Raw genomic sequence first — 55,495 nt, forward strand, 5'->3', positions numbered from 1 at the left:
TTCGACTCTTTCGGGTCGAGCTGGAGCACTACGAGAAGATCGAGGGCGCGATGCTCTCGCTCGACGGTAAGGCCAACCGGTTGGCCGCGATGGTTCGGGGCAATCTCGGCGCGGCGATGCAGGGGCTCGCTGTGGTCCCGCTCTTCGCCGGCTTCGACCTGGCCGCAACGGATCCGGCGAAGGCCGGTCGGATCTTCAGCTTCGATGTGACCGGCGGTCCCTACGAGGAGACCGGCTACGACGCGGTCGGCTCCGGCTCCTTGTTCGCCAAGGCGGCGCTGAAGAAACGGTTCCGGGTCGGGCTCTCCGTTGACGACGCGGTGCGCCTGGCCGTGGAGGCCCTCTATGACGCGGCTGACGACGACACCGCGACCGGCGGACCGGACCTCACCCGGCGGATCTATCCGGTGGTGATGTCCGCAACGGCGGAGGGCACGTACCGACTCACCGAGGCGGAGACGGCGGCGATCGCCGAAAGTGTGGTCGCCGGCCGGATGGAGAATCCCGGCGGCTGAGCCTCCCCTACCCGACCCAGTGACCAGCACAGCGCCGTAAGGAGAACTTCTGTCGTGGCCATGCAGTTCTACGCCTCGCCCGAGCAGATCATGCGCGACCGCTCCGAGCTGGCCCGCAAGGGCATTGCCCGGGGGCGCAGCGCGGTGGTCCTGAGCTACGCCGGCGGGGTGCTCTTCGTCGCGGAGAACCTCTCCAGCGCCCTGCACAAGGTTGGTGAGATCTACGACCGGATCGGCTTCGCCGCCGTGGGCCGATACAACGAGTTCGAGAACCTGCGACGTGCGGGTGTGCGGATGGCGGACCTGAACGGTCTGAGCTACGACCGGCGGGACGTGACCGGGCGGGCGCTCGCCAACGCGTTCGCGCAGACGCTTGGTGCGATCTTCACCGAGCAGTCCAAGCCGTTCGAGGTGGAGATCTGCGTCGCCCAGGTCGGCGCGACCGCGGCGGACGACGAGCTGTACCGGTTGACCTATGACGGGTCGGTCAACGATGAACCCGGCCGAATGGCGATGGGTGGTCAGGCCGAGGCGATCGCGGGAGTGCTGAAGTCGCACCACCGTCCGGACATGTCGCTGGGCGACGCGGTCAAGGTGGCGGTGCAGGCCCTGGGTAGCGTTGGCGGCGAGGGCGGGGCTGCTCGCACGATCGCAGCCGACCAGTTGGAGGTCGCCATCCTGGACCGTGGCCGGGTCGGCCGGACCTTCCGGCGGGTTACCGGCGCGGCGTTGGCCGCCCTGCTCGACGATGGCGAGGCCCCGGCAGCATCAGCGGAAGCCTCGACCGCGGCGGCCGACTCGACCGAGGCGGCGGAACGCCCCGACTCCTAAGCCCGGCAGGGCCACTGAAATTTGCCGGTCACGCCTTGATCAGCGGCTCCCACCAGGCCCGGTTCTCCCGGTACCAGTTGATGGTGGCGGCCAGACTCTGATCAAAGTCGACGGTGGGTTCCCAGCCGAGATCGCGCTTTGTCGCTGTGATGTCGAGGGCGTACCGGCGGTCGTGGCCCTTTCGGTCGGTTACCGGTGTCACCCGATCCCAACCGACGTTGAATGCGGCGAGCAGCGCGCTGGTTAGTTCCCGGTTGGTCAGGGCAGTACCCCCGCCGAGGTGGTACACCATCCCGGCCTGGCCGTCCCGCTGAGCCAGCGCGATGCCGCGGCAGTGGTCGTCCACGTGTAGCCAGTCCCGGATGTCACCGCCGTCACCGTACAGCGGCAGGGTGTGTCCATCGATAAGGTTGGTGACGAAGCGCGGGATCAGCTTCTCGGGGTGCTGGTAGGGACCGTAGTTGTTGGCGCCCCGGGTGATGACCACGTCGAGCCCGTGGGTGCGGTGGTAGGAGAGGGCGAGCAGGTCGGCGGCGGCTTTGCTGGCCGAGTACGGGGAACTGGGGTTCAGAGGCGCAGAGGGGGGCCACGAGCCCCGGTTGATGGAGCCGTACACCTCGTCGGTGGAGACGTGGAGGAACCGTCCGGTGCGGTGCCGTAAGGCGGCGTCGAGCAGGACACCGGTGCCGCCCACGTTGGTGCTGACGAACGGAGCGGCGCTGGCGATCGAGCGGTCCACGTGGGATTCGGCGGCGAAGTGGACGATGACATCGTGTCCCGCGACGGTGCTGTCCACCAGCTTCACGTCGCGTACGTCGCCGCGGATGACGTGCAGGCGGGGGTCGTCCCGGACGGGGGCGAGGCTGCTGTTGGTGCCGGCGTAGGTGAACGAGTCGAGCACGGTTACCCGGTCTGGCCGTGGCACCGGCTCGGTGCCGTGGAGAAGCCGGCGCACATACGCTGAACCGATGAAGCCGGCCCCACCGGTGACGAGGATCCTCACGGCTTGCACCGTACCCCGGGGCCGAGGCGGCGCGGGCCGCAGTCGGTCGCGAGCGAGCTGGGATGGGTGTGGTGAGCACTGCCCAGATGTCGCCTTGTGCGGCTAGTGTCTCATCATGGAGCGGCGAATCTTCGGCCTCGAGACCGAGTACGGCGTCACCTGTACCTATCGTGGGCAGCGGCGGCTGTCCCCCGACGAGGTCGCGCGGTACCTGTTCCGGCGGGTGGTGTCGTGGGGCCGGTCGAGCAATGTCTTTTTACGCAACGGCGCCCGCCTATACCTGGATGTCGGCTCGCACCCGGAGTACGCGACGCCGGAGTGTGACTCGGTAGCCGATCTGGTGGCGCATGACCGTGCCGGCGAGCGGATTCTGGAGGGACTACTCGTCGATGCGGAGAAGCGGCTGCACGACGAGGGCATCGCGGGTGAGATCTACCTGTTCAAGAACAACACCGATTCGGCCGGGAACTCGTACGGGTGCCACGAGAACTTTCTCGTCTCCCGGCACGGCGAGTTCGGCCGGTTGGCGGATGTGTTGATCCCGTTCCTGGTCACCCGGCAGTTGATCTGTGGTGCGGGGAAGGTTCTCCAGACGCCGCGGGGGGCTGTCTACTGCCTGTCGCAGCGGGCCGAGCACATCTGGGAGGGGGTGTCGTCGGCGACCACCCGGAGCCGGCCGATCATCAACACCCGGGACGAGCCGCACGCAGACGCGGAGCGCTACCGCCGACTGCACGTGATCGTCGGCGACTCGAACATGAACGAGGTCACCACCATGCTGAAGGTGGGCGCCGCGGACATTGTGCTCCGGATGATCGAGTCTGGGGTGGTGATGCGGGACCTGACGCTGGAGAACCCGATTCGCGCGATCCGTGAGGTGTCGCACGACATCACTGGCCGGCGGAAGGTGCGGTTGGCTTCCGGCAAGGAGATCAGCGCGCTGGAGGTCCAGCAGGAGTATCTGGCGAAGGCCACGGAGTTCGTCGAGCGGCGCGGCGGCGATCAGACGGCGAAGCGGGTGGTGGAGCTCTGGGGCCGGGTGTTACGGGCGGTGGAGACGGGTGATCTGGAGCCGGTGGCCCGGGAGATCGACTGGGTGACCAAGCTGCATTTGATCGAGCGTTATCAACGCAAGCATGAGTTGCCGTTGTCGCATCCGCGGGTGGCGCAGATGGATCTCGCCTATCACGACCTCCGGCGCGGCCGGGGCCTGTATGGCTTGCTGGAGCGGCGGGGGCAGGTGGACCGGGCGGCGACCGACCCGGAGATCTTCGAGGCGAAGGAGACGCCGCCGCAGACCACTCGGGCGCGGCTGCGGGGCGAGTTCATCCGGCATGCCCAGGAGAAGCGGCGGGACTTCACCGTCGACTGGGTGCACTTGAAGCTCAACGACCAGGCGCAGCGCACCGTGTTGTGCAAGGACCCCTTCCGGGCGTACGACGAGCGGGTGGAGCGGCTGATCGCCAGCATGTGAGCGCGACGGGCGCGGGTGAGCCTCCCCGACGGCCGCCGGGTAGGCTGACCACGCCATGATGTCAAGCCAACCGGGCGGTTCCGGCTCCGAGAAGCAGAGCTGGACCGAGCGCCGCCGCCAGAAGATTCGTGCCGAGATCGAGCGAAACCGCCGCGGCGAGTACACGGTGCCCACCTGGGTGCTGGCGCTCGCCCTGGCCGCGATCGTGTTGGCTTGGGCCGCACTGGTGATTTTGGCCTGAGCGGCGGTCAGCGGGCGAGCCGCGCGGCGTGCCGCCCCGCCGCCGCGGCGGCGAGGAAGTAGGCGTGGTCCGCATCCAGACCGCGACCCATCGTTGACAGCGGCACCGGGCTGGCCCGCAGTGCGGCGTCGAGGCCGGTAACCGGCACCCGGCGCACCTGGTGCCGGGCGGTGAGCGGGGCCAGCGCCGTCTCGACCGCGGTGGCCAGCGCCGGGTCGAGTTGGTCCGGCACGACCAACTCGGCGGGGGCCAGGGCTACCCGGCCGTACGCGGTCAGGCTGTGGTGGGAGACGCCGTGGTGTCGGGGGCGGGGGTCCGCGGCGGAGATGCGTAGGGACCCGACCGGCCGCCCGCCCAGGGCGGCGATCGCGTTGACCGCCTCGCCGACCGCCACCCCGGAGAAGCCCCAGCGGGTGCCGGTACCGAGGTTGCCGGGCCCCTGGGCGACGACAGCCAGGTCGGCGTGGAGCACATGCCGTGCGGCGAGTAGGCCGGAGTGCAGGGTGCTCGCCTCCAGGTCGCCGCCGAACGCCTGCCCCACGCTGATCGTGCCGGCGAGGTGTCCGTGGAGCCCGGCGAGGGTGCGGGAGAACCAGGCGGGGAGCGCGCCCCCATCGGTGAGCAAATACGCCACCCGTGCGTCGGGTGCGTCGGCGCGGATCCCGGCGAGTACCGCCGGGAGCGCGGAGTGCAGGTCGGCGGTGACCACGGGCAGGCCGCCCAGGTCGTCGGCGTCGGCCAGGACCGCCCGGTGCGGGGACGCCTCCTCGTCAACGCCGAGCAGGATCGGCTGCAACGGGGTGTAGCGGGCCTTGACCAGGTGGCCTCCGGCCCGATTGTCCGCCGGTGCGGGCGGATCCGGTGGCAGCCGGTCCGGCAGGGCCACGACCAGGGCGTAGCCGCCGGTGCCGAGGCCCATCAGCAGGGCGCCGACGTTGAGCAGTACCCGATCGCCGACGCGTGGTTGACCGACCAACTCGGGGTAGGCGAGCGCGCGCATCGTCGAGTCGTCGGCGAGCGTGACGGCCAACTCGACCGCGCCGCTCCACTCCCGCCGGATCGCCGTTACCGTTCCCGACCGCCATCGCACCATGCGCGCGACGCTAGCGGTCGAGTCGGGTGGGCCCGGCGTCCGGGGTGCTGATGAGCGGCCCGAAGGTCCGGCCGGACCGGTTCCGGCGACCGACCGGGGCGAGACGCGCGGCGTGATAGGTACATGTGTTCGCAGGGTTGGCTGCTAGCGTCGTACCGTGTCGCGGACCCGTACCGAACGCCTGGTCAATCTGGTGATCTGTCTCCTGTCCACGCGACGGTTCCTGACCGCCGTGCAGATCGCCGCGACCGTGCCCGGCTACGAGCATGATCCGCACGACGTGCGGGACCACGAGGCGTTTCAACGTAAGTTCGAGCGGGACAAGGCCGAGCTGCGCGAGCTCGGCGTCCCGCTGGAGACCGGGACGGCCAGCGCCTTCGACATCGAGCCGGGCTATCGAATCGCCCGCCGGCAGTATGCGCTGCCCGAGATCCCGCTCGAGCCGGACGAGGCCGCGGCGGTTGGCATCGCCGCCCGGCTGTGGCAGCACGCTGGTCTGGCCGCCGCGGCGTCATCCGGGTTGGCGAAGCTGCGCGCGGCCGGCGTTGACGTGGACCCACAGGCCACGCTCGGGCTGGAGCCGATGGTGACCGTCGATCCGGCCTTTGCGCCGCTGACCGCCGCGGCCCGGGATCGCCGCGAGGTGGCCTTCGATTACCGGGTCCCGGACCGGGACGAGCCCGCTGCCCGGCGACTGCAGCCGTGGGGGGTGGTCTGCTGGCGGGGCCGGTGGTATGTGGTCGGGCACGACTTGGATCGGGCCGCGGCCCGCTGCTTCCGCCTCTCCCGGGTGGTGGGGGCGGTTCGGACGGTGGGCCCGTCGGGGGCGTACGAGCCGCCGGCCGAGGTGGACCTGATCAGCTATGTCGCTCGCTCGTCCGGTCCGGTGGAGCCCACTGGCCGTGCCCGGGTGCTCGTCGCGCCCAACCGGGCTGCCGGGCTGCGCCGGTGGGCGGTGGAGACGACCTGCGGCTCCACCGGTGACCAACTCGTCCTGCCGTACGTGGATCCGGAGGCGCTCGCCGGTCAGCTCGTCGGATACGGCCCGGACGTGCGGGTGCTCGACCCGCCGGAGGTACGGGAGGCGGTCATCCAGCGACTCAAGGAGACCGTCGCCCGTCATGACCTCGATTCCGGGGGTGCCCGGTGACCCGTTCCGTTCGGTCCGGGTCCCGTACCTCCGCGGACCGGTTGGCCCGGCTGCTCAACCTGGTCCCCTTCCTGTTGGCCCGGCCCGGTATCGAGATCGCCGAGGCGGCGGGTGACCTGGGGGTGACCGAGCGGCAGCTGCGGGAGGATCTGGAGCTGCTCTGGGTGTGCGGGCTGCCGGGCTACGGCCCGGGGGATCTGATCGACATGGCCTTCGACGGCGACCGGGTGACGATTACCTACGACGCCGGCATTGATCGACCGCTGCGACTCACTCCCGACGAAGCCCTCGCGCTGGTCGTGGCGCTGCGCATGCTGGCGGAGACGCCGGGGGTCGCCAACCGGGAAGCGGTGGAGCGGGCCCTGGTCAAGATCGAGAATGCCGCGGGTGATCGGTGGGGTACCCCGGTCGCGGTGCGGCTGCCGGCGGACAACCACCGGGTGGCGGAGCTGCGGTCGGCGGTGGAGAGCGGCCGGGCGTTGCGGATCACCTACTACTCGGTGGCCCGGGACGAGACGATCGAGCGGACCGTTGACCCCCTGCGAATGCTCGTCATCGGTGGCCGGGCGTACGTGGAGGCCTGGTGCCGCCGGGCGGAGGGGATGCGGATGTTCCGGGTCGACCGGATCGACGCGGTGACCCGGTTGGCCGAGCCGGCGCGGGTGCCGGCGCAGGCGGTGCCGCACGACCTCACCAGCGGTGCGTTCCGGCCCACGACCGATCTGCCACTGGTCACCCTGCGAATCGGTCGGAGTGAACGGTGGATCACCGAGTACTACCCGTGTGAGCGGGTCGAACCAGGCGATGGCGAGTGGTTGGTCTCGCTCCGGGTCACCGACCTGGGCTGGGCCCGCCGCTTCGTGTTGGGCCTGGGCCCGGAGGTCACCGTGGTGGCGCCGGCGGAGCTCGCCGCGCAGGTGCACGCCGCGGCAACCGCGGCCCTTGAGGCGTACGCCACACCGCTGCCGGGCGTGCCAGGCGGGCCCGGCAGCGGCAACGCGGGGCAGTAGGCTGACCGCCGTGGTGGTGTGGATCGTGGTCGCGCTGGTGGTGCTCCCGTTCGTGCTGCTCGGGCTGGCCGTGCGGCCGGTGCTGACCCGGCTGCGTCGGCTGCGGCGGGCGGCGGCGGCGTTGCAGCGGCACGCGGATGAGGCCGCGGCGCTCCAGACCACCGCGGTGGCGCTGCAGGCGCGGGCCGAAGGGTTGCAGCAACAGCTGGCGACCACCCAGCAGCAGATCGCCGTTGTCCGGTCCCGCCGCGGCGGGTAGCAATCGCCCCCGGGCGTCCCAATTCGGACGAAGCGGCCTGCCGGGGACATCCCCAGTTGGCCTAGACTTCACCCAGGCGGCATCGTCCCGTAGCGCCCAGCGGGTGGCAACGCCGCCGCACGCACGTACGATGGCTGCGACACCACCTGCCCGACACCGAGAGACCGGAGCTTCCCATGGGTGCCCTAAGGCCATGGCACATCGCCGTACTCGTGGTCGTGCTGATTTTGCTCTTCGGCGCGAAGCGGCTCCCCGACGCGGCCCGCTCGCTGGGCCGTTCGCTGCGGATCATCAAGGCCGAGACGAAGAGCCTGCACGACGACGACCGTGACCTGGCCGAGAAGGCCGATGCCCAGGCTGGCTACCAGCCCCTGCAGCCGCAGGTGCAGCAGGGACAGCCGCACCCCCAGCAGCCGCCCTACCCGGCCCCGCCGCAGCAGCAGCCGGTCGTGGACCCGGTGCAGCGCACCCGCGACAACTGATCGAGGGGCCCGACCACCGTGGCCTTCGCCCTGCGTAAACGTGGCCCGAGCAGCTTCCAGCGGGCCTCGGAAGGCTCGATGACGCTGGTCGAGCACGTCCGTGAGCTGCGCAACCGGCTGTTCAAGGCGTCGCTGGCGGTCCTGATCGGCTTCGGCATCGGTCTCTGGCTCGCCGGGCCGGTGCGCGGCATCTTACAGCGGCCCTACTGCGAGCTTCCCCAGGCGCAGACCACCGACGGCGCCTGCGACTTCGTGCAGCTCGGTCCGGCTGACCTGTTCCTGCTCAACCTCAAGATCGGTCTGTGGGTGGGGCTGATCCTCGCCGCGCCGGTGTGGCTGTACCAGCTGTGGGCCTTCATCGCCCCCGGCCTACACAAGCACGAGCGGCGCTACGCGTACGCCTTTACCGCACTCGCCGCGCCGCTGTTCGCCGCCGGCGCGGTGCTGGCGTACTTCGTGACCTCCAAGGGCCTGGAGTTTCTGCTGCAGGTCTCCGGCCCCGAGATCAACACCACTCTCGACATCACCCGGTACATCTCGTTCGTCACCAACCTGATCCTGCTGTTCGGGGTGGCGTTCGAGTTCCCGCTGATCGTGTTGATGCTCAACTTCGTCGGTGTGGCCAGCGCGAAGCGGTTGCTGGGCTGGTGGCGGGTGGCGGTGTTCGTGTTCTTCGCCTTCGCGGCGGTGGTCACGCCCACGCCCGACCCGTTCGGTATGACCGCGTTGGCGTTGTGCCTGTGTGCCCTCTACTTCGCGGCCGTCGGTGTCGCGTTCCTCAACGACAAACGTCGGGGTCGCGGCAAGGAGACCTACGCCGACCTCGCCGACGACGAGGCGTCGCCGCTGGCGGAGGGGAGTGACCCGATCGAGGCGAGCGCCCCGGTTGGGGCGCCGGAGTCGGTCGCGGAGCCGGAGCCGGTCGCCAAGCCTACGCCGATCGAGCGCCGCTACGACGACATGACCTGACGCTGGTGCCCCTGCCCGCCGGCGGCGTCGGGTGGGGGTGCGGCGTCGGTCCCGTCCCGGTACGGTGCACGCCGTGACCGCAGTCGATTTTGCCGGTACCGGTCGTCCGGTCGCCGTCCTGGCCAACCCGAGCGCCGGCCGGGGGCGCCACCGTGGGCTACTGCCCACTGTGGTGCACCGACTGGCGGCCGGCGGTCATCCGGTGCGGGTGCTTGCGGCGGAGACTCCGGCGGAGGCTCAGGCGGCCTGTCGCGCGGCGGTGTCCGACGGCGCGGCGGCGCTGGTCGCCGTCGGTGGCGACGGCACCGCGCACCTGGCGCTACAGGCGGTGGCGGGCACTCCAGTGCCGTTCGCGGTGGTGCCGGCGGGGACCGGGAACGACTTCGCCGGTGACACCGGCTTCCCGGTTGACCCCCTCACCGCGGCCGACGCGATCGCCGCCGCGTTGCGGCACGGCCGCTCCCATCCGATCGACCTGGCCCGTACCACCGCGGCCGACGGCACCCAGCGGTGGTACGGGGCGGTGCTCGCCGCCGGCATCGACGCGATCATCAACGAGCGGGCCAACCGGTTGCGGTGGCCCCGTGGCCCGCGCCGCTATGACCTGGCGATTCTGGTGGAGCTGGCCCGGCTGCGGCCCCGCCGCTACACGTTGCGCCTGGATGGGGTGACCCACGAACTGGACGCCGTCCTGGTGGCGGTCGGCAACTGCGCCCGCTACGGCGGCGGGATGCGGATCTGCCCGGCCGCCGACCCGACCGATGGGCTGCTCGACGTCGTGGTCGGCGGGCGGTTCAACCGGCGTACGCTGCTGCGGATAAAACGCCGCATCTATCCGGGGACGCACGTTGACCACCCGCTGGTACGCAGCTTCCGGGCGCGGACGGTGGAGGTGGCCGCCGCGGGCATCACCGGTTACGCCGACGGGGAACCGGTTGCCGAACTGCCGATGACGATCACCGCGGCCCCGGCGGCGGTGCGGCTGCTGCGCTAACGCCGGTGCACCGGCAGGGCCAGCGCCGCGGCCGGTCAGCCCGGTACGGCCAGGTCCAGCACCGCGCCGAGCCCGTTCGGCCGGCCAGCCTCACCAGGCGGGAGCACCAACACCGCGCAGCCAGCCGCCACCGCCCCCGCGTCGGCGGGGGTGTCCCCGACCATGAGCACACGTTCCGGGTCAACGGCCAGCGTCCCGCAGGCGTGCAGGAAGATGCCCGGATCGGGCTTGCAGCGCCCCACCTCGTACGACAGCACGTACCCGTCCACCAGATCGGCGAGCCCCCAGGCGGCGAAGAGCGGCCGGATGTCGAAGCCGATGTTGCTGACCACGCCCACGCGCACCCCGGCGGCACGCAGCGCGGCCAGGGTGGGGGCGGTATCCGGGTAGGGCACCCACCCCTCGGGCACCAGCAACCGCTCGTAGAGCGCGTCGGCGAGCCCATCGATCCCGGCGTCGATCGTCGCCGCGAGCCCGGTGTACGCGCCGCGATGCGCATGTGGGTACAGGTCCCGGTCGGCCCAGAGTTCGGCCAGCGCGGGCGGGACCCGCTGGGGCAGCGGCCCCCCGGCCCTCCCGGCGGTGAGCAGCCGGTCGGCGAGGGCGGTGGCGCGGATCCGGTCCAGCGTGGTGCCACAGGCGGCGGCCGCCGCGGTCACCCAGGCGGTGGCCTCCTCCACCTGTGCGAGCGTGCCGTGGAAGTCGAAGAGCACCGCTTCCACCGGCCGGCGGGACGCGGTCGGGGTAACGGCACGACCCGGGGCGATTGTCTGGGCGGGTTCGGTACTGTCCGGCACGCCGTGCACCCTACCGACCGCCCCGGACGGCTGCGGCAGGGACGGCCTCGTGGGGCGTGCCGGCGCGGTACGCACTAATCTTGGTCCCATGTCGAGCCCCGCCGAGCGGTACGCCGCGGCACGCCGCCGGGCCGCACAGGCCCACCTGTCCCCGGCGTTGGACGAGTTCGCCCTCGACCTCGGCGTCGACCTCGACGATTTCCAGCGGGAGGCGTGCCAGGCGTTGGAGCGCGGCAGCGGGGTCCTGGTCTGCGCCCCCACCGGCGCCGGCAAGACGGTCGTCGGTGAGTTCGCCGTCCACCTGGCGCTGCGGGGTGGGACCTCGGCCGAGGCGGGGCGCCGCAAGTGCTTCTACACCACCCCGATCAAGGCGTTGTCGAATCAGAAGTACCACGATCTCGTTGACCGGCACGGCGCCGACCAGGTCGGGCTACTCACCGGTGACAACGCCATCAACGGTGATGCGCCGGTGGTGGTGATGACCACCGAGGTACTGCGCAACATGCTCTACGCCGGCTCGGCGACGCTGCAGGGGCTGGCGTACGTGGTGATGGACGAGGTGCACTACCTCGCCGACCGGTTCCGCGGTGGCGTGTGGGAGGAGGTGATCATCCACCTGCCCGCCTCGGTCACGCTGGTGTCGCTGTCGGCGACGGTGTCAAACGCGGAGGAGTTCGCCGACTGGCTGATCACGGTCCGCGGCGAGACCGAGGTTGTGGTCAGCGAGCACCGGCCGGTGCCGTTGTGGCAACACATGCTGGTGGGCCGGCGGATGTTCGACCTGTTCCACGACGCCGACGCCGCGCGTAAGCACGATGTGCATCCGGAGTTGCTGCGCTACACCCGCGACACGCTGCGCCGCCTCGAGTTGGGGGAGGGGCGCGGTGGCGGCCCCGGAGGTCGGCGTGGACCGCGCTGGCGGGGGCCGATGCGCCCGGACATCGTTGACCGGCTCGACCGGGAGGGGTTGCTGCCGGCGATCCTGTTTATCTTCAGCCGTGCCGGCTGCGACGCGGCGGTGCAGCAGTGTCTCGCCGCCGGGCTGCGGCTGACCGGCCCAGAGGAGCGGGCCGAGATCCGTCGGGTGGTGGAGAGCCGGATCACCACGATCCCTGGCGAGGACCTGTCGGTGCTCGGCTACTGGGACTGGCTGGACGGGTTGGAGCGGGGCCTCGCCGCACACCACGCCGGCATGCTGCCGGCGTTCAAGGAGGTCGTTGAGGAGCTCTTCGTCCGCGGGCTAGTGAAGGCGGTGTTCGCCACCGAGACCCTCGCGCTGGGCATCAACATGCCAGCCCGCTGCGTGGTGTTGGAACGCCTGGTCAAGTACAACGGCGAGGCGCACGTGGACCTGACGCCCGGCGAGTACACGCAGCTCACCGGCCGAGCTGGCCGACGCGGTATCGACGTGGAGGGGCACGCCGTGGTGGTCTGGTCCCCGGAGACCGACCCGCGGCACGTGGCCGGCCTGGCATCCACCCGTACATACCCGCTGCGGTCGAGCTTCCGGCCGTCGTACAACATGGCCGTCAACCTGGTCGGCAGCGTGGGCGCGGAGCCGGCCCGGGCGTTGCTGGAATCCTCGTTCGCGCAGTTCCAGGCGGACCGGTCGGTGGTCGGGCTGGCGCGGCAGGTCCAGCGCAACACCGAGACGGTCCAGGCGTACGGCCTGGAGGCGGCCTGCCAACACGGTGACTTCGACGCCTACTTCGCGATCCGGGTCGCGATCGCCGACCGGGAGCGGGAGCTGGCCCGGCAGGGGCAGAGCCAGCGAAAGGCGGCGGCGATCGTCTCGCTGGAGCGGCTGCGGGTCGGCGACGTGATCCGGGTGCCGTCCGGCCGGCGAGCTGGCCTTGCGGTGGTGCTGGACCCGGCGGCCGCCGGCTTCGGGGAGCCCCGTCCGTTGGTGCTGACCCAGGACCGCTGGGCGGGCCGGGTGGGCCCGGGCGACTTCACCACTCCGGCGGAGGTGCTCACCCGGATTCGGGTGCCCAAACACTTCAACCACCGCTCCCCGGCCGCCCGCCGGGACCTGGCCGCCGCGGTCAGCGGCACCGGGCTGAACCGGCACGGCAGCCGGCGGGGAGGCCGGTCGCGGCGCGGTGGTGGGGAGGACGATCGGCTCGTGCAGCTCCGCGCTGAGCTGCGCCGTCACCCGTGCCATGCCTGCCCGGAACGGGAGGAGCATGCCCGCTGGGCGGAGCGCCGCCGCCGGTTGGAGAAGGACACCGAGGAGCTGCGGCAGCGGGTGACTGGCCGGACCGGTTCCCTGGCCCGCACCTTCGACCGGATCGTGGCGCTGTTGACGGCCCGCGGCTACCTGGCCACCGATGGGGGCGTCACCGACGCCGGTCGGATGTTGAGCCGGATCTGGACGGAGGCGGACCTGCTGGTCGCCGAGTGCCTGCGTCGTGGCGTGTGGAATGGGCTCAGCCCGGCCGAGTTGGCGGCGGCGGTGTCGGTGGTGGTCTTCGAGGCCCGCCGGGACGTCGACGAGCGTGCGTCGCTGCCGCGGGGCGCGGTCGCGACGGCGGTCGACGAGACGTTGAAGCTGTGGGGGGAGATCGAGGCCGACGAGGCGGCGCAGGGGCTGACCGTGACCCGGGAGCCGGATCTCGGCTTCGCCTGGCCGGTCTACCGCTGGGCCCGCGGGGAGCCACTCGCGAAGGTCCTCGTCAGCGGCCACATCGACGGCGAGATGCCGGCCGGTGACTTCGTCCGTTGGGCTCGGCAGGTGGTGGACCTGCTCGGCCAACTGGCCGAATCCGGCGGTGCCTCGGCCGAGCTGCGCAGCACGGCGCGGCAGGCCATCGTCGCGGTGAATCGCGGGGTGCTCTCCTACCAGGCCACCGCCTGACGACGTACGTCTCGTCCGGCACCGCACCGTCCCCGGCACCGCGTGGTGCCGCTGGGCGGCGGCGGTCAGTCGGCGCGGTTGGCCAGGGCGTCCACCAGGCGCCGGACGGCGCCGGCGAGGTTCCACCGCTCGGCGAGGTCGAGCAGCCGATCGGGATCGGCGGGTGCGGTGGGCAGTTCGGTGGGCAGGTCGGGTAGCGGCACATCGAGGGCGACCCGGACCACCGCCGGGGCGACGGCCAGGTACTCCCGCGCGGCGGTGAGCTTCGCCCGTAGCCCGGGCGCGAAACCGGCGTCCGGATCGTCTAGGGCGGCGAGCACACCGGCGACGTCGCCGTGTCGGTCAACGAGCCGGGCCGCGGTCTTCTCGCCGACGCCGGGAACCCCCGGCAGGCCGTCGCTGGGGTCACCGCGCAGCGCGGCGAAGTCGGCGTAGCGGGCGGCGGGCACCCCGTATCGGGCCTGGACCGCGGCGTCGTCGCAGTCTGCCAGCTTCGCCACCCCCCGCCCGATATAGAGCAGCCGCACCCGGCGGGCGTCATCAACCAGCTGGAACAGGTCGCGGTCACCAGAGACCACCTCAACCGGGCCAGGCTGGGTGACCGAGAGGGTGCCGAGCACGTCGTCGGCCTCGTAGCCGGCGGCGCCGACGCTGGTGATGCCGAGCGCGTCGAGCACGTCGAGGATCACCGGGACCTGCGGACTCAGCGTGTCGGGAACCACCTCACCCCCCTGGGGCGCCACCCGGTGCGCCTTGTACGAGGGCAGGAGGGCCACCCGCCACTGGGGTCGCCAGTCGTAGTCCATCGCGCACACCAGCCGGCCCGGCCGGCGGGGGCGGACCAGGCTCGCCAACATGTCGAGGAAGCCACGGACCGCGTTGACCGGTTGGCCCTCGGGCCCGACGGCGGCGGACTCCGGGATGCCGAAGTATGCCCGGAAGTAGAGGCTCGGCGCGTCCACGAGCAGGAGCGGGGCTGGCATGCTCGACAGCCTGACACACCGCACCGACATCGGCGTGGATGCTGGCGGCGGGGAGCAGCCGACGGGGCCCGCTGGGTGTTCCGGTGCCGCGGCGGTGGGGCGAGCCGAACGACCGTTAAGCTGGTGGGTGCGACGGCTCAACCCCACCCCCACGGAGCTCATCAACTCATGACTGTCGACCGGATCCTCCCCACTGACGAGGCCCACGACCTGCTGGACCTGGCCACCGAACTCGCCGACCGGGAACTCGCGCCGAAGGCCGCCGACCACGAGGAGCGTGCCGAGTTCCCCCGGGAGGTGCTGCGTACCCTGGGCCGGTCGGGCCTGCTCGGCCTGCCGTACGCGGAGGAGTATGGGGGCGCCGCCCAGCCGTACGAGGTGTACCTGCAGGTGTTGGAGATCCTGGCCAGCCGCTGGCTCGCGGTCGCCGAGGCGATCAGCGTCCACACCCTGTCCTGCTTCCCGGTCGCCGAGTACGGCACGGCGCAGCAGCGGAAGCTGTTGCCCGAGCTGATCGGTGGGGAACTGCTCGGCGCGTACTGCCTCTCCGAGCCGCAGGGCGGGTCGGATGCCGCCAGTCTGACCACCCGGGCCGTCCTCGACGGCGAGGAGTATGTCGTCTCCGGAACGAAGGCGTGGATCACGCACGCTCACGTGGCGGACTTCTACAACATCTTCTGCCGGACCGGCGGTGCCGGGTCGTCGGGCATCTCCTGCCTGCTCGCGGACCGGCACCTGCCCGGGATCGAGCCGCAGCTGCCGGAGCGCACGATGGGGCTGCACGCTTCCCCGGTGGCGCAGGTCGTCTTCGATGGGACGCGGGTGCCGGCGGAGCGGCTGATCGGCGGGGAGGGTAAGGGCTTCGGCATCGCGATGGCCGCCCTGGATTCGGGCCGTCTCGGGATCGCGGCCTGCGCGGTTGGCCTGGCCCAGGCGGCGCTGGACTATGCGGTCGGTTACGCCCGGGAGCGGCAGCAGTTCGGCCGGGCGATCGTCGACTTCCAGGGGCTGGGGTTCCTGCTCGCCGATGCCGCCACCCAGATCTCGGCGGCCCGGGCGCTGATGCTGGCGGCGGCGCGACTGCGCGACGCCGGCCGGCCGTACTCGATCGAGGCGGCGAAGGCGAAGCTGTTCGCCACCGATGTGGCGATGCGGGTGACCACCGACGCGGTACAGGTGCTGGGCGGCGCGGGCTACGTCGCTGATCACCCGGTGGAGCGGTACATGCGCGAAGCGAAGGTGCTCCAGATCGTTGAGGGGACCAACCAGATCCAGCGTCTGGTGATCTCCCGCGCGTTGGCGAAGGGCTGACGGAGGGGCGGCCCGGGTCCGCTGCCGCGACGCCGCTCCGGCGACCCACCGTCGCGTGGCGGGCCTTTTCCCGGTAGGTTGCTCGCCGTGGAGGAGATCGACCGGGCCATCGTCGCGGAGCTGGCTGTGGACGGCCGGCTGTCATATACCGACCTCGCGGAGCGGGTGGGGTTGTCGGTCTCCGCGGTGCATCAGCGGGTCCGCCGGCTGGAGCAGCGCGGGGTCATCGGCGGGTACGCGGCCCGGGTTTCCTTCGAGGCGCTGGATCTGCCGCTGACGGCGTTTGTAGCGATTCGGCCGTTTGATCCCTCGCAGCCGGATGATGCGCCGGAGCGGCTGGCTCACCTACCGGAGATCGACTCGTGTTACTCGGTCGCGGGGGAGGATTTCTACCTGCTGTTGCTGCGGGTGGCCGGGCCGACCGACCTGGAGCGGGTGCTACAGGAGATCCGGATGGCGGCGAGTGTGACCACGCGGACCACGGTGGTGTTGTCAACGCCGTACGAGGGCCGGCCACCGAAGCTCAATGCCGAGGTGTCTGGGCGGTTGCGGCCGCGGGGGCCGGGGGAGCCGGCTGGTTCCACCGAAGGATGACCGGCCGGCCGTGTTCGTGGCCGAGCACGCTGACGGTCGCGGTTTCCAGCCGGAACAGCGCCCCGGCGGAGGGTGCTAGGCCGAGCCATCGGGCGGTGAGCACCCGGAGGCTGTGCGCGTGTCCGACCACGGCGACGGTTCCGTGCTCGAGGACGCCACCGAGTCGGTTGAGGAGTCGGTCGAGCCGCGCACCGACCTCGCTGGGGGACTCACCGCCGGGGCAGCCGTCAGTCCAGAGGTTCCAGTCGGGATCTTCTTCGTGGACCTCGGCGGTCGTGCGGCCCTCGATCTCGCCGTAGTTCCACTCGACCAGGTCGTTGTCCGTCCCGGTCGGGGTGAGGCCGGCGAGCCGCGCGGTGCGCACCGCGCGGGTAGACGGGCTGGTCAGGACTGTGGCGAAGCGCCGGCCGGTGAGCATCGGGCCGAGCGCGCGGGCCTGCCGTTCGCCGTCGGGGGTCAGCGCGAGGTCGGTGTACGAGGTGTGTCGCCGACGGGCGCTCCACGTGGTCTCACCGTGTCTGATCAGGAGGAGCTCACCCATGCTCTCAGTCAACCATTGGTGCCGCCACTCTTCCTGGCTAGCATCCTAGGATGCGTTACGTGATGTGCTCCGGCCCACCGAGCCAAGCGAATACTCATCACCAACGTGGGAAACCGATGTCGCTGGCCGAAACGCCACGAGGGGAGAGCGGAGATGAGCTTCGCCACCAAGACGAAGAACATGGTGGACGAGCTGACCGGCGCCACCAAGGAACGGGTGGGCGATGTCTGCGGCGACGAGCGGCTGCGGGTCGAAGGGGTCCGGCAGCGGGACGACGCCCGTGCTCGCCAGGCTAGGGAGGAGCGCGCCGAGCAGTCGGAGCGTGAGTTGGATCGAACTGGGGCGCGGTGACGTGACCGTTTTGACGACGACGGGCCCGGAAGCACCTGCTTCCGGGCCCGTCGTCGTTCTGACTGGCGTTGGTTACGGCCGGGTTGCCGAAACGCAGTGCCGCCCACGAGTGGTGGTCACGGGCGGCGGATCAGATGGTTCAGTCGTCGCGGTGGGCCGCCCACCAGGCCTGACCGGTCTCGGGCAGGGTGTCGATCGGGTCGTAGTACGCGTAACGCTTGTTGAGCGCCTCCAGGTCGGCGGACTCGATGGAGGTGCGGTAGTTCTTGGTCCAGTATGAGATGCCCCGCTCCCGGTCGTATTCGGTGAGCATGTGCACCCAGCGCTTGCCAACGAAGGGGACATCGCAGACGATTCGCGGGGTGGCGTAGCCGGGCAGGTAGCCCATGATGTCGTGTTGGAGCTGTTGGGCGTGGCTGACCGGGACCCGCCAGTGCTCGGCGTTGGGGATCATGTCGCACAGGTAGAAGTAGTACGGCAGGATGCCGGCTTCGCCCTGCAACGCGAAGCAGAGATCAAGTAGGTCGGGCGTGGTGGCGTTGACGCCGCGCATGAGCACGCCCTGGTTACGAACGTCGCGAACTCCGACGTTCAGGGCGGTCTGGGCGGCTTTGGCGACCAGCGGGGTGAGGGACTGGGCGTGGTTGACGTGGGTGTGGATCGCGAGGTTGACGCCGCGGCGGGCGGCGGTGCGGGCGACCCGCTCGAGGCCTTCGACGACATCGGCTCGGAGCCAGTGCTGGGGCAGGCCCATCAGGGCCTTGGTGGCGAGCCGGATGTCGCGCACGGTCTCGATGTCGAGCAGGCGCATCAGATACGACTCGAGGTTCTTCCACGGCACGTTGGCCACGTCACCGCCGGAGACGACGACGTCGCGGACGCCGGGGTGGGCCCGGAGGTAGGTGATGTGGGCGTCGTAGCGGTCGACGGGTTTGAGGGTGAGTTTGAGTTTGTCGATCGCGGGGGTGGAGTTGCCGACCAGGTCCATCCGGGTGCAGTGCCCGCAGTACTGCGGGCAGGTGGAGAGTAGTTCGGCGAGAACTTTGGTGGGGTAGCGGTGGGTGAGGCCCTCGGCGACCCACATGTCGTGTTCGTGGAGGGAGTCGCGGCTGGCGTATGGGTGTGAGGGCCAGTCGGTGCGTCGGTCGGAGGCGACGGGGACCATGTAGCGCCGGATCGGGTCGGCGTAGAGGGCGTCGGTGGTCATCGCCTCGAAGGGCACCATGGTGTTGAGCATCTGGGGTGGCACCAGCATGGACATGGTGGCCAGGGCCTTCTGGTCGGCTTCCAGGTCGGCGTAGAAGGTATCGCCTACGAGGTCGCCGAGGACGGCGCGGAGCTGCTTTATGTTCTTGATGCAGTTGGTGCGTTGCCATTGGGCGGATTCCCACTGGTCGCGGCTGATGTGGCGCCAGCCGGGGAAGCGGGTCCAGTCGGGTTCGACGAGGGGGGCTCGTCGGTATTCGTAGGGTTGGCCCGTGGTGGGGGCGGCGGGTTCAGGCTGGGTTGCGGAGATGGCTTCCGCGGGGTGGGTCTGGGTCACGGCCCCCTCCTCGTGGGTGGTGGTGTGAATGATCAGTGACTCCGTAGGTCTGGAAATTATCCGGTGAAGTAACTATTCTGCCGTAAGTTTTCCCGCTTTGCGAGTCGCGGCCGGGGCTTCAGGCGGCTGGACAGGGAGGTCGTCGTGATATCACCGGTGGGTTTGCACCGTGTTCTGGAGCCCGCGGGGGTGCTGCCGCAGGCAGCTTGGCGACTGGACGCGAGCCCGGCGATCGGACCGAACGAGGTGCGGATCCGGGTGGAGCGGTTGAACCTGGACGCGGCGAGTTTCCGGCAGCTGCGGGAGAAGCACGGCGGGGACGGTACGCGGATCCGCGCCGAGGTGCTGGAGATCATCGCTGCGCGGGGCAAGATGCAGAACCCGGTGACCGGCTCCGGCGGCATGTTGATCGGCACGGTTGAGGAGGTCGGTCGACGGTCGCCGCTGGGGCTGCGGGTGGGCGACCGGGTAGCGACTCTGGTGTCGCTCACGCTGACGCCGTTGGCTGTCGCGGATGGGCTGGCCCGTTGGGATGGGCGCGGTGAGCAGGTTCCGTGTGATGGTCATGCGATCCTGTTTGCCCGCTCTATCGCGGCGGTGCTGCCGGCGGATCTGCATCCGGAGTTGTCGCTCGCCGCGCTGGACGTGTGCGGGGCTCCGGCGTTGACCGGGCGGGTGGTGCAGCGGTATGTGGCCGACCGGGCGCGGGAGGGGGATGCTCGGCCGGTAAGCGTCGCGGTGATCGGCGGTGCGGGCAAGAGTGGGTCGCTGTCGCTGGCTGCGGCGCGGCGGGCTGGCGCGGCGCGGACCGTCGGGGTGGTGCCGGTGGCGGGGGAGCGGGACGCGCTGGTGGCGGCGGGGTTGGCGGATGCGGTGGTGCTGGCCGATGCGCGGGATTCGGTGGCGCTGTCGACGGCGGTGACGTCGGCGCTGGGGGTGCCGGCGGATGTGACGGTGGTGTGCGTGGATGCGCCGGGTTGTGAGCATGGTGCGGTGTTGGCCACGGCTGACGGTGGCACGGTGGTGTTCTTCTCGATGGCGACGAGTTTCGCGGCGGCGGCGTTGGGCGCGGAGGGCCTGGCGGCGGATGTGACGTTGCTGGTGGGTAACGGGTTTGTGCCGGGGCACGCGGAGTTGGCGTTGGATCTGTTGCGGGGCGAACCGGGGGTGCGTCGTCTCTTTGCGGCGCGGCTGGCGGCAGACTGAGTGCCATGACGAACCCCTCGACGTTGTACCGCGGCGGTGTGCTGCATTGTCCTGCTGACCCGGGTGCGACCGCGTTTCTGGTTTCCGGCGGCCGGATTGCCTGGTTGGGGTCGGACGCTGAGGCGCCGGTTGCCGATCAGGTGGTGGATTTGGGTGGCGCGCTGGTGACGCCGGCGTTCGTTGACGCGCATGTGCACACGACGGACACCGGGTTGGGGTTGTCGGGGCTGGACGTGTCGGGTGTGCGGTCGGGGCGGGAGTTGTTGGCGGCGGTGTCGGCGTTTGCTGAGGGGCTGCCGGCTGATGGTGTGGTGCTGGGGCATGGCTGGGACGAGTCGGCCTGGTCGGTGCCGGTGCCTCCGGGGGCGGCGGAGTTGGGTCGGGCGGCGGCGGGGCGGCGGGTGTATTTGTCGCAGGCGTCGATGCATTCGGCGTTGGTGTCGACGGCGTTGCTGGCTGCGTGTCCGGGGGTGGTTGCCGCGGTTGGTTTCGACGAGTCGGGGTGGTTGCGGCGGGATGCGCATCATGTGGTGCGGGCAGCGGCTTTTGAGTCGGTTGGGTCGGTGCAGCGGGCGGCGGCGCAGCGGGCGGCGTTGGCGCATGCGGCGTCGTTGGGGGTTGCCGCGGTGCATGAGTGTGGTGGGCCGGAGATTTCCGGGGAGGAGGACTTCACGCGGTTGTTGGGGATCTCCGGGGTGGGGGTGCCGGAGGTGTACGGGTATTGGGGTGAGTTGGGTGGTGCGCAGCGGGCTCGGGAGTTGGGTGCGGTGGGTGCTGGTGGGGATGTCTTCGCTGATGGGGCGTTGGGGGCGCAGACGGCTCAGTTGACGGTGCCGTATGCGGATGCGGGTGGGTGCGGACATGGGTATTTGTCGGCCGAGCAGGTGCGGGATCACTTGTTGGGGTGCGCGAGGTACGGGCTGCAGGGCGGGTTCCACGCGATTGGGGATGCGGCGATCGCGACGGTGTTGGCGGGGTTCGCGGCGGTGGCGGCGCGGCTGGGTACGGATCGGGTGCGGGCGGCTCGGCATCGGGTGGAGCATGCGGAGCTCATGGACAAGCGGACGATTGCCGGGTTTGTGGAGTATGGCGTGGTGGCGTCGGTGCAGCCGGCGTTTGACCGGTTGTGGGGTGGCGCGGGTCGAATGTATGAGTCGCGGTTGGGGCTGGATCGGTCGTTGGCCGCTAATCCGTTGGGGGCGATGCATTCGGTGGGGGTGTCGTTGGCGTTCGGGTCGGATTCGCCGGTGACTCCGGTGGATCCGTGGGGGTCGGTGCGGGCGGCGGTGGCGCATCACAATCCGGCGCAGCGGATGAGTGTGCGGGCGGCTTTCGCGGCGCATTCGCGGGGTGGTTGGCGTGCGGTGCGGCGGGATGGTGACGGGGTGTTGGCGTTGGGGGCGCCGGCGACGTTCGCGGTGTGGGATTCCCCGGCGGGGGTGGAGCGGGGGTTGCCGGTGTTGCAGGCGGAGGATCCGGAGGCGCGGGGTGTTTCGGATCCGACGCCGTTGCCGGTGTGTCTACGTACGGTGCTGCGTGGTGCGGTGATCTATGGGGAGGGCGGATTGTGACCAGGAAGCTCGATCTGGATCCGGTGTTGGTGGCGCGGGCGCGGGAGTTGGCTGCTCGGGCTGGGGCGCCGGTGGTGGAGTTGGCGCGTAGCCATACGACGGTGTCGGTGGAGCGGGCGGTGCTGCGGCTGGCCGGGGTGCAGGGGGCGGATCCGGATGGGATTCCGTGGGTGAACCGGTTGGTGGATGCGGTGGCCGCGGATGTGGGCTTGGGGCATGGGGTGGCTGTTCCGGTTTTCGATGCCTTGGCGCGGGAGCAGTTGGTGGATGTGACGCTGTTGGCGCAGAAGGCGGCGGCTGGGTCGGTGCGGTTTGAGGTTCCGGCGGGGCGGGCGGCGACGGCGGCGCGGCGGGGGGCGCGGCGGGCGGTCGCGGCGGGGGTGCGGCGGGTTGATCGGCGGCGGGCCGAGCGGGAGCGGTTGGTGCGGCGGTTCGGGGATCCGCCGCAGCGGCCGTGGATCTATCTGATCGTGGCGACGGGGGATATTTACGAGGATATTCCGCAGGCGCAGGCGGCGGCTCGGGCGGGGGCGGATGCGATCGCGGTGATCCGGTCGACGGGGCAGTCGTTGTTGGACTATGTGCCGGAGGGGGCGACTCGGGAGGGCTTCGCCGGTACGTATGCGACGCAGGAGAATTTCCGGCTGATGCGGGCGGCGTTGGACGAGTCGTCGCGGGAGTTGGGTCGGTATGTGCGGTTGACGAATTACGCGTCGGGGTTGTGTATGCCGGAGATGGCGGCGTTGGCGGGCCTTGAGCGGCTGGACATGATGTTGAACGATTCGATGTACGGCATCTTGTTCCGGGATATCAATCCGATTCGTACCTTCGTCGATCAGCGTTTTTCGCGGCAGGTGCACGCTCGGGCGGGGATCATCATCAACACTGGTGAGGACAATTACCTGACGACTGCCGATGCGGTGGACGAGGCGCACACGGTGACGGTGTCGCAGTTGCTCAACGAGTACTTCGCGCATGAGGCGGGGTTGGCGGACTGGCAGTTGGGGTTGGGGCACGCGTTTGAGATCAACCCGGATGTGCCGGAGTCGTTGCGGTTGGAGTTGGCGCATGCGCTGTTGGCGCGGGAGTTGTTCCCGGATGCGCCGTTGAAGTGGATGCCGCCGACGAAGCACATGACCGGGGATGTGTTTCGGGGCAACCTGCTGGACGGATTTTTCAACCTGGTGGGGGCGCTGACCGGGCAGGGGATTCTGTTGGTGGGGATGATGACGGAGGCGGTGGTGACGCCGTGGCTGTCGGATCGGGATATCGCCTTGCAGAACGTCCGGTATGTGCTGGGTGCCGCGGGTGGGCTGCGTGAGGATTTCGTGCCGGCGTCGGGTGGCTTCATTCAGCAGCGGGCGCACCAGGTGTTGCGTTCGGCGGTGGAGTTGTTGGAGCGGGTCGGGGAGCAGTCGTTGCTGACGGCGATCGGCGAGGGCACGTTCGGGATCATGAAGCGGCCGGCGGACCGGGGTAGGGGGTTGGACGGGGTGGCGCGGCACGAGGGCGACTACTACAACCCGGCGGTGCAGATCCTGGAAGGGGCGGGGTCGTGACGGTCGTGCCGGAGAAGCAGGTCGTGCGGCCGTATGGGGACACTACCGGTGACGGCATGGTGCAGGTGTCGTTCACGTTGCCGCTGCCGCACGACAAGCGTGCTGAGGGTGCGGCGATTCAGCTGGCCGGGAAGATGGGCATCGACCCGGCGATGCTGGTGCATGCCCGACCGATGGGGGACGGGTTCACCTTCTTCGTGGTGTATGGGCGGGTGAACCATCTGGTGGACACCTCGGCCGTGCAGGTGGTGGAGCGGGACTTTCCGTTGCTGTCGGCGAAGGAGGTCAACGCGGTGGTCAAGCGGCAGTTGCGGCGGAAGCTGTCGGTGGTGGGGGCGTGTATCGGCACCGACGCGCACACCGTGGGGATCGACGCGATTCTCAACGTCAAGGGCATCGCTGGGGAGAAGGGGCTGGAGTACTACCGGGAGTTGCGGGTCAGCAATCTGGGCGCGCAGGTGAGTGTGCCGGATTTGGTGGCGGCGGCTCGGGCGGAGCGGGCGGATGCGGTGTTGGTGTCGCAGGTGGTCACGCAGCGGGACGCGCATCTGCACAACACGCGGGAGATGTCGGCGGCGGTTCGGGAGGCGTGGCCGGCGGGGAAGCGGCCGTTGCTGATTGTCGGCGGTCCGCGCTTCGACGAGGCGATGACCGCCGAGTTGGGGGTGGACCGGATTTTCGCCCGTGGCACCACTCCGGGCGAGGTGGCTTCCTACCTGGTCCATGCGTTGATCACGAGCCGGAAGGCGGCGACGGTATGAGTGACCCGAGGGTTGGGGTGACGGTGGCGCACCGGCGGTATGTGCCGTACTCGCATGCGCACTATGCGGGCAGTCTGGTTGACGGGGCGTACGCGTTGGGTTTGTTCGGGGATGTCGCCACGGAGGTTTGTATCCGTACCGACGGGGACGAGGGGTTGTTCGCCGGCTATTCGGACGTGCGGTTCCTGGCGCCGGTGCGCGCCGGTGACGTGGTGGAGGTGACCGGTCGGGTCACCCGGGCGGGTAGGCGTAGTCGTACGCTGGAGTTGAGCTGTGTGGTGGTGTGTCGGGGCCGTCCGGATCGGGGGGAGTCCGCGGCGCAGGTGTGTGATCCGCCGATCGTGGCGGTCACCGCGACGGGCACGGTGGTCGTGCCGCTGGTGGCGTGAACGTCGCGATCTGCGCGGATGTCGGCTCCACGTACACGAAGGTGGCGGTGGTCGATCTCGACGGCGCGGGTCTGGTCGCGACGGCGGCGGTGCCCACCACGGTGGGCAGTGACGTGTTGCGGGGGTTGGACGCGGCGGTCGCGGCGGCGACCGCCGGTCTGCCGGTGGGGGACGCGCCGTGGTACGTGTGTTCGTCTGCTGGGGGCGGGCTGCGGTTGGCGGTGGTCGGCTACGAGCAGTTGGTGACCGCGCAGGCGGGCCGTCGGGTGGGTCTGTCGGCGGGGGCGAACGTGGTGCATGTGGCCGCGGGTCGGCTTGGCGCGGCGGAGCTGGCGGCGGTGCGGGCGGCCCGCCCGGATGTGCTGCTGCTGGTCGGCGGCACCGACGGCGGTGACGCGGAGACGTTGACGCATAACGCGACCCGGTTGGCGCGGGCCCGCTGGCGGGTTCCGGTGGTCCTCGCCGGTAACGCCGAGGTCCGCGACGATCTGGTGTCGATGCTGGTGTCGGCGCGGGTGCCGGTGACGGTGGCGGAGAATGTGCTGCCCCGGATCGGGGTGCTGGCGCCGGCTGGGGCGCGGGCGGCGATCCGAGAGGTGTTCCTGCGGCATGTGATCGGCGGTAAGAGGTTGTCGCGGGGGCCGCGGTTCCCGCGGCTGGTGCGGGCGGCCACCCCGGATGCGGTGCTGACCGGCGTGGAGTTGCTCGCGGACACGCTCGGCGGTGATCTCGCGGTGGTGGATGTCGGTGGGGCGACCACCGACGTGTATTCGGTGCTGACGCCGGATGAGCGGGAGAGCGGGCCGGGCCGGGAGGTGGCGGGTAGCTTGTGGCGGGCCCGCACCGTTGAGGGGGATCTGGGGGTGCGGTGGAGCGCCCCGGGGGTGGTGCGGGCAGCGGTGGAGGAGCGGCTGCTCGATGTGGCCGACGCCGAGGTGCTGGCCGCGGCGGCGCGGCAGCGGGCGGATGACCCGGCGTATCTTCCGGTGGGCGGGGCGCAGCGGGCGACCGACGCGCGGCTGGCGGCCTTGGCGGCCACGGTGGCGTTGCGGCGGCACGCCCGTGGGGCGGCCACCGGTGAACGCGCGGGACGGGATCTGCGGGATGTTCGGCTGCTGGTCGGTTCGGGTGGGGTGCTCCGGCATGCCGCGGCTGCGGATGCCGTGGGGGTGCTCGCGGGGGTACTCGCCGACTATGCCGGTGGGTGGCCGTTGCCGCGTGCCGCCCGGGCGGTGGTGGACGTGGACTATGTGTTGGCCGCTGTCGGGTTGCTGGGTGCCGAGCACCCGGCCGCGGCGCGTGCTCTTACGGACCGGCTGCGGGCGGGGGGTTGGGGCGGGTCCTGGTAGCCCGAGGGGTGGGTGGCGCGGTGCGGGCTGGCCGGCGCGGATGGCGCGACACGCCGGGTGGTGGCGACGACTCGTCGGGGCCGGGTTGACAGCGCCCCGGGGGGAGCACGTACCGTCTTTGAGTCCTACTACGGGAAGCGGCTGTTGTTCGCTTCGTCCCTTCGTCCGCTGGCCGAGCGACACGAGTGTGTGGTCGCGGCGGCCAGGTCCAGCGGGCGGGGGTCGGCGGGGCGGCGCGAACCGGCCGCGGTTACCGGTGTACGGGCAGGGTGAGAGGCACGGCCAGTAGACAACGGCCAGGCGGGGGCAGCCAGTCTGCCGTCCGGTCGGTCCGAAGGTCGGCGCGTCCCATTCTCGCCCCACCGGCCGGGAAGGGCCTGGGAGCATCGGGGTGCGGCAGTTGCCGCGCCCCGATTTCCGTTTTGCCCGGGGTGCCGTGGTCGACGCTGGGTCGCCGTGGTCTGCGCTGCCCGGGGCGGCGCGGATCGGGCCGGGTACCCTTCGGCAGGTGATCGTGGACATGCCGGCGAGGGCTGTGGGAGTGATGCGGGAACGTCCGTTGGCGTTGCCGTTGCCGGTTGCGTTGGTGGCGGCGGTTGGTGGGGGCGTGGCGTTGCTGCTGGCGTTCCCGCCGTACGGGGTGTGGCCGCTGGCGGCGGTCGGGGTGGCCCTGTTGGCGGGCGCAACCCACCGTCGGCGCCCGCGGGCTGGCGCCGGCCTCGGGTTCCTGACCGGGGTGGCGTTCTTCGCTCCGCTGCTGGGTTGGACCAACCTGCACACCGGCTCCTTGCCGTGGGTGCTGCTGTCGTTGTTGCAGGCCGGCTATCTGGCGTTGCTTGGCGCGGCCACCGCGTGGGTTTCTCCGCTGGTGGACCGGTTCCGGTGGGGGTGGCCGGCGTTGACCGGGGTGCTGTGGGTGGCGCAGGAGGCGCTGCGTGATCGCACTCCGTTCGGTGGCTTCCCGTGGGGTCGGCTGGCGTTCAGCCAGGATGGGTCGCCGTTGCTGCGGTTTGCTGCCCTGGGCGGGGCGCCGTTGGTGACCTTCGTGGTCGCGGTGATCGGTGGGCTGCTGGTGGCCGCGGCCTGGGCGGGCTGGTCGGCGTATCGGCACCCGGGCCGGCGGTGGATGCCGGTGGCGGGGGCGGTGCTGGCGGTGCTGGCGGTGCCGGCTGTCGGGTTGCTTGTGCCGGTCCGCGCCGACGGTGGTGGGGAGCCGGTGACGGTGGCGATTGTGCAGGGCAACGTGCCGCGGCTGGGGCTGGACTTCAATGCCCAACGGCAGGCGGTGCTGAACAATCACGTTGAGGCCACCGTCGAGCTGGCCGACCAGGTCGCCGCCGGGGCCCGGCCCCGCCCGGACCTGGTGGTCTGGCCGGAAAACTCCAGCGACATCGATCCGCTGCAGGATGCTTCCGCCGGTGACCGGATCCAGTCTGCCGCCGACGCGGTGGGTGTGCCGATCCTGATCGGGGCGGTGTTGCGCGGCCCGGGAGAGGGGCAGGTACGCAACGCGGGGCTGCTGTGGCGGCCGGGGACCGGCCCGGATCTCGACCAGCTGTACACGAAACGGCATCCGGTGCCCTTCGCCGAGTATGTGCCGTTTCGTGATGTGGCCCGACTGGTCAGCAAGCAGGTTGACCGGGTGCGGTCTGATTTCGTGCCGGGTAGTACCCCGGGCGTGCTGGCTGCCGGTCCGGCGGTGCTCGGTGATGTGATCTGCTTCGAGGTCGCCTACGACGAGGTGGTCCGGGACACGGTTACCGGTGGGGCGCAGCTGCTGGTGGTGCAGACCAACAACGCCACCTTCGATGTGGCTGAGGCCCGGCAGCAGCTGGCCATGGTGCGGCTGCGGGCGGTCGAACATGGTCGCCCGGCACTGATGGCCTCAACGGTGGGCGTTTCCGGGTTCGTTTCCCCGGACGGGCGGGTAAGTGATGCCACCGAGTTCAACACCCGCGCGATCGTGGTGCGGCAGCTACACCTCGCCGACGACGAAACCTTCGCGACCCGCGTCGGCTTGTGGCCGGAGGTGGCGCTGACGGTCCTGGCCGTGGCGGCCCTCGCCGCAGCCGGGGTGCGGCGACGCGCCCGAGGTGCGGCGACGGCCGGTACGCCGGTGAGAGGGAGGCAGGACGGTGCGTGACGAGACCGGTCATCCCGAGGTGGGGCGGGTGCTCGTGGTCATCCCGACCTACAACGAGGCCGACAACCTGACCTGGATTGTGGAACGGGTGCGTCGGGCGGTGCCGTCGGTGGACATTCTGGTTGCCGACGACAACAGCCCAGATGGCACCGGTGAGGTGGCGGAAGCCCTCGCCGGACAGGACCGGCGGGTGCATGTGCTGCACCGGGAGGGCAAGCAGGGGCTGGGCGCCGCCTATCTGGCCGGGTTTGGGTGGGCGCGGCAACGCGGCTACGACGCGGTGGTGGAGATGGACGCCGACGGCTCCCACGCCCCGGAGGATCTGCCGGCGATGCTGGCCGCGGCCCGCGACGCGGACGTGGTGATCGGGTCTCGCTGGACCCGGGGAGCGCAGGTGCTCAACTGGCCGCTGCGGCGGCTGCTGTTGTCGCGCTGCGGAAACCTGTACGCGCGGCTGGCCCTGGGGATGCCGGTCTCCGACGCCACCGGCGGCTACCGGGTGTATCGACTCAGCGCCCTGGACGCGTTGGACCTGGCGTCGGTGTGCTCGCAGGGGTATTCGTTCCAGGTGGAGTTGTCCCGGCTGGCACACCGGGCCGGGGCGCGGATCGTGGAGGTGCCGATCACCTTCGCCGAACGCGAACGGGGCAGCAGCAAGATGAGCCCGCTCATCGTCGCCGAGGCGTTGTGGCGGATCACCGGGTGGGCGGTGGCGGACCGGCGGTTGGCCTTCCGCCGGGGGCTACACGGCACACCCACGGGGCAGGTCCGGTGGCCGTAGCGCTGCCCCGGTCCCCGTCGCCGCCCGGTGGCGGCGACGTCGGTGTCTCCGCCGCTGGTGGCGGGGGCCGACGGCGGCGCGGCCGTGTCATGCTGGACGGGCGGGACGACGTACTCCACCACCGGCGAGTCGGGCGGTGGGGGCGTGGCGGTCGGGTGGTGAGGTGATGATGCGCCGGGGACTGAGGTTCGTACCGTTGGCGTTGTTGCTGGCGGCGTTGGTGGAGCTGGCGGTGTTCGTGGCTGTGGGCCGGGCCGCCGGGTTCGGGATAGCGGTGCTGGCCGTGTTCGCGGCGTCGCTGCTGGGCATGGCGCTGCTGCGCCGGGAGGGGATGCGCGCGTGGCATGGCTTCCAGACCGCGGCGCGGTCTGGTCAACCGCCGGGCACGCAGGTTACCGATGGTCTGGTGGGGTTGCTCGGCGCGCTGTTGTTGGCCACCCCGGGTCTACTCAGTGGGGCGTTGGGGTTGGTGCTGCTGGTGCCGCCGGTGCGCCGGCTGGCCCGCGCGGGGGCACGGCGTACCGCGGAGCGGCGCGTGTCGTCAATGGTCGCCGGTGACCTGTTTGGGCCGCGCCGGGTGCGAGTGCACCGGGGCACCCCGCAGCAGCCGCCGCCGGCGGCGGCGGCGGAGCCGACCGTGGTGGACGGCGGCCAGCCCATTGAGGGCGAGATCGTCGAGCCCCGGCAGGGCTGAGGGTGCGCGCCCGGCGCTCCCCGGGCCCACCCCCGGGCAACGACCCGTTGCGACGACGGCACCCGGCCCGAGCGGGATAACCCGGGGCGGGTGCCGTGCCGGATGGTTCAGGCGCGCCCGCGGCGGGTGCGGACCTCCTTGAGCCGCTCGGCGAGAATGTCCTCAAGTTCGGCGATCGATCGCCGCTCCAACAACATGTCCCAGTGGGTGCGCGGCGGCTTCGCCTTCTTCTGCTCCGGTTCGTTGCCGTCGACCAGCCGGGCGACGCTGCCATCGAACTTGCATTCCCAGGTCATCGGGACCTCGGCGTCAACGGCGAACGGCACCTCGAACTGGTGACCCTTGGCGCACAGGTATTCGCGGGTCTGACGCGGCGCGAGCTCGGTGTTACGGTCGGATTCGTAGCTGACCGCGCCCAGACGGCTTCCGCGCAGCATGCGCTCGCCCATGATCGTCTTCCCCTCGTTCGTGGTGCTGGTCTGTTTCGGTGTAACAGTCGGTGTCCGTGGGGCCATTCCCGCCTGGTGGCGTGTGACGGCCGGCAACAAGGGTAGCCGGAGGGCCGCCCGGACCGGCGAGGGTCGCCCCGACCTGGCCGAAAGTTCGCTTGGTGGCCGAACCGAGATGGTATCGCCCCGCGTCAGCGCACGGGCGTGGACGCCTGCCGGTGAGCCAGGGCAGCCGCCAGCTGGGCGACCTGGTCGGCGAGCTGGGCGACTCGCCGATGTGCCTCGTCCCGGTCACCCTCGGCGGCCCGCAGCCGCGCCGTCAGCTCCGCCAACTGGCCCTGCGCGGTGGTCACCTCCTGCTCGGCGGCGGTCAGCTGCCCGCGCAGTGAGTCGCGGTGCTCGGCGAGCGCCGTCGCGTCCGCGTGCGCGCGCTCCGCGTCCCCCACCGCCCGCTGTGCGTCCCCCACCGCCCGCTGACGTTGCGCTTCGGCGCGGTCCCGGTCGGCCACCGCCTGGTCCCGCTCCTGTAGCGCCGCCGCGGCCTGCGCCTGAGCCCGTTGTGCGTCCTGGCGGGCCCGTTGCGCGTCGGCGCGGTGTCCACGGGCCTGTTCGGTGGCCGTGGACCGCGCCTGCGCGGCCTGTTGGGCGTCGGCGCGGGCAGCGTCGCGTTCCGCGACCAGGTCCGCGGCGTGCTGCCGCTGGGCGGTGAGTTCGGCATCGGCGCCGCGTAGCTGCGTACGGGCATCGAGTTCCTTGGCCCGCGCGGTGTCGCGGTCCTGTTGGGCCTGCCCCAGTAGCGCCTGTGCCGCGCTCGCCTCCTGGCGGGCCTGGTCCCGAGCCTTACGAGCCTGGTCGGCGCGGTCCGCGGCGGCGGTCGTCTCCGCAACGGCACGGGCCGCTTCGGCGCGGGCGCTCTCCTGCTCGGCGGTGGCGTTGCGGGCCTGCTCTCGGGCCTGGACCGCGGCAGCGGCGGCGTCCTCGGCGGCGCGGCGGGCCTCGTCCCGATCGGTCTGCGCCGCTGCTACCTCGTTGGCCGCGTCGGCGCGCGCCTGGGCCAGTTGCTGTTCCACCCCGACCGGGGACAGCTGCGCGTGCAGCGCCTCGGTGAGCGACGCCACGATCTGGTCGAGCCGGTCCACGGCCTCCCAGGTGCGGGCGACCTGTCCGGGCAGCCCGGGGGCGTTGCGATGTCGTATCCGGCTGGTCCGGGCGGCCTGTTGGCAGGCGCCGTCGTTGTCCCGGCAGTAGCGGAAGGGGCGGCCCGCTCCGGCCCGCTGCGGCACTGGACGTCCGCAGTGGGCACAGGGGCGGGAATCGGCGGGTGCGGCCTGCTCGTCCATCGGACGCCGAGTCTAGATGCCGTCGCCGCGGCCGCCCGGCGCGGTGGGTTATCCGCTGGCGCCAGCCGCCGCCTTACCGGCCCGAAGTGAGAAGAACAGCGGCAACTCACCCAGCCCGCCAGGGGGGAGGGTCCAGCCCAGCCCTTCCTGCTTGTGCAGGAACGGCCATGGCCGATCCAGCCACGGGAACTCGTGGAAGAACTCGATCACGAGCCCGGCCCGCGCGACAGCGGTGATCAGTTCCGCGACGCTGTGCGGCCACAGGTACTCCACCTCGGTGGCGACCCGGGCGTCCCGGTCGACGTAGCTGCCCTGCACCGGGTGGCAAACCGGTTCGGCTCTGGGGAAGTAGGGTCGACTGACTCGCAGCTCGGCCGCGGAAGGGTCCAGGACCTCGGCGATCGGGTGGATGTCGGTCACGTAGAAGACACCACCGGGCGCCAGGAAGTGCGCCGCCACCTGCGCCCACCGGGTCAAGTCCGGCAGCCAGCCCAGCACCCCACGCGAGGTGTAGACGATGTCGAAGGTTCCGGTCAGGGCGGCAGGCAGGGTCAGGACGTCGCTGCAGACGAAGTGGGCCTCGATTCCGGTGTCGGCGGCGAGTTGGCGGGCGACAGCGACGGCTCGGGGCGAGAAGTCCACCCCGGTGACAGTCGCGCCCCGCCGCGCCCACGAGACCGTGTCGGTGCCGAGTTGGCACTGAAGGTGCAGCAGGCTTCGGCCGTCCACCTCGCCCACCTCGTCGATCTCGTACGACCGCAGCTTGCAGGTGCCCCGCCGTACCGACTCCAGGTCGTACCACGTCGAGTGGGCGTGAATGTCCGCCCACTCGTCCCACAGTCCCCGATTCGACTCGAGAAATCGGTGCACATCCCTATTGCTCACCGGGCTTCACGCCTCTCAACCAGCCGCACGCCCTGGCCGGAACACCGCGGTTTGAGCAGGCCCTCCTGTTCGGTCTCCGAGATCGCTGTCAGGCCGTGAGTTTCAGCGTGGCACAGGCGGGCCGACCACGTCTTCGGAAGCACGGTGATCGGGATGGGCCCCGGTGGCGGGTGCCGCCCCTGCGGTCGTGCCACCGCCCCGCGCCGGCGGGCTTGAGCCTCACGCGCGGACCCGCTGTCGTCGCGGCTGCCCGCCGTCCTGGTGCACGGCGACACCGGCGACCACGAGACCGACCCCGACGATCTCCGGTGCGGTGGGGACCTGGGCCAGTACGACAACCCCGATCACGGTCGCGGTCGCCGGGAACAGGCAGACCAGGAGGGCGTAGGTGGCCCGGGGCAGCCGGGCCATGGCGAGTTGGTCGGTGACGTACGGGATGACCGACGAGGTGACGCCGACACCGACCCCGGCCGCCAAGGCGACCACGTCCAAGGCGGCGGGTGCGGCGTCAACGACGCCGACCGGTAGCGCGAGGACGGCGGCGATCAGCATGGACAGCGCGAGACCGTCGATGCCGGACAGCTGCTGACCGCGGGCGACGCGGTGCCCGAGCACAATGTAGGCGGCGAACAGCACGGCGTTGGCCGCGGCGAAGGCGATTCCAAGCGGTTCGGCGACCAGGCGGACGTCGGTGAGCAGATACACCCCGGCAACCGCGCAGACCAACGCGAGCAGGTTTCGGCGGGTTCTGGCCGCGTAGGCCGCCAACACGATGACCGGCAGGAATTCGACCGCGGCGACCGTGCCCAACGGCAGCCGCTCCAGCGCCAGGTAGAAGACGCTGTTCATGGCCGCCAGGACGGCGGCCCATCCGATCAGCAGCCGGCGGGTGGGCCGGTCCAGGTGCCGCCAGCGCCGCCACGGCCGCCGCCACAACGCGAATACCGCGGCCGCGGCGGCGATGCGCAGCCACGCCACGCCCAAGGCGTCCACGCGGACGAAGAGCAGTACCGCGAAGGCTGGACCGAGATAGTGGAACACCGCACCGACGACGAAGTAGGCGTGGGGTGGTATCCGCGGTGCGGCCGCCGCCGACGTCCGGGTGTCCGAGCGCAGAACTGATCGTGGCATTCCCCTATCGTCGAAGGTGACAGCGCCTAGCACCATGCACAATCGAAGGCTAAAGGAGCGTGACGATGACGTATCGTGAGCCAAGGCCCCCGACTGGCATTGCAGATGGAAATTCGGTGCTCGACGACACCAATCGGCGTCTGCTGCACGTACTGCGTGACGACCCGCGCGCCAGCGCCGCCGAGTTGGCGCGCCAGGTCGGCATGTCCGCGCCAGCGGTGCGAGAGCGGCTGCACCGACTCGAACATGCCGGCGTGATCCGCGGCTACCGCGTCGATATCGACCCCGCGGCCCTGGGCCTCCCCGTCGCCGCCTGGGTGCGGATCCAACCCGGTCCAGGCCAGCTGTCAAAGATCGCAGAGCTGGCCGACCGCGTTCCGGAGGTCAGTGAGTGCCACCGGATCTCCGGCGAGGACTGCTTCCTCCTCAAGGTGCACGTACCCGCCGTCGACGCCCTGACGGCGGTCCTCGACCAGTTCCTGCTCCACGGCCAGACCACCAGTTCCTTCATCGTCTCCACCCCGGTGGCGCCCCGCACTCCCGGACGAAGCTAGCTCCCGCCCGGCCCCGAAGGCCGTACCGGTGTCCGCGTCGGGTGCTCGTCGTCATCGGGGTGCGGTGGCGTCAGCGCCTGCCGTGCCGCCCGCACCGCGTTACGGAACACCATCGCCACCGTCGTCGGGCCGACCCCGCCTACACGGGGAGTCATCGCCCCCGCCACCGTCGCGCATGCCTCGTCCACGTCCGGTAGTAGCCGCCGCCCCGCGTACCGCACCCCACCACCGACGACAACCGCTCCCGGGCGCAGGTGCTCGGGGCGGACGAGACCCGGCACCCCCGCCGCCGCCACCAGGATCTCCGCCCGGCGGGTGTACCGAGGCCAGTCCGTCACGCCGGTGTGCACCACCGTCACCGCGGCGTTCGCCGTCGGCCGCTTCTGCGCCAGTAACATCGCCAGCGGACGCCCCAACGTGGCACCCCGACCCAGCACCACCACCTCCCGGCCGGCCACCGGCACCCCGTGGTACGCCAGCAACGCCTCGATTCCCGCCGGCGTACACGGTGCCGGGCCCGGCAGCCCCAACGCCAACCGGCCCAGGTTCACCGGGTGCATCCCGTCCACGTCTTTCTCCGGATCCAGCGCCTGCATCGCCCGGTCGAAGTCCAGGTGCCGGGGAACGGGGTGCTGCACCAACACCCCGTGCACCGCCGGGTCCGCGCTCAACTGTGTCACCACCGCCTGCAGGTCCGCCTGCGACGCCGACTCCGGCAACTGCACGTGTGGGGAGGCGAACCCCAACTGCTCGGCTTGGCGCTGTTTGATCCGGATGTACCCGACGCTCGCGTCGTCGTCGCCCACCAGCACCGTGGCCAGGGCCGGGGTCATCCCGGCCGCCCGTAACTGGGTGACCTCCTGCGCCACCTCGGCCAGGATCTGCTCGGCTACCGGTCCACCCGGCAGTGACCGGGCGACCGACATCGACATTGACGTGGACATGGTGCACCTCGCCCCCGCGGAAGGCCCAGGCGGTCGACCCTCCGCGACGAGCTCCCCGATGGTCATTCCATCCTCGGTGCCGCCAGTCGCGTCGACCTCAGCCTGCCACAACGCCACCAGGGTGAGCCAGCCCTGGCGCATCGCCGTCAGGCCACTAGGCTGGCGAGTGTGAATATCCCTCCGATTCCCCTGGCTGATGCGATTGTGATGCGTCTGGTGGAGGAGTCCGATGCGGGGCCACTGACCGAGGCATACCTTCTCAACCGTGAGTACCTCCAGCCGTGGGAGCCGCGGCGGGCGGATGCCTACTTCACGATGGAGGGGCAGCGGAGTCGGGTGCAGGATCAGCTCCGGCTCCTGGATTCGGGCCAGACTCTGCCCTGGGTGTTGGAGGAGGGGGGCCGGGTTGTGGGGACGCTGACGCTGTCCAACGTCCTACTCGGACGGTTTCGGAGCGCCAACGTCGGCTACTGGGTCGACCGTGGGTATGCCGGGCGGGGGCTCGCCACTCAGGCTCTCCAGCACGCCTGCCGCCTCGCCGACGAAGTGGCCGACCTGCACCGGCTTGAGGCCGGCACCTTCGTGCGCAACAAAGGAAGTCAGCGCGTCCTCACCAAAGCGGGGTTCACGCTGATCGGCACCGCCGCCAACTACCTGCATGTCGACGGTGCCTGGCAGGACTACCTGATCTTCCAGCGGATCCTAAACGAACGTCCTCCGGGATGAGGCCGCGCCCAGGAGAGTCAGACCGTCGGGGGGCCGTCGGCCCGGCCGGACGGGCCAGGGCGGGTGTAGCGGAGGAACAGGTTGCCCTGCTCGTCAAGGAGGGACCGGTGGAGCTGCCACTGCCCGCCCGCGGGCTGTCCCGCCGGACCGGCGGTGATCCGCGGGCCGGCCACCGCCAGCAGCTGCGGCGTGATCGTCATGCAGATCTCGTCGAGCAGGTCCGCCTGGGCCAGCTGGCCGGCCAGTGCGGGGCCACCTTCGCAGACGATGCGTCGGTGCCCCCGCTGTCGAAGCAGCTGGATCGCCTGGTTCAGGTCAACGTTGTAGTCGCCGGCGACCAGGAGTTCGGCGGCTTCGGCTACCGCCGTGCTGGCCTCGGCCGCCGTGGCGGCGGGGACGATCAGGATCGGCCGTGGCTGGCCGTGACCTCCGATGCCGCGCTGGAACAACGGGCCACTGAGGTTGAGGTCGAGGCTGCGGGTGACAACCGCGATGGCCGGATAGGGCGGTAGGCCGTTGGCTCGTCGACGGGCGATCTCGGGAGCCGACAGGGTGGTCTGCCCGTACTGCTCGGCGCGGACCGTGCCCGCCCCCAACAGCAGCAGGTCGGCGTCTCGTTTGATCAGGCGATAGACCCGCTGGTCACCGCTGCTGCTCAGGGCGGCGCTGGCGCCGTTCACCGCGGCGAGACCGTCGATACTCGACACCGTGACGAGGCGTACGTGACCCTCGGTGGGGGAGGGCAGTGCGTAGCGTTCGTGAAGTTCGTCCTCGTCCAGGTCGATCAGCCCGGTGGTGGGCCACATGTCGCGGATCCGAGAACCGACGGCGGGCGGCGGCGGGCCCGCCAGTCGCCACACCAACTCGGCGAGCCGCTCGGTGAGCAGACCCGGAAGGCCGGTGCGGGCCGCGACGTCCGTGCCGCTGGTGCGGCACCGTTCGAGGGTGTGTCGGTGGCCCCGCACCAGGTACTCCCGGCCGGTGCGGTCCATGGCGTAGCAAAGGTGCTGGCCGTCGATCTCACCCGAGACAGCGACCGCATCAACACCGAGGTCCCGCTGCGTGTTGGCGATGCCGCGATGGCGACGACACTGGTCGATCCAGTGTGTCAGGAGGTCGAGCGGGGTGTGCCCACCGACACCGCTGGCGAGGATGGCGGGCACGCCGGGCTTCGGCGGCCGATGGCTGATCGTGAGCAGCGTCGGTGGGCCTCCCCAGCGCCAGGTGGCGTGGAGTTCTTCCAGCACCGACAAGATCGAACTGTTCGGGTCCGGGTGAGCTGATGTCATGCCTGACCGTTTCGCGCTGGTGGTGGTGTGCTGGTCTGGCCCGACCAGCACCGGAACTGCCCGGGTTGACGACTCACTCGGTTGGACCCGCCGCGTCGGCGGTACGGCGCGGTTCCTGCCGGGGAAACACCGTGTGCGCGAGCGGCCAGAACACGAGCCAGATCGCCATCGCCAGGCTGAGCCGCCCGATCCACCCCCAGAGCTGCTGGGTCCGCTCGGCGTCGCCGACGAAGGCGATACCAGCGAGCAGCAGAGCGCAGGCAACAGCCCAGCCGAGCAGGCCCCGGCGCCATTCGCGCCACTCGTGCCGGGTGCGCTCCAGCCCGTACCGTGGGGCCCGAGTCGGTGGTGGCCCGCCGGCGAACCGGTGCGCGAAGCGTACGTCGGCCCAGCGGACCATGCGGTGACCGAACGCCACGGAGAAACCGAGGTACGCCGCGGCGAGGCCGTGCGCGGCGGTGGCGGTCCCGCCGCGACGTAGGTCGATCGTCGTGACAGCGAGCAGGACAAGGTCGACCGCCGGGACCGCCAGAAGCAGGACGGCGCCGACGCGGGGAAGGCGCAGCGGGTATCGGGCCAGCAGCCCGGCCACGAGTAGCAGCCAGAAGGCCACCTCGCAGGCGACGATTACCGCGACAAGCACGCCGGACCCCCCTTTTTAGTACGCTGTACGATCACAGTAGCAGGGATGTCATCGACTGCCGGAGGAGCCGTGCCGAAGATCGTCGACCACGACGCGCGCCGCGCCGAGCTGGCCGAGGCGATGTGGCGCGTCGTCTACCGCGATGGCGTCGCCGCGGCCACGGTGCGAAGCATCGCCGCCGAGGCTGGCTGGTCCCCCAGCGCGCTGCGACACTACTTCGCCACCCAGGCCGACTTGTTGATCTTCGCCATGGAGCATGTGATAGCGCAGTCGGCCGAACGCTTCGCCGCGGAGAGCTGGACTGGGCCGCCCCGCGAGACCGCTCAGCGGATGCTGGAGGAGTTCCTGCCGCTGGATCGGCAGCGCCGAAGAGCGGCTGAGGTGTGGCTGTGGCTGACCCTGCATGCCCAGGTTGACCCCGCCGCCCAGGCGCGACTCAGCGAGGCCGACGACGGCGTCCGGGGCGTCGTCGATGTCGCTGTCGACGCCCTCGCGGCGGCCGGGCTGGTGGCCCGGGGTGCTGACCTCGGCGCGGAGAAGGCCCGACTGCACGCCCTGCTCGACGGGCTTACCCTGCACGCGCTGGTGCGTACCGAGCTTATGCCGCCCGGCCGCCTCCGCGCGTTGCTCGCCGAGCACCTCGACAGCCTGACGAGTGCCCGGGACGGCCCGTAAGGAAGTGGATACAGTGAGCTCGCGGGTCTGTCGCGGGGCCGAATGGGCCGGCACGTCGGCCGTCCGTCGCCCATCCCGCCGACAAGATCGATTATGCCCGGCAACTCAAGACCCAAGGCGTCAGTCTCGGCAGGATCGCCGCCAAGACCGGCATCCCCCAAGACCTCGCTACACCGCTATCTTGCCGACGTTGCGACCCCGACCCCGACCCCGGTCGCGGGCGGGGCGCGGTGACAGCGTGCCATGCGGTCGTACAGCGCCGACTGTCCTGAATGATTTCTCTGACCGAGCTGTCGATTCGTGGCTGCGCCGTTCGTCATCCCGGTGTTGCCGCTCCACAGGAAAGCGCGAAACTGGCGAATAGGGGATTTACATCATGAAGTACATGCTGCTGATCATTGGTAGCCAGGACGCCGAAGCGTCGACTTCTGACGCCGATCAGGGCCTCATGGAGGCGTTCATGGCCTACCACAAAGCTGTCTGTGACGCTGGCGTCATGGTTGACAGCAACGTGCTCGATTCCTTCGAGACCGCCACGTCCGTCCAGATGAACAAGGTCGGGGAACGCATCGTCACCGATGGACCGTTCACCGAGACACGTGAGTACCTCGGCGGCTACTACATCCTCGACCTTCCCGACCTCGACACCGCGATCGACTGGGCCGCTCGCTGTCCCGGGGCCAGGGCTTGGCGAGTCGAGGTCCGCCCGATCCAGGACTTCGACCTGTCATGACCGGCGGGCGAGCTGCTGGCTCCGTGGAGACGGTATTCCGGGAGGAGCGAAGCCGGCTGCTCGCCATGCTCGTGCGCCAGTTCGGCGATCTCGACCTCGCTGAGGACGCCGCCTCCGACGCTGTCGAGGCCGCACTGCGCCGCTGGCCCATCGACGGGATACCGGCGACCCCGTTGGCATGGCTACTCACCACCGCGCGCCGCAAGGCCGTCAACCGGTTACGCCGAGACCAGGCATACGCCGCCCGTCTCGCGATCATGCAGGTCGAGGCACGGCAATTCGCTCCGATAGTTTCCGAGCCGGATACCGACGACATCCCCGACGAGCGGTTGCGCCTGTTCTTCACCTGCTGCCATCCCGCGTTGTCGCTCGAGGCCCAGACCGCGCTGACGCTGCGCTGCCTCGCGGGGCTCTCGACGTCCGAGGTCGCGCGGGCTTTCCTGGCGCCGCAGGCCACGATGGCGCAGCGGATCGTGCGGGCCAAACGCAAGATCCGTCGCGCGCGGATCCCGTTCCGGGTGCCCGAATCCGACGAACTGGTCGGGCGTCTACCCGGGGTGCTGCGCGTGGTCTATTTGATCTTCACAGCGGGCTACGCCGCCAGCGCGGGCGAGGAACTCGTCCGGGCCGACCTCACCGACGAGGCGATCCGGCTCGCCCGGATCCTGCACCGGCTGCTGCCCGCCGAACCCGAGGTGACCGGACTGCTCGCTCTGCTGCTACTCGTCGATGCCCGGCGCGCGGCTCGCGTCGACGAGGAAGGCGAACTGGTGCCCCTGGAGGTGCAGAACCGCGCGCTGTGGGATGCCGATCGCATCGCCGAGGGTCGGGACCTGGTCGTGGCCGCCCTGCGCGGGCCTCGCTGTGGGCCGTACGCGATACAGGCGGCGATCGCTGCCGTGCACGACGAGGCCGCCGATCTCGCTACGACCGACTGGCCGCAGGTCGTGGCGCTCTACGACGTGTTGGCGCGGGTGTCCCCATCGCCGGTGGTCGACCTCAACCGCGCCGTGGCCGTGGCCATGCGCGACGGCCCGGAGGCTGGTCTGGTGGCCCTGGACGCATTGGACGCCGACGCGCTGCGCGGCTATCACCTGTTCCCGGCCGGCGCGAGCGGATCTGTTTCGCCGGCTTGGCCGGGCCTCGGAGGCCGCAACGGCCTACCAGACAGCGCTCGAACTCACCGCGAACGAGCGGGAGCGGGCATTCCTGCGCAGACGGCTGGCCGACCTGTGATCACCGAACGCAAGAGGTGGCCGGTCGCCCTCTCGAAAGGCCGAGCGTGCCGGGCCTGCCCAGACGCCCGCTTCACCACCGCCTTGGCCGCATTGCGCTCGGCCCGGCCGACCAACTCGTGGGCCATGAACACGTTAGGCAGCTCCAGCGCGTTATCGGTCGCGGTGGCTTCTAACCAGCGCGCCGTCGCCAACAACGTCGCAATCTTGCGCTGGTACCTCAGCGCAGCCAGCCTCGGCGCCTTGTCATCGAACCCCTGCGAGCCAGCTCGATCAACCGGCAGGTCGGCACACCCCGTGGCGGCCATATCCACCGCACCCAGGTGCAACCCTGCGATCTCCGCCACCCGGTCCAACGACTTCACCAGGCCCGGCCCGTCGGGTTGGTCGGGCCACGCCGCCACAGATCCAGCTGCGAACGGCGCTGCCCCTCCGGCACCCGCAGCACGTTCTCCAGTTTGGCGGCCTGCTCGCCGGTGATCGCATGGAACGACCGTCTAGGGTGGGCGCGGTGAACGAACTGCGGACAGCCCGTCTCTGCCTGCGGCCCTTCCGTTTCGAGGACGTCTCGGCCGTCCACGCTTATGCCGGCGATTCCGAGGTGGTCCGCTACATGGACTGGGGCCCGAACAGTCACGCTGACACGGAGACCTTCGTCTCGTTGGCCGTGAACCCGCCGGACGGCGTCCATCCGTTCGCCGTCGAACGCTCGGGCGCCCTGATCGGCGCCGTCGAGCTCCGGGTCACCGCCGCTGCCCATCGCCGCGGCGAGTTCGGCTATGTCCTGGCTAAATCCGCCTGGGGTCAGGGCTACGCCACCGAGGCAGCCGCAGCTGTGCTCACCTACGCCTTCGAACAGGCAGGACTGCACCGGGTCGCTGCCACGTGCGACCCGGCTAACGTCGGCTCCCGCCGCGTCCTGGAGAAGATCGGAATGAAGTACGAGGGCCACCTCCATGACTACCTGCACATCCGAGGTGAGATGCACGACCGCCTTCTCTTCGCTGCCCTCCACCCATGACCATCTCACTTAGATGGTGCGGCGCCCCTTTCCAGCGAGGCGTCAGACGACTAAACCAGCATCACGGATGGTGATGACTGGCCTGGAATCGGCGACAGTTGGAAAGACGCTCACCAATATCACGGTCCGCGATGGCGACGCGACCCGGTAGTCCGATCACCGCCGTGCGGCGCGGGTAAGCAGTTTGTGACGAGTCTACGGCTGTTGACCTTCAGGTTGGTTGAAGGCTCAGGATGGTCGGCGTGGCAGCACAAGACGATCGGATGACGATCGGGGTTTTCGCGCGGGCTGCGCAGGTCAGCACCAGCGCCCTGCGCTTCTACGACGACTGCGGTCTCGTGCGCCCCCGTACGGTCGATCCGATCACCGGATACCGGTACTACTCGCCGGATCAGCTCGACGAGGTCCACCTGATCCGTCAACTGCGGAAGGTGGGGCTGCCGCTGGGGGAGGTACGGCGGGTGCTTGCCGGCCCCGCCACGGTGGCCGAGCAGCTGTTGGCAGCCCACCTGAGCTCAATGGAGCGCGCTATCGAGGACGCCCGCATCGCCCGTACCGCCGCACTGAGTCTGATCCGAGATCGGGAAGATGCCGTGCTGGTCCTGCCCGGACAGCTACTTGCCGAGGCGGTCGGGCAGGTGGCGTCGGCTGCGGACACCAGCGCTGGCATTCCCGCGCTCGGCGGGGTGCTGGTCGAGATGAGCGAGGATGAGCTGCGGTTGGTGGCGACGGACCGGTATCGGTTGGCGGTCCGGTCGCTGCCGACCGACGGGCGGCGGGTGCCGGCGACGGCCGTTGTGGACGCGGTCCAGCTGGACGGGGCACGACAGTGGATCGGCGACCAGGAGCACCTGCGACTCGAGTACGGCGATTCGTGCGTCCAGCTCACCGGGCCCGGTGGTCAACGGCGGCTGGCGACAGTCGCGGGAGCCTTCCCCGCGTACCGGATCGTCCTGGACGGACTGCCCGAGGTGCGGACCCGGGTGGTCGCGCCGCGGGACCTGCTGCTGGACGCCATCGCCGATGATCCACAAGTACGACTCGACTGTGTGGTGAATGCCGACCTGACCGTGACGTCATCGTCCCGTCGGGGGACACCGAGAGCGGTTCCCGCCGACATCACCGGAGCGCCGGTGGCGATCAACTTCCGCGCCGCCACGCTGTATCCCGCGCTGACGGTGGCCAGCATCGGACCGGACGTGATGCTGCAGATCAGCCAACCCCACCTGCCCGCTGTCGTTCGCTGCGCCGATGACGGCGATATCACCACTGTGGTGATGCCGGTAGCGGCCAGTCCACCATCCGAAACCTGAGGAGGATTATGAAACAGGCGCGAACCATGCCCGACGAGACGATGGCGAGCATCGGCGCCGCGGTGGAGCTCGGCCGATCCGGGCAGCGGGCCCAGGCCCGCGACGCTCTCACCGTCCTCTGGGAGCAGATCGGCGCCACCGGCGATGCGCTACATCGGTGCACTCTCGCCCACTACCTGGCTGACCTGCAGGACACCACCCGGGCTGAACTTGAGTGGGACGAGCGTGCCCTCGCCGCCGCCGGCGACCTTACCGACGAACGTGCCCAGCGGTATGACGATGCGTGGCAGGTGCGGCTTCTCCTGCCCTCACTGCACCTGAACCTCGCCGATGATCACCGACGTCTGGGCAATCCCGCGCGAGCGCGGGAGCACCTGGCGCAGGCCCGGAGTCTGGTTACGCAACTCCCCGACGACCAGTACGGCGGCATGATCCGTAGCGGCCTAGAGCACGTTTCTGAGGCGCTGGCGGCGGGTTCGACCCAGCGCCTCGACTCCCATCCGTGAGCACGATAGTCGGGCAGAACCAGGTCAAGTTTGTTATAGACAGGTCACGATACAGTTAAGTAGATTAACAAAACGCGCCACGTGGAGTCCCTGTCCCGACCCCAGCCACGGCCGAGCTGATCGGGCGATGTCTCTAGGAGGACCGATGAAGCTGGGCATGAGGACTGTGGCCCTGGCCGGCGTCTTCGCGGTCGTGGCCGTGGGGGCCATGGTGGCCACCACCACCGCCACCGCGGCGGCCGCGCCGACCGCGACGTTCGTCAAGGTTTCCGACTGGGGTAGTGGCTGGGAGGGCCGATACACCATCACCAACGGGGGAAGCAGCACTCTGACCAGCTGGCAGGTCGACTTCGACCTGCCGGCAGGCACCAGCATCGGCACGTACTGGAACGCGCTGATGGACCGCGACGGGCAGCGTTACCGCTTCACCAACCAGCACTGGAACGGCACGATCGCACCGGGCGCCTCCGCGACGTTCGGCTTCCTCGGCTCCGGCTCCGGTAGTCCGGCCGGCTGCCGGCTCAACGGCCAGCCGTGTCAGCCGACAGCTCCTCCGACGACCAGTCCACCCCCACCGCCACCGACCACCGCACCTCCCGGTAGCACGCCGGTTGCGGCGAACGGACAGCTGCGGGTCTGCGGTGAACAGCTCTGTAACGACAACGGCAAGGCCATCCAACTGCGGGGCATGAGCACGCACGGTCTGCAGTGGTACGCCAACTGCGCGACCAACGCGTCCCTTGATGTCCTCGCCCAGCAGTGGGGCGCCGATGTCCTGCGGATCTCGATGTACATCCAGGAAGGCGGCTACGAGACCGACCCGCGTGGCTTCACCGACCTGGTCCATGACTACATCGAGATGGCCACCGCTCGCGGCCTCTACGCGATCGTTGACTGGCACATGCTCACGCCGGGGGACCCCAACTACAACCTGTCGCGCGCGCAGACCTTCTTCGCCGAGATCGCCGACCGGCACCGGGACAAGGTGAACGTCCTCTACGAGATCGCGAACGAGCCGAACGGGGTCAGCTGGGGCACGGTCAAGAGCTACGCCGACCAGGTCATCCCGGTCATCCGGGAGCGGGACCCGGAGGCGGTGGTGCTTGTCGGCACCCCCGACTGGTCGTCACTCGGGGTCTCCGGCAGTGGCGGTGGCGTGGACGCCATCACCGCCAACCCGGTGGCGGCCAGCAACCTGATGTACGTCTTCCACTTCTACGCGGCATCGCACGGCGACCTGTACTACAACACCCTGGCGGCGGCGGCCGACCAAATCCCGATCTTCGTGACCGAGTTCGGCACCCAGCAGTACACCGGCGACGGTCCGAACGACTTCACCATGTCCCAGCGCTACCTCGACCTGATGGCGAGCAAGAAGATCAGTTGGGTCAACTGGAACTACTCCGACGACTTCCGCTCCGGCGCGGTCTTCACCACGGGAACGTGTGCCAGTGGCGACTTCGGTGGCACCGGTCCGCTCAAGCCGGCCGGCAGTTGGATCCGTGACCGCATGCGGACCGCTGACGACTTCTGACCGCGCCTCCACCCGGATCACAAAGCCGCCGCCCCGGTCGCTCGGCTGCCGTGGTGGCGGCTTTCCGGGTGCGGTGGGTGCCTTGGAAACTACCTTTTGGTCTGTCCGTTCACGTGCTCCAGGCCCCGTGCGGGTAGCCGCTGGCGTAGCGGGCAACAGCGGTGGCTGGTGCCCCAACTCGCCCTTTTACATGCGGATGGCCTGCGACTGGTAGGGCTCTTCGAGGTATTCAATCTGCTTCTCGGTCAGCGTAACGTCGACCGCCGCGACGGCATCGTCAATGTGCCGTTCCTTGGTGGCCCCGACGATGGGGGCGGTCACTCCAGACTTACTCAGCAGCCAGGCGAGGCCGATCTGTGCTGGTGGAAGAGCGCACTCCTGGGCGACCTGGGCCACCCGTTGGAGGATCGGCTCGTCGCCGCGCCCGTACAACTCCTCCCGGCGGTCGGCGTCGCCGCTGGACTCGCGAGCGGTGGCCGCTTCCTCGGTCGCTCCGGCGCGGGCGACCAGTCCACGGGCCAGCGGGCTCCACGGGATGACGCCGACTCCCTGGTCGCGGCAGAGCGGGATCATCTCCCGCTCTTCTTCCCGGTAGAGCAGGTTGTAGTGATTCTGCATGGAAACGAACCGGGTCCATCCGGACATGTCGGCGGTGTGTTGCGCCTTGGCGAACTGCCAGGCGGCCATGCTGGAGGCACCGATGTACCGGGCCTTTCCGGCGCGCACCACCTCGTGCAAGGCCTCCATCGTTTCCTCGATCGGTGTCTGGTCGTCCCAGCGGTGGATCTGGTAAAGGTCCACATGATCGGTGCCGAGCCGGCGTAGCGACTCGTCGATGGCAGTGTGGATGTGCTTGCGGGACAACCCACCGTCGTTGGGTCCGCTGCCCATTGGAAAGAAGACCTTGGTGGCAAGCACGTAGTCGTCCCGCCGCGGGAAGATCTTGCCTAGCAGACGGCCGGTGACCTCCTCACTCGTTCCCGACGAGTACATGTTGGCGGTGTCGAAGAAGGTGACTCCGGCATCCACCGCCCGTCGGACGAGAGGTTCGGCGGCGTCCTCGGTGAGCACCCACCCATCGCTCTTGCTGCGATCGCCGTAGCTCATCATGCCCAGGCAGATCCGCGAGACCTTCAGCCCTGTCCTGCCCAAACGTACGTACTGCACTCGGCTCGCCCCCCCCATTCGACAACCAGACCACCGTGACCCTACGGGCCGGTGTGTGGTGGCACGCACCACCTGAGACCTCCGTCACCTGAGGCTCTCGATCTGGTGTCTTCGAGGTGTCCCCACTCGGCTACCGGTGTGGCCCCGCGGTGCCGGCGGTGGGAGTGTCGTACCCCCTTCTTAGTCTGGGATCCGTCAAACGTTATGACCCGGCCCGGTTCCGCTGTCCGGTTCCCTGGAGGAGTTACGGTGCTCAACCACATTGGCATCCATGTGCGCGACTTCGACGCCAGTCGCGCCTTTTACGATGCTGTCCTGGCCACACTCGGGGGGCGACGCCTGTTGGAGTCCTCGACTCAGGTCGGCTATGGCACCAGCGATCCTGACTTCTGGCTCTATCCGCTACGCGGCGCGGACGAGGGAGCCGAGGTGCACATCGCCTTGACCGCCGCTGACCGGGCTACCGTGCGGGCGTTCCACGACGCCGCGGTGGTGGCCGGGGCGGAGGTGCTGCATGAACCCAGGGTCTGGCCGGAATATCACCCGAACTACTTCGGTGCTTTCGTCCGTGATCCGGATGGCAACAACCTCGAGGCGGTCTGCCACGAGCCGGAGTGATCGCCTCCCGGCTACGCCTGGCACACACGGGGACCGGTGACACGGTCGTCCTGCGGCATTCCTCGGCGTGCGATCGGCGGAAGTGAGACCCCCAGTGGCAGTCGCTGCTGGACGCAAGGCCCTGGTTGATGCCGACGACCTGGTCTACTTCCAGCAGGTCGCCACCGACCTCGCCGACCGCCTCTCCGACACCCGGCACCTACCACTGCCGTGGACGGGCACCTCTCGAGCCTTGAACGCCCCGCCGAGACCGCGACGCTCCTCCAGGACTACCTGAACGCGTGAAGCCGCGAACGCGCCGGAGCTCAGCCGGTCGGTGGCTCATCGGCGCCCGCGGTCTTGGCCGCGTCGGCCTCCTCCTTGGTGCGGTGCACCGCCTGGTCGGCGTGCTGCGGCGGGCTGTAGATCGTGTAGAGCACCAACGGGTTCTGCCCGGTGTTGACGAAGTTGTGCCTGGTGCCCGCCGGTACCACGATCTGACTACTCCGAACGATTTCGCGCTTCTCGCCGGCAACCCGAGCTTCACCGGCGCCGCTGACGAAGGTCAGAATCTGGTCCGCATTTTCGTGCACCTCGTCGCCGATCTCACCCCCGGGCGGGATTGTCATGACCACCAGTTGGAGGTGCTTACCAGTCCACAGCACCCTTCGGAAATCCGGATTCTTCTCAGCCACCGTCACGATCGTGTTATCAATCATGCCCTGCCCATACCCGTTACGGCCGAACACCATGCCGTTCCCACCAAGGTGCGTCTGCGGCGGTAGCGGCCTCGGGTCAAAGTGGCTCCCCGAGGGGCCCGTACTGTTCGGCCAGGTTTTCGGCCCAGTGGGCGGCGAAGTCCGGTTGGCTGCCGTCGGCGTCGGTGAACCCGTACTCCCGGTAGAGGCCCCAGGTTGCCAGGGCACGGCCGGTCTTGGCCAGGATGTTGGGGTCCGCGGCCAGTGCGGCGACAGCCCGACCGAGGTAGGCCGGGGTTTCGGAGTGGGCGAAGTTCGGGTCCTGGGCTACCCCGTCGCGCCAGTTGGCCTCGGTGACACCGAAGTGTTCCAGCATGGCCTCCGAACGGAGAAAGCCCGGCGTGATGGCTACGGCCGCCACGCCGTGGGGCTTGAGCTCGGCCGCCTGGGCGACGGCGAGGCGGATGACCGCGGACTTCGCCAGATCGTAGAAGAGGCTGCCGCGGTAGCGGGCGGTGTTGCCGTCGGTCACCTCCACCACCAGGCCGCTGCGGCGGGCGACCAGGAGGGGGAGCGCGTACCGGCTGGTGATGATGTGGGTCTCCACCGCCTGCCGCAGCAACCGCAGACCGGTGTCCAGCTCCTGTTCCCACAGTGGATGCTCCCAGTCGGTGAGCGGATCGCCGCCCCACACCGAATTGACCATGATGTCGAGCTGGCCGTCCTGCTCGGTGGCGATCTGGTGGATGAGCGCCTGGACCTCGTCAGGACGGCTGTGGTCGGTCCGAACCGGAATACCCAGTCCGCCTGCGGCGGTGACGCGCTCGGCGGTCTGCTCGATGGTCTCCGGGCGGGCCAGGTCGGAGCGTTCACCGGCGCTGCTTCGTCCGGTGACGTACACCGTTGCGCCGGCGGCGCCGAGCTCGATGGCGATGCCCCGTCCGCCGCCGCGGGTGCCGCCGGCGACCAGGGCCACCTTTCCGGCCAGCGGGCGTTCCTCCGTCGTCATGACTCCTCCAAATCAGGGTTGGCGTGCGGCGGCAGGTAGGGTGCCAGCACGGCGTCGAGTTCCTGCCGGAGCCGCTGTTCGAGGCCGCCTTCGCGCTCCAGCGCCCAGTTCAGACCGACGCCGGCGGTGACCGCCTGCACCGTGCGGGCCAGTGCTGCCGGGCTGCGGTTGGTGCGGAGCTCACCGGTGCCCGCTGCCTCCGTGAGTAGCTGCTCGATCATTCGTTGCTGAGTGTGGTGAATGGCCAGGGCACGTTCGTAGAGCTGCGGATCACCAAGATCCATGCACAGGAACGCCAGGTGATTGGCGTAGCTCTCCGGGGTGCTCAGCGCCGCCACGGACCGCACCATCAGCGTCGCCAAGGCCCCGAGCGCCGAATCGTGCGTGCGACGCACGTGCCCAACCAGCTCGCTGATGTCCTTCTCCGCCTGATCGGCGAGGGCGAGGAGCAGGCCATGTTTGGAGCCGAAGCGTTGCACCAGGGTCGCCGGGACCAGTCCGACCTCGCGCGCGACGGCGGCCAAGGTGAGACCCGCCGGACCCACCTGACCCATGACCTGCGTCGTCGCATGAAGGATCACCGCATCGTCAACTCCGCGCGGGCGTCCCACCGGCACCATCCCCAACATTAGTAAATGACTGTTCATTCATTAAAACAGGTGGAGCCGTCCCGGGCAAATCTCGCCGCTGCCGGTAGCCGCGTCCGCTGGTCAGGGCCGACTTGCCATCACCGCTGCCGTAGTTCGCGGCTGGCGAAGCCGTAGCCGAACGCCGCCAACAGCGCTGCCGCCGTGGCGAGGAAGATCGCCATGCTGCCATAGGCTTCGGCCACCAGACCAGCGGCGATGGTGGAGAGCGGAAACAGACTCAACGCGGCGAAGACGATCGCGCTCATCACCCGGCCAAGTAGGTGCGGCGCAGTGCTCTGCTGCACGATCGTAATCACCAGTACGTTCGTGACGGTGCTGGCGAGGCCGGCCACCGAAAGCGCCACCACAGCGCCGAGATAGCCGGCTAAGGGCACCAACGCGACAGCCACACCCAACACCAGGCCCGATACCATCGCCGTCGATCCGCGTCGGGGCAGCCCCGCCAAACCGGCGGAGCAGAGCCCACCCACCAGCGAGCCGGCCGTGAAGGCGGCGAGCAGACCGCCCAGCCCGCCCGCACCGGCGGCGAAGTCGTCGTTGTTCAGCGACGGTAGACCGACCCGGACCATTCCGCCGACGGTGAGGTTGGCGGTCGCGGTGACCAGCAGCACGGTACGCAGCAGTGCCGACTCACGAAGTAGCTGCCAGAACCCGATCTCGGGACCAGCCAGCGGCGGAGTCCCGTCGGCCGGCTCCTGCGGCGGCGATGCGCCGCCACGTTTAGCGGCCGCCACCGGCAGGGCCGCGGCGCGCCCCACACCGCCGATCATCGCCAGGCAGGCCGCCGAAACGGCGAAGGTCACCGCGTCGACACCGAACGCCACCGCTGGCGAAAGGGCGATCACCACGAGCCCGGCCGCCCCCGGACCGATCATTCCGGCCGCGAAGGTAGCAGTGCTGTGCAACCCGTTGCCGGCCTGCAACTGCTCGGCGGGCAGTAGCCGCGGGGTGATCGCGTAGGCAGCGGGCTGGAACAGCCCGGCGCCCAGCCCGGTGCCCGCCACCAACACCGCTACGGCGAACATGCCGCCAGCCCCGGTCACGGCGACCACGACGATGCCGGCGGTGAAGAGAACCCGAATCAGATCAGAGATCAGCATCACCGGCCACGGGCCGATCCGGTCGGAGAAGATTCCGCCCAGCGGCGTCGTCACCAGCCGGCACAGCCCGTAGCCGGCCACCAGTAGGCCGAGATCGCGCGCGCCGCCGCCGAGCTGGTAGACCAGAAACGGAAGCGCCACCGTGTGAAAGGCATCGCCAAAGACAGAGATCAGTTCGGCCGCGAACAGCAGCCGGTAGCCGCGGGTGCGCAGGGGAGCGAAGCTGAGCTGCGGCCGGAACCGGCGAGTGAGGGAGGTGACCGCCGTAGCCTCAGCCATGGAGGGATACCGGAAGTGACTCCAGTCCACGCAACATGATCGTGTCTCGCCATTGAAGCTGGCGCACCTCGGTGGCGAGCGCCAGCTTCGGATGCCGCCGCAGCAAGGCGCCGAGAGCCACCTCACCTTCGAGTTTGCCGAGAAACGCGCCGAGGCAACGGTGCAGGCCGTGGCCGAAGGCGAGATGTCCGGTGTCGCGCCGGTCGAGGATCAACCGGTCGGCGTCTGGAAAGCGGTCGGGGTCCCGGTTGGCGCCCCCGAGCGACACCAGCACCAGCTCACCGGCGGGAATCACGACATCGTCAACAGTGACCGGCGTGGTGGTGAAACGTAGCGTTGCCATGGCGACCGGGGACTCGTAGCGGAGGAATTCGTCTATCGCCTCCGGCAGTGCGTGCCGGTTCGCCAGCAGCCACCGGTGCTGGTCGGGATTGCGCAACAGGGCGAGGGTGGCGGTGCCGAGCAGGTTGACGGTCGTCTCGTGCCCGCCGATCAGGAGCAGGAAGACCATGCCGACGATTTCGTCGTCGGTGAGCTGGCCCGCGTCACGCGCGGCCAACAACTCCGTCAGGAGGTCGTCGCCGGGCCGGGAGCGTCGTATTCGTAGCTGAACCGCGATGTAGTCGGTCATTTCCCGCAGCGCCGTGGCGAAGACGGCAGGATCGTCGTCGTGCGTCAGGATCGCGGTCGACCAGGACCGGTAGGCGTTTCGCTCCTCGGCTGGGAAGCCGAGCAGCTCACAGATGACCAACATCGGCAGTGGGAAGGCGAGGTCCTGCACCAGGTCCACCGTCTTTCGACCGGCGAGCCCGTCCAGCAACGAGGTGGTGATCCGTTCCACCAGTGGCCGCATCGCCGCCACCCGCCGAGCGGTGAACGCGCCCTGAACGTGGCGCCGCAACCGGGTGTGGTCCGGTGGGTCGCTGTTGAGCATGTGGACGATGTCACCGCCGAGGGTAACCCCGGCCACCCGGTTGTCGGCCAGGGCCTGGGCGCGGCGGGCGTCCTGCCCGAATCGTGGGTCGGCCAGCGCCGCCCGCACCTCCCGGTAGCGGGCGATGACCCACATCGGAACGCCTTCGTCGCTGTGCAGGATCGATACCGGTCCGTTGGCGCGGATGCGGGCCAACGTCGGGTACGGATCGGCGATATATGGCACCGGTGGCGGGGCCGACGTGCCGGTCACGGTCTCCACGGCTCTCCTAGCGGTCGGGGTGGCGGTCGGCGAGAGAAGCCTGCCTAGACGCTCAGGGCAGGAGAAGGCCACCGGTACGCCGGGGTCGGCAGCCACCACAGATACCCGGACTGCTCGGCGATCAGCCGTGCCTCGGTCAACTCCCGGCGTACGGGAACGGGTAGCTGCCCGGCCGGGACACCCTCCGCCAACTCGGTGATCGCCGTCAGGTGCGCTGGTTCGTCGATGGTGTACATCTCCAGGGTGCCGAGCCGCCGGTCGCGTACCTCAGTGAACCCTGGACCCCGCCGGGACAGACACATCCCCAGAAAGAACGACGTCTGCCAGCCCCGAACCGCCGCATCGTCACCGACACCATCCACTCGAGCCGGCGGATACAGATGGTTGAACAATCCTCGACCCGCGCAGCCGTCGTGACAACGGGCGACCCATTCGACCGAGATCGCGTAGGCGGTCAGCTCCCGGAGCAACACCAGGGTGCGGGCGGCGGCGACGCCCGCGTCCGGACACAGGTCGACCGGGTCGGCGAGCCGGACCTGCCGGACGCCGAGGTGGTAGAACTCCGCGACGAGGGGTTCCCACGCGCCGGTGATCCGTCGCGTACCGAGAGACATTCCCGGGACCCGGGCGGTGGTGGGCTCGTAGTCGCGGGATAATTCGATCTCGACCCCGCTTGCGCTCCACTCGGTCATCCCGGCGAGCTCAGGCGACGACGGTGGCACGCGATTCCTCCTCGAGTCGCCGGGCGACAGCTCTACGGTGATCGATCCGAGTCAGTACCTGGTTGTTGGACTCCACGGCGAGGTGCACCTGGTAGCCACCGTCGTGAAACAGCAGGCCCAGCGCCGTCCACCGGGACAGCAGCGGCTCGACGGCCGTCGCCCCGCCGGGTACCTTCGCGACGAGGGTCGCGACCGTACGGGGCTGGCCCAGGAGCCGAAACAGTTCGATCTCGGCGGGTGTGGCCAGCTCCAGCACGGTCCAGTCGTAGCTGGCGCGTCGGCTGACCAACACGATCCGGTCGGCAAGCTCCTGGTACGTGAGCCGGCTGACCGGATACTGCGCCTGCCAGCTGCCGAGTGCCGCTTCGAGGTCGGCGGCCTGGGCCCCGTCGATGCCCTTCGGCGCCGACGTGAAGACGTACGCCAGGTCGGCGAGTTCGGCCTCGGGCAGCTGGTAGATCTCGGTGTACTGGGGCGCCGGCCGCAGGGTCGCGAACCCCAGTTCCGGGCGGTCAAAGTAGGGGCTGTACCGCTCGATGGCGATCCGGGTGGAGCTGATCGGCGGCTCCAGATGGTGCAGGGCCGGCAGCTGCGCGACGATGCTGGTGTAGTCCTGCGCCGTCTCACCGGGGAACCCATACAGGTAATTCCAGCTCGCAGTAACCCCGGCACTCTGCGCGTCGCGCAACGCCCGTACGTTCTGGCAACCGGTGACACCCTTGTCCATCAGCCGCAGCACGTTGCTGCTGAGGCTTTCCACCCCGGGCTGGACCTGCACCGCACCGCCGTCGCTCAGCTGCTGGAAGTGGTGCCGGCGCAGGTTGGCCTTGACTTCGAAGTGGAGGCGCAGATCGTACTCCGATTCGGCCAGCCATCGCAGCACCGTGTCGAAGTAGGCCATGTCCAGGATGTTGTCCACGACGATGAAGTCGAGCAGTTGGTGGCGGCGTGCCAGGTCGAGAAGCTCGTCGAGGAACCGGGCTGGGCTCTTGCTGCGAAACTGCATGAACGACCCGTTGAGGCCGCAGAACGTACAGTGGTGCTTCTCGCCCCACCAGCAACCGCGGGAGCCTTCAACGACCAGTTTGGGCGCTACCCAGTCCGCCGCCACCGAGGTGTCCAGTCGCTCCAGGTAACCGGTGTAGTCGGGCGCGACGATGTGGGTTGGTGGCAGGGGAGTGGACGACATCGGGTTGGCCCGTCCCGCCCCTTCCCGGTCCCGCCAGCACAGGCCGGCGATCCTGGCCAACTCCATCCGGTCGGGTGCGGCGGTCAGCGGATCGAGCGCTTCCAACAGGTGCGGGAAGGCGACCTCGCCCTCACCCCGTACGACGTAGTCGACGTAGGGGAAGTTGCGGTGCAGCGCCGCCCCCTGCGGCCCATCGCAGTTGGCGCCACCGAACACGATCCGGGTCTGCGGCCGTAGTTGTTTTAGCAGCCGGGCGACGGCGAGGCTGGCGGTGTTCTGCTGGAACGTGGTGGTGAAACCGACGACATCGGGCGTCATCGCCGCCAGTTCGGTCGCGAGCCCCCAGATGAATTCGGGCACCACCTGGTGTATCGATCCGGTCCGGGCGATCTCGGCGTCGGCCGTGCCGTTGCTGGTCAGCAGCCGGGCGTAGGAGTCGAACGATCGGTCTGCGTCGTCGAGCAGGCCGGAGAAGACCCAGTCGCCGGCGCCGAGGAAGTAGGAGGATTCCGAGAAGTACTGATAGTCGGCCAACGTGAGGTTGGTGGCTCGGGCCGCCCAGTCGACGAAGTCGAGGTTCGCGTAGCGGACCTCGACTTCGTGGCCACCGCGGCTGGCTGCCGTACGCAGGATGCCCAGCGCCAGCGACGGAACATCGATCGAACCCCACGGCATGCTGACCAGGACGACCTTCATCGCGGATCCTTCCGTTGGTGGGCTTCGTTCCGGAGCGGGCTGCTCCGGAACGAAGCCGTCGAACTCGCGGTCACCACCGGTGGCTACTCGCTGACCGCCACCTTGTCGGCCGCTGGATCGGTCCCGCCGCTCCGTTCGGCCGCGACCGCCCGGTCCATGTCGAGGAACATCTTCACCACGACCGCCCCGCGCTCCCGCTCGTTGGTGGCGATCGGGTCATGCCGTACGCTGCGTCGCTTCATGCGATTCACCTCCCTCCCTGGCTGGTTGGTTGATACGGACGGCCGTCCGCTGCGGCCGCCCGGGTTCGGTCCGGTCCCAGTGCCTGGCCGGCGTACCGGAGCAGCTCATCGAACGCGCGGGTCTGGCTGGCGGCGTCCCCGAGATGGCCGCCGGACATCCAGTGCAGCTGGTGCGGCACCCGGCGGTGGCGCAGCGCAGCGACGTAGCGTCGCACCTGGCCCGGCGGGCAGCGGTCATCGTCGCTGGCGGCAGCGATGAACAGGGGGCCACGTACCTGGTCCAGGTAGGTCATCGGATTGGCCGCACGGTATCGCTGCGGTACGTCTTCGGGCCCGCCACCGAAGAGCTCGTCGTCCACCTCGCGCAGCGCCGCCGTGGTGCCGTGGTAGGCGGCCGGGTAGTCGGCGATGGGGGCGACGGCGAGACCGACCGACCAGTCGGCCGGTGCGACTCCCATCGCGAGGAGCACCAGGTACCCGCCCCACGAATATCCGCACAGGCCGACCCGGTCTGGTGCGGCGACGCCGCGGTGGAGCAGGTGTCGGCGTACCGAGGTGAGGTCGTCCAGCTGCGCCAGCCCGACGCGTTGGTCGAACCCCCGTTGCCACTGCGGCCCGTACCCGGTCGATCCCCGGTAGTTGGTACGCACCACCGCGTACCCGGCGCGTACCAGCAGTTCAACCCGGGGGTCGTAGGCGTCGCGGTCGTGTAGGGACGGCCCGCCGTGGACCAGGAACAGGGTCGGCCACGGCCCGGCCCCGGGCGGGGTGGCCAGGAAACTGTGGATCCGACCGTAGGGCTGGGTGGTCCACAGTTCGCTGCGCCGGGTCGTTCCGGTCGGTCGCGCCGGGCCAGCCGTACCCGGGGCTGCGGTGCCGGGCGCGACGACCCGACGCTCGGGCGGCACCGACCCAGTGGTCCAGACATAGTGGATTTCTCCGCCGGGGGCACAGGTCAGATCCAGGATCGTGCCGGGTGGGGTGGCGATGGTCGCGGGTTCACCGCTGGTGAGGTCGGCCAGCAGTAGCCGGCTGCGACCGGCGTGGTCGTGTTGGATGAGCACCTGTCCGTCCGCGCCGTACCAGTGGGCGGTGACCTCGGTGTCGTAGGTTAGGGCCGCTGCCAGTGCGATACCCCGGTCCTGCTGCCAGGTACCGACCTGGTAGCGCTCTGGTGTTTCGACAATGATCAGCAGCTGCGGGTGGGATCGGTCGCCGGGGCGGAACTCGAGCGCCCAGATTCGCCGGTGGGGGCTGCCAGCCACGACGTCGAGCCGACCGTCACTGAGGTGAACGACACTGATCGCCCGGTCGCTGTCGGCCCGCCCGGCCAGTGCGACCGTCGCTCCGTCAGCGGTCAGGTCGACCAGTGTCGCGTAGCCCGCCGCAGCGGCCACCAGCTGCCCGGCTCCGCCGGGTCTGCCCACGTAGCACCGGGTCTCGGTTTCGGTGCCGATGCCGACTGCGACTCGGCCGCCGGAAGCGTCGAAGGCGATCCCGGCCTGTCGCCCGGGTGGCAGGC

The 55,495-nt window shown here is 70.0% G+C and carries 56 protein-coding genes, 1 pseudogene and 1 riboswitch (2 of these 58 cut by a window edge); of the genes and pseudogenes, 34 read left to right on the forward strand and 23 right to left on the reverse strand.

All coding sequences use genetic code 11. The features are described 5' to 3' along the window. Positions 1–515, forward strand: partial view of a proteasome subunit beta gene (gene prcB, locus SALPAC4_RS0121170; RefSeq protein ID WP_019872053.1) — the 3' portion only. The gene continues 325 nt to the left of window position 1, outside the view; 515 of the gene's 840 nt are visible here — the last part of the coding sequence; its start codon lies beyond the left edge, outside the window; it ends in the stop codon at positions 513–515. A 54-nt stretch (positions 516–569) separates the two neighbouring features. Beyond that, positions 570–1,346, forward strand: a complete 777-nt coding sequence (prcA, locus tag SALPAC4_RS0121175; protein WP_027644944.1) for a proteasome subunit alpha — start codon at positions 570–572, stop codon at positions 1,344–1,346. 28 nt (positions 1,347–1,374) lie between these two features. Here prcA and rfbB read toward each other — a convergent pair whose 3' ends face one another. After that, positions 1,375–2,349 carry a dTDP-glucose 4,6-dehydratase gene (rfbB, locus tag SALPAC4_RS0121180; protein ID WP_027644945.1) on the reverse strand — a complete coding sequence of 325 codons (975 nt, stop codon included), beginning with the start codon at positions 2,347–2,349 and terminating at the stop codon, positions 1,375–1,377. Between the two features lie 115 nt (positions 2,350–2,464). On the opposite strand from rfbB, the gene pafA reads away from it, so the two are divergent. Next, positions 2,465–3,823, forward strand: a complete 1,359-nt coding sequence (gene pafA, locus SALPAC4_RS0121185; RefSeq protein ID WP_019872056.1) for a Pup--protein ligase — start codon at positions 2,465–2,467, stop codon at positions 3,821–3,823. 55 nt (positions 3,824–3,878) lie between these two features. Then, on the forward strand, positions 3,879–4,064 hold the full coding sequence (locus tag SALPAC4_RS0121190; RefSeq protein ID WP_018731995.1) for a hypothetical protein: 186 nt from the start codon (positions 3,879–3,881) through the stop codon (positions 4,062–4,064). A gap of 7 nt (positions 4,065–4,071) precedes the next feature. On the opposite strand, the gene SALPAC4_RS0121195 is transcribed toward SALPAC4_RS0121190, so the two are convergent. Continuing rightward, a complete protein-coding gene (locus tag SALPAC4_RS0121195; protein ID WP_019872057.1) occupies positions 4,072–5,157 on the reverse strand; it encodes a DUF3866 family protein in 1,086 nt (361 codons plus the stop codon). 157 nt (positions 5,158–5,314) lie between these two features. Here SALPAC4_RS0121195 and SALPAC4_RS0121200 point away from each other — a divergent pair, with 157 nt between their 5' ends. The 6 genes from SALPAC4_RS0121200 (at position 5,315) to SALPAC4_RS0121225 (ending at position 10,021) form a co-directional block, all read left to right on the forward strand. After that, a complete protein-coding gene (locus SALPAC4_RS0121200; RefSeq protein ID WP_019872058.1) occupies positions 5,315–6,307 on the forward strand; it encodes a helix-turn-helix transcriptional regulator in 993 nt (330 codons plus the stop codon). After that, complete coding sequence (locus tag SALPAC4_RS0121205) at positions 6,304–7,317, forward strand: helix-turn-helix transcriptional regulator (RefSeq protein WP_019872059.1); 1,014 nt, start codon at positions 6,304–6,306, stop codon at positions 7,315–7,317. The genes SALPAC4_RS0121200 and SALPAC4_RS0121205 overlap by 4 nt, the downstream gene beginning before the upstream one ends. A gap of 10 nt (positions 7,318–7,327) precedes the next feature. Continuing rightward, positions 7,328–7,576 carry a hypothetical protein gene (locus SALPAC4_RS0121210; RefSeq protein ID WP_018731991.1) on the forward strand — a complete coding sequence of 83 codons (249 nt, stop codon included), beginning with the start codon at positions 7,328–7,330 and terminating at the stop codon, positions 7,574–7,576. A 176-nt stretch (positions 7,577–7,752) separates the two neighbouring features. Next, complete coding sequence (gene tatA, locus SALPAC4_RS0121215; RefSeq protein ID WP_020113546.1) at positions 7,753–8,058, forward strand: Sec-independent protein translocase subunit TatA; 306 nt, start codon at positions 7,753–7,755, stop codon at positions 8,056–8,058. An 18-nt stretch (positions 8,059–8,076) separates the two neighbouring features. Continuing rightward, on the forward strand, positions 8,077–9,027 hold the full coding sequence (tatC, locus tag SALPAC4_RS0121220; RefSeq protein WP_019872061.1) for a twin-arginine translocase subunit TatC: 951 nt from the start codon (positions 8,077–8,079) through the stop codon (positions 9,025–9,027). 73 nt (positions 9,028–9,100) lie between these two features. Then, positions 9,101–10,021 (forward strand): diacylglycerol kinase family protein, encoded by a 921-nt coding sequence (locus SALPAC4_RS0121225; RefSeq protein ID WP_027644946.1) that lies wholly within the window; start codon positions 9,101–9,103, stop codon positions 10,019–10,021. 35 nt (positions 10,022–10,056) lie between these two features. On the opposite strand, the gene SALPAC4_RS0121230 is transcribed toward SALPAC4_RS0121225, so the two are convergent. Then, the gene (locus SALPAC4_RS0121230) at positions 10,057–10,818 is read right to left on the reverse strand and encodes an HAD family hydrolase (RefSeq protein WP_018739589.1); all 762 of its coding nucleotides are present in this window, start codon (positions 10,816–10,818) and stop codon (positions 10,057–10,059) included. Between the two features lie 88 nt (positions 10,819–10,906). Between SALPAC4_RS0121230 and SALPAC4_RS0121235 the strand changes: the two genes are divergently transcribed. Continuing rightward, on the forward strand, positions 10,907–13,675 hold the full coding sequence (locus SALPAC4_RS0121235; RefSeq protein WP_019872063.1) for a DEAD/DEAH box helicase: 2,769 nt from the start codon (positions 10,907–10,909) through the stop codon (positions 13,673–13,675). Positions 13,676–13,740: 65 nt separating this feature from the next. On the opposite strand, the gene SALPAC4_RS0121240 is transcribed toward SALPAC4_RS0121235, so the two are convergent. Beyond that, the gene (locus tag SALPAC4_RS0121240) at positions 13,741–14,658 is read right to left on the reverse strand and encodes a 5'-3' exonuclease (protein WP_020113547.1); all 918 of its coding nucleotides are present in this window, start codon (positions 14,656–14,658) and stop codon (positions 13,741–13,743) included. A gap of 168 nt (positions 14,659–14,826) precedes the next feature. Here SALPAC4_RS0121240 and SALPAC4_RS0121250 point away from each other — a divergent pair, with 168 nt between their 5' ends. Together SALPAC4_RS0121250 and SALPAC4_RS0121255 are read left to right on the forward strand one after the other, a co-directional pair. Then, positions 14,827–15,969 (forward strand): acyl-CoA dehydrogenase family protein, encoded by a 1,143-nt coding sequence (locus tag SALPAC4_RS0121250; protein ID WP_019872065.1) that lies wholly within the window; start codon positions 14,827–14,829, stop codon positions 15,967–15,969. A gap of 87 nt (positions 15,970–16,056) precedes the next feature. After that, positions 16,057–16,563 (forward strand): Lrp/AsnC family transcriptional regulator, encoded by a 507-nt coding sequence (locus tag SALPAC4_RS0121255; protein WP_018731982.1) that lies wholly within the window; start codon positions 16,057–16,059, stop codon positions 16,561–16,563. Here the strand turns inward: SALPAC4_RS0121255 and SALPAC4_RS0121260 are convergent. Then, complete coding sequence (locus SALPAC4_RS0121260; protein ID WP_019872066.1) at positions 16,493–17,104, reverse strand: histidine phosphatase family protein; 612 nt, start codon at positions 17,102–17,104, stop codon at positions 16,493–16,495. The genes SALPAC4_RS0121255 and SALPAC4_RS0121260 overlap by 71 nt on opposite strands. A 153-nt stretch (positions 17,105–17,257) precedes the next feature. Here SALPAC4_RS0121260 and SALPAC4_RS0121265 point away from each other — a divergent pair, with 153 nt between their 5' ends. Continuing rightward, positions 17,258–17,455: a CsbD family protein gene (locus SALPAC4_RS0121265; RefSeq protein ID WP_019872067.1), complete on the forward strand. Its 198-nt coding sequence runs from the start codon at positions 17,258–17,260 to the stop codon at positions 17,453–17,455. Positions 17,456–17,594: 139 nt separating this feature from the next. Here the strand turns inward: SALPAC4_RS0121265 and SALPAC4_RS0121270 are convergent, their stop codons facing one another. Continuing rightward, on the reverse strand, positions 17,595–18,998 hold the full coding sequence (locus tag SALPAC4_RS0121270) for a KamA family radical SAM protein (protein WP_019872068.1): 1,404 nt from the start codon (positions 18,996–18,998) through the stop codon (positions 17,595–17,597). A gap of 147 nt (positions 18,999–19,145) precedes the next feature. Here SALPAC4_RS0121270 and kdd point away from each other — a divergent pair, with 147 nt between their 5' ends. The 9 genes from kdd (at position 19,146) to SALPAC4_RS0121315 (ending at position 29,451) form a co-directional block, all read left to right on the forward strand. Next, entirely contained in the window at positions 19,146–20,204 is a 1,059-nt protein-coding gene (gene kdd / locus SALPAC4_RS0121275; RefSeq protein WP_027644947.1) for an L-erythro-3,5-diaminohexanoate dehydrogenase, read from the forward strand. Between the two features lie 5 nt (positions 20,205–20,209). Then, on the forward strand, positions 20,210–21,775 hold the full coding sequence (locus tag SALPAC4_RS0121280; RefSeq protein ID WP_019872070.1) for an amidohydrolase: 1,566 nt from the start codon (positions 20,210–20,212) through the stop codon (positions 21,773–21,775). Beyond that, positions 21,772–23,334, forward strand: coding sequence for a lysine 5,6-aminomutase subunit alpha (gene kamD / locus SALPAC4_RS0121285; RefSeq protein WP_019872071.1), 1,563 nt, complete (start codon positions 21,772–21,774; stop codon positions 23,332–23,334). The genes SALPAC4_RS0121280 and kamD overlap by 4 nt, the downstream gene beginning before the upstream one ends. Further along, positions 23,331–24,095 (forward strand): lysine 5,6-aminomutase subunit beta, encoded by a 765-nt coding sequence (gene kamE, locus SALPAC4_RS0121290; protein WP_019872072.1) that lies wholly within the window; start codon positions 23,331–23,333, stop codon positions 24,093–24,095. The genes kamD and kamE overlap by 4 nt, the downstream gene beginning before the upstream one ends. Continuing rightward, the gene (kal, locus tag SALPAC4_RS0121295; RefSeq protein WP_019872073.1) at positions 24,092–24,484 is read left to right on the forward strand and encodes a 3-aminobutyryl-CoA ammonia lyase; all 393 of its coding nucleotides are present in this window, start codon (positions 24,092–24,094) and stop codon (positions 24,482–24,484) included. The genes kamE and kal overlap by 4 nt, the downstream gene beginning before the upstream one ends. Next, on the forward strand, positions 24,481–25,833 hold the full coding sequence (locus tag SALPAC4_RS0121300; RefSeq protein ID WP_019872074.1) for a glutamate mutase L: 1,353 nt from the start codon (positions 24,481–24,483) through the stop codon (positions 25,831–25,833). Before kal ends, SALPAC4_RS0121300 begins: the two co-directional genes overlap by 4 nt. A gap of 400 nt (positions 25,834–26,233) precedes the next feature. After that, complete coding sequence (gene lnt / locus SALPAC4_RS0121305) at positions 26,234–27,976, forward strand: apolipoprotein N-acyltransferase (RefSeq protein ID WP_397537998.1); 1,743 nt, start codon at positions 26,234–26,236, stop codon at positions 27,974–27,976. Then, on the forward strand, positions 27,969–28,757 hold the full coding sequence (locus SALPAC4_RS0121310) for a polyprenol monophosphomannose synthase (protein ID WP_018731971.1): 789 nt from the start codon (positions 27,969–27,971) through the stop codon (positions 28,755–28,757). The genes lnt and SALPAC4_RS0121310 overlap by 8 nt, the downstream gene beginning before the upstream one ends. A 169-nt stretch (positions 28,758–28,926) precedes the next feature. Further along, positions 28,927–29,451 carry an FxsA family protein gene (locus tag SALPAC4_RS0121315; protein ID WP_027644949.1) on the forward strand — a complete coding sequence of 175 codons (525 nt, stop codon included), beginning with the start codon at positions 28,927–28,929 and terminating at the stop codon, positions 29,449–29,451. 107 nt (positions 29,452–29,558) lie between these two features. On the opposite strand, the gene SALPAC4_RS0121320 is transcribed toward SALPAC4_RS0121315, so the two are convergent. From SALPAC4_RS0121320 to SALPAC4_RS0121335, 4 genes are all read right to left on the reverse strand, one after another. Beyond that, on the reverse strand, positions 29,559–29,900 hold the full coding sequence (locus tag SALPAC4_RS0121320; RefSeq protein WP_012013503.1) for an RNA polymerase-binding protein RbpA: 342 nt from the start codon (positions 29,898–29,900) through the stop codon (positions 29,559–29,561). Positions 29,901–30,091: 191 nt separating this feature from the next. Further along, positions 30,092–31,240, reverse strand: coding sequence for a coiled-coil domain-containing protein (locus SALPAC4_RS0121325; protein WP_027644950.1), 1,149 nt, complete (start codon positions 31,238–31,240; stop codon positions 30,092–30,094). A 48-nt stretch (positions 31,241–31,288) separates the two neighbouring features. Further along, positions 31,289–32,110 (reverse strand): class I SAM-dependent methyltransferase, encoded by an 822-nt coding sequence (locus tag SALPAC4_RS0121330; protein ID WP_019872078.1) that lies wholly within the window; start codon positions 32,108–32,110, stop codon positions 31,289–31,291. 234 nt (positions 32,111–32,344) lie between these two features. Further along, positions 32,345–33,256, reverse strand: a complete 912-nt coding sequence (locus SALPAC4_RS0121335; protein ID WP_019872079.1) for an EamA family transporter — start codon at positions 33,254–33,256, stop codon at positions 32,345–32,347. Positions 33,257–33,321: 65 nt separating this feature from the next. On the opposite strand from SALPAC4_RS0121335, the gene SALPAC4_RS0121340 reads away from it, so the two are divergent. Next, positions 33,322–33,810, forward strand: coding sequence for an Lrp/AsnC family transcriptional regulator (locus SALPAC4_RS0121340; protein WP_027644951.1), 489 nt, complete (start codon positions 33,322–33,324; stop codon positions 33,808–33,810). Here SALPAC4_RS0121340 and SALPAC4_RS0121345 read toward each other — a convergent pair. Beyond that, positions 33,807–34,754: a bifunctional 5,10-methylenetetrahydrofolate dehydrogenase/5,10-methenyltetrahydrofolate cyclohydrolase gene (locus tag SALPAC4_RS0121345; protein ID WP_026323535.1), complete on the reverse strand. Its 948-nt coding sequence runs from the start codon at positions 34,752–34,754 to the stop codon at positions 33,807–33,809. The two genes, SALPAC4_RS0121340 and SALPAC4_RS0121345, sit on opposite strands and share 4 nt — an antisense overlap. Positions 34,755–34,770: 16 nt before the next feature. Beyond that, a riboswitch (ZMP/ZTP riboswitch) is annotated at positions 34,771–34,854 on the reverse strand. 107 nt (positions 34,855–34,961) lie between these two features. Here SALPAC4_RS0121345 and SALPAC4_RS0121350 point away from each other — a divergent pair. Then, positions 34,962–35,480 (forward strand): GNAT family N-acetyltransferase, encoded by a 519-nt coding sequence (locus tag SALPAC4_RS0121350; protein ID WP_019872082.1) that lies wholly within the window; start codon positions 34,962–34,964, stop codon positions 35,478–35,480. A gap of 17 nt (positions 35,481–35,497) precedes the next feature. Here SALPAC4_RS0121350 and SALPAC4_RS0121355 read toward each other — a convergent pair whose 3' ends face one another. Both SALPAC4_RS0121355 and SALPAC4_RS0121360 read right to left on the reverse strand, forming a co-directional pair. Then, the gene (locus SALPAC4_RS0121355; protein ID WP_050565041.1) at positions 35,498–36,769 is read right to left on the reverse strand and encodes a dihydrofolate reductase family protein; all 1,272 of its coding nucleotides are present in this window, start codon (positions 36,767–36,769) and stop codon (positions 35,498–35,500) included. A gap of 73 nt (positions 36,770–36,842) precedes the next feature. Further along, positions 36,843–37,412 (reverse strand): hypothetical protein, encoded by a 570-nt coding sequence (locus SALPAC4_RS0121360; protein WP_019872084.1) that lies wholly within the window; start codon positions 37,410–37,412, stop codon positions 36,843–36,845. A 69-nt stretch (positions 37,413–37,481) separates the two neighbouring features. Here SALPAC4_RS0121360 and SALPAC4_RS0121365 point away from each other — a divergent pair, with 69 nt between their 5' ends. The 7 genes and pseudogenes from SALPAC4_RS0121365 (at position 37,482) to SALPAC4_RS0121400 (ending at position 44,429) form a co-directional block, all read left to right on the forward strand. Next, positions 37,482–38,087, forward strand: a complete 606-nt coding sequence (locus SALPAC4_RS0121365) for a TetR/AcrR family transcriptional regulator (RefSeq protein WP_019872085.1) — start codon at positions 37,482–37,484, stop codon at positions 38,085–38,087. 376 nt (positions 38,088–38,463) lie between these two features. Continuing rightward, positions 38,464–38,820 (forward strand): YciI family protein, encoded by a 357-nt coding sequence (locus tag SALPAC4_RS0121370; protein ID WP_019872086.1) that lies wholly within the window; start codon positions 38,464–38,466, stop codon positions 38,818–38,820. After that, positions 38,817–40,056, forward strand: a pseudogene (locus tag SALPAC4_RS25535) (RNA polymerase sigma factor). Before SALPAC4_RS0121370 ends, SALPAC4_RS25535 begins: the two are co-directional and overlap by 4 nt. 510 nt (positions 40,057–40,566) lie before the next feature. Next, a complete protein-coding gene (locus SALPAC4_RS0121385) occupies positions 40,567–41,076 on the forward strand; it encodes a GNAT family N-acetyltransferase (RefSeq protein ID WP_019872087.1) in 510 nt (169 codons plus the stop codon). Positions 41,077–41,309: 233 nt separating this feature from the next. Further along, positions 41,310–42,389: a DNA polymerase III subunit beta family protein gene (locus tag SALPAC4_RS0121390; RefSeq protein WP_019872088.1), complete on the forward strand. Its 1,080-nt coding sequence runs from the start codon at positions 41,310–41,312 to the stop codon at positions 42,387–42,389. Between the two features lie 8 nt (positions 42,390–42,397). Then, positions 42,398–42,895: a hypothetical protein gene (locus SALPAC4_RS0121395; RefSeq protein WP_027644954.1), complete on the forward strand. Its 498-nt coding sequence runs from the start codon at positions 42,398–42,400 to the stop codon at positions 42,893–42,895. 145 nt (positions 42,896–43,040) lie between these two features. After that, complete coding sequence (locus tag SALPAC4_RS0121400; RefSeq protein ID WP_027644955.1) at positions 43,041–44,429, forward strand: cellulase family glycosylhydrolase; 1,389 nt, start codon at positions 43,041–43,043, stop codon at positions 44,427–44,429. A gap of 186 nt (positions 44,430–44,615) precedes the next feature. Here the strand turns inward: SALPAC4_RS0121400 and SALPAC4_RS0121405 are convergent, their stop codons facing one another. Next, positions 44,616–45,539, reverse strand: coding sequence for an aldo/keto reductase (locus SALPAC4_RS0121405; RefSeq protein ID WP_019872091.1), 924 nt, complete (start codon positions 45,537–45,539; stop codon positions 44,616–44,618). Positions 45,540–45,845: 306 nt separating this feature from the next. Here SALPAC4_RS0121405 and SALPAC4_RS0121410 point away from each other — a divergent pair, with 306 nt between their 5' ends. Both SALPAC4_RS0121410 and SALPAC4_RS0121415 read left to right on the forward strand, forming a co-directional pair. Then, a complete protein-coding gene (locus SALPAC4_RS0121410; protein ID WP_019872092.1) occupies positions 45,846–46,214 on the forward strand; it encodes a VOC family protein in 369 nt (122 codons plus the stop codon). A gap of 94 nt (positions 46,215–46,308) precedes the next feature. Then, positions 46,309–46,491: a hypothetical protein gene (locus SALPAC4_RS0121415; protein WP_019872093.1), complete on the forward strand. Its 183-nt coding sequence runs from the start codon at positions 46,309–46,311 to the stop codon at positions 46,489–46,491. Positions 46,492–46,519: 28 nt separating this feature from the next. Here SALPAC4_RS0121415 and SALPAC4_RS0121420 read toward each other — a convergent pair whose 3' ends face one another. From SALPAC4_RS0121420 to SALPAC4_RS0121460, 9 genes are all read right to left on the reverse strand, one after another. Then, positions 46,520–46,945 (reverse strand): cupin domain-containing protein, encoded by a 426-nt coding sequence (locus tag SALPAC4_RS0121420; RefSeq protein WP_018731953.1) that lies wholly within the window; start codon positions 46,943–46,945, stop codon positions 46,520–46,522. 43 nt (positions 46,946–46,988) lie between these two features. After that, positions 46,989–47,900: an SDR family oxidoreductase gene (locus SALPAC4_RS0121425; protein WP_019872094.1), complete on the reverse strand. Its 912-nt coding sequence runs from the start codon at positions 47,898–47,900 to the stop codon at positions 46,989–46,991. Beyond that, positions 47,897–48,520: a TetR/AcrR family transcriptional regulator gene (locus tag SALPAC4_RS0121430; RefSeq protein WP_027644956.1), complete on the reverse strand. Its 624-nt coding sequence runs from the start codon at positions 48,518–48,520 to the stop codon at positions 47,897–47,899. The genes SALPAC4_RS0121425 and SALPAC4_RS0121430 overlap by 4 nt, the downstream gene beginning before the upstream one ends. Positions 48,521–48,627: 107 nt before the next feature. Then, positions 48,628–49,929, reverse strand: a complete 1,302-nt coding sequence (locus SALPAC4_RS0121435) for an MFS transporter (protein WP_019872096.1) — start codon at positions 49,927–49,929, stop codon at positions 48,628–48,630. Further along, positions 49,922–51,124 carry a cytochrome P450 family protein gene (locus tag SALPAC4_RS0121440; RefSeq protein ID WP_019872097.1) on the reverse strand — a complete coding sequence of 401 codons (1,203 nt, stop codon included), beginning with the start codon at positions 51,122–51,124 and terminating at the stop codon, positions 49,922–49,924. The genes SALPAC4_RS0121435 and SALPAC4_RS0121440 overlap by 8 nt, the downstream gene beginning before the upstream one ends. Before the next feature lie 44 nt (positions 51,125–51,168). After that, positions 51,169–51,846, reverse strand: a complete 678-nt coding sequence (locus SALPAC4_RS0121445; RefSeq protein ID WP_019872098.1) for a DUF5825 family protein — start codon at positions 51,844–51,846, stop codon at positions 51,169–51,171. Further along, positions 51,827–53,731, reverse strand: a complete 1,905-nt coding sequence (locus tag SALPAC4_RS0121450; protein ID WP_019872099.1) for a RiPP maturation radical SAM C-methyltransferase — start codon at positions 53,729–53,731, stop codon at positions 51,827–51,829. Before SALPAC4_RS0121450 ends, SALPAC4_RS0121445 begins: the two co-directional genes overlap by 20 nt. 83 nt (positions 53,732–53,814) lie before the next feature. Continuing rightward, positions 53,815–53,973 carry a hypothetical protein gene (locus SALPAC4_RS28030; protein WP_018215451.1) on the reverse strand — a complete coding sequence of 53 codons (159 nt, stop codon included), beginning with the start codon at positions 53,971–53,973 and terminating at the stop codon, positions 53,815–53,817. Positions 53,974–53,978: 5 nt separating this feature from the next. Continuing rightward, on the reverse strand, positions 53,979–55,495 hold the 3' portion of the coding sequence (locus SALPAC4_RS0121460) for an alpha/beta hydrolase family protein (RefSeq protein ID WP_019872100.1). It continues 199 nt past the right edge of the window; 1,517 of the gene's 1,716 nt are visible here — the last part of the coding sequence; the start codon falls outside the window, past its right edge; its stop codon occupies positions 53,979–53,981.

This window comes from Salinispora oceanensis (assembly GCF_000383575.1).
GTDB lineage: Bacteria > Actinomycetota > Actinomycetes > Mycobacteriales > Micromonosporaceae > Micromonospora > Micromonospora oceanensis.

What these genes read in the sequence shown, in the direction of transcription:
- SALPAC4_RS0121250 (WP_019872065.1), top strand. Translation starts at nt 14,827, where the DNA reads ATGACTGTCGACCGGATCCTCCCCACTGACGAGGCCCACGACCTGCTG.
- SALPAC4_RS0121325 (WP_027644950.1), bottom strand. Translation starts at nt 31,240, where the DNA reads ATGGACGAGCAGGCCGCACCCGCCGATTCCCGCCCCTGTGCCCACTGC.
- SALPAC4_RS0121260 (WP_019872066.1), bottom strand. Translation starts at nt 17,104, where the DNA reads ATGGGTGAGCTCCTCCTGATCAGACACGGTGAGACCACGTGGAGCGCC.
- SALPAC4_RS0121280 (WP_019872070.1), top strand. Translation starts at nt 20,210, where the DNA reads ATGACGAACCCCTCGACGTTGTACCGCGGCGGTGTGCTGCATTGTCCT.
- kal (WP_019872073.1), top strand. Translation starts at nt 24,092, where the DNA reads ATGAGTGACCCGAGGGTTGGGGTGACGGTGGCGCACCGGCGGTATGTG.
- SALPAC4_RS0121370 (WP_019872086.1), top strand. Translation starts at nt 38,464, where the DNA reads ATGAAGTACATGCTGCTGATCATTGGTAGCCAGGACGCCGAAGCGTCG.
- SALPAC4_RS0121320 (WP_012013503.1), bottom strand. Translation starts at nt 29,900, where the DNA reads ATGGGCGAGCGCATGCTGCGCGGAAGCCGTCTGGGCGCGGTCAGCTAC.
- SALPAC4_RS0121400 (WP_027644955.1), top strand. Translation starts at nt 43,041, where the DNA reads ATGAAGCTGGGCATGAGGACTGTGGCCCTGGCCGGCGTCTTCGCGGTC.
- SALPAC4_RS0121395 (WP_027644954.1), top strand. Translation starts at nt 42,398, where the DNA reads ATGAAACAGGCGCGAACCATGCCCGACGAGACGATGGCGAGCATCGGC.
- SALPAC4_RS0121425 (WP_019872094.1), bottom strand. Translation starts at nt 47,900, where the DNA reads ATGACGACGGAGGAACGCCCGCTGGCCGGAAAGGTGGCCCTGGTCGCC.
- SALPAC4_RS0121435 (WP_019872096.1), bottom strand. Translation starts at nt 49,929, where the DNA reads ATGGCTGAGGCTACGGCGGTCACCTCCCTCACTCGCCGGTTCCGGCCG.
- SALPAC4_RS0121350 (WP_019872082.1), top strand. Translation starts at nt 34,962, where the DNA reads ATGCGTCTGGTGGAGGAGTCCGATGCGGGGCCACTGACCGAGGCATAC.
- SALPAC4_RS0121340 (WP_027644951.1), top strand. Translation starts at nt 33,322, where the DNA reads ATGACGTATCGTGAGCCAAGGCCCCCGACTGGCATTGCAGATGGAAAT.
- SALPAC4_RS0121405 (WP_019872091.1), bottom strand. Translation starts at nt 45,539, where the DNA reads ATGATGAGCTACGGCGATCGCAGCAAGAGCGATGGGTGGGTGCTCACC.
- SALPAC4_RS0121390 (WP_019872088.1), top strand. Translation starts at nt 41,310, where the DNA reads ATGGTCGGCGTGGCAGCACAAGACGATCGGATGACGATCGGGGTTTTC.
- SALPAC4_RS28030 (WP_018215451.1), bottom strand. Translation starts at nt 53,973, where the DNA reads ATGAAGCGACGCAGCGTACGGCATGACCCGATCGCCACCAACGAGCGG.
- SALPAC4_RS0121315 (WP_027644949.1), top strand. Translation starts at nt 28,927, where the DNA reads ATGCGCCGGGGACTGAGGTTCGTACCGTTGGCGTTGTTGCTGGCGGCG.
- SALPAC4_RS0121335 (WP_019872079.1), bottom strand. Translation starts at nt 33,256, where the DNA reads ATGCCACGATCAGTTCTGCGCTCGGACACCCGGACGTCGGCGGCGGCC.
- SALPAC4_RS0121190 (WP_018731995.1), top strand. Translation starts at nt 3,879, where the DNA reads ATGATGTCAAGCCAACCGGGCGGTTCCGGCTCCGAGAAGCAGAGCTGG.
- SALPAC4_RS0121195 (WP_019872057.1), bottom strand. Translation starts at nt 5,157, where the DNA reads ATGGTGCGATGGCGGTCGGGAACGGTAACGGCGATCCGGCGGGAGTGG.
- SALPAC4_RS0121355 (WP_050565041.1), bottom strand. Translation starts at nt 36,769, where the DNA reads ATGACATCAGCTCACCCGGACCCGAACAGTTCGATCTTGTCGGTGCTG.
- SALPAC4_RS0121345 (WP_026323535.1), bottom strand. Translation starts at nt 34,754, where the DNA reads ATGTCCACGTCAATGTCGATGTCGGTCGCCCGGTCACTGCCGGGTGGA.
- SALPAC4_RS0121265 (WP_019872067.1), top strand. Translation starts at nt 17,258, where the DNA reads ATGAGCTTCGCCACCAAGACGAAGAACATGGTGGACGAGCTGACCGGC.
- SALPAC4_RS0121450 (WP_019872099.1), bottom strand. Translation starts at nt 53,731, where the DNA reads ATGAAGGTCGTCCTGGTCAGCATGCCGTGGGGTTCGATCGATGTTCCG.
- SALPAC4_RS0121420 (WP_018731953.1), bottom strand. Translation starts at nt 46,945, where the DNA reads ATGGTGTTCGGCCGTAACGGGTATGGGCAGGGCATGATTGATAACACG.
- SALPAC4_RS0121430 (WP_027644956.1), bottom strand. Translation starts at nt 48,520, where the DNA reads ATGGTGCCGGTGGGACGCCCGCGCGGAGTTGACGATGCGGTGATCCTT.
- SALPAC4_RS0121240 (WP_020113547.1), bottom strand. Translation starts at nt 14,658, where the DNA reads ATGCCAGCCCCGCTCCTGCTCGTGGACGCGCCGAGCCTCTACTTCCGG.
- pafA (WP_019872056.1), top strand. Translation starts at nt 2,465, where the DNA reads ATGGAGCGGCGAATCTTCGGCCTCGAGACCGAGTACGGCGTCACCTGT.
- SALPAC4_RS0121235 (WP_019872063.1), top strand. Translation starts at nt 10,907, where the DNA reads ATGTCGAGCCCCGCCGAGCGGTACGCCGCGGCACGCCGCCGGGCCGCA.
- tatA (WP_020113546.1), top strand. Translation starts at nt 7,753, where the DNA reads ATGGGTGCCCTAAGGCCATGGCACATCGCCGTACTCGTGGTCGTGCTG.